59 protein-coding genes, 3 tRNA genes and 1 other annotated feature (2 of these 63 only partly in view) are annotated in these 57,671 nt (G+C 44.4%); of the genes, 40 read left to right on the top strand and 22 right to left on the bottom strand.

Annotated features, from left to right (window positions below; genetic code table 11):
- From HQN88_RS02050 to ileS, 5 genes are all read left to right on the top strand, one after another.
- Positions 1–333: the 3' portion of a cell division protein SepF gene (locus HQN88_RS02050; RefSeq protein WP_056612633.1), read on the top strand. 90 nt of this gene lie to the left of the window's left edge; 333 of the gene's 423 nt are visible here — the last part of the coding sequence; its start codon lies off the left edge, out of view; its stop codon occupies positions 331–333.
- A 40-nt stretch (positions 334–373) separates the two neighbouring features.
- Positions 374–646, top strand: coding sequence for a YggT family protein (locus HQN88_RS02045; protein WP_157256863.1), 273 nt, complete (start codon positions 374–376; stop codon positions 644–646).
- Between the two features lie 2 nt (positions 647–648).
- Complete coding sequence (locus HQN88_RS02040) at positions 649–1,431, top strand: YlmH family RNA-binding protein (protein WP_173108577.1); 783 nt, start codon at positions 649–651, stop codon at positions 1,429–1,431.
- A gap of 151 nt (positions 1,432–1,582) precedes the next feature.
- Complete coding sequence (locus tag HQN88_RS02035) at positions 1,583–2,059, top strand: DivIVA domain-containing protein (protein ID WP_171635339.1); 477 nt, start codon at positions 1,583–1,585, stop codon at positions 2,057–2,059.
- Positions 2,060–2,313: 254 nt separating this feature from the next.
- Positions 2,314–2,561: a binding site (T-box leader), on the top strand.
- A gap of 64 nt (positions 2,562–2,625) precedes the next feature.
- Positions 2,626–5,394: an isoleucine--tRNA ligase gene (gene ileS, locus HQN88_RS02030; RefSeq protein WP_173108576.1), complete on the top strand. Its 2,769-nt coding sequence runs from the start codon at positions 2,626–2,628 to the stop codon at positions 5,392–5,394.
- 71 nt (positions 5,395–5,465) lie between these two features.
- On the opposite strand, the gene HQN88_RS02025 is transcribed toward ileS, so the two are convergent.
- A complete protein-coding gene (locus tag HQN88_RS02025) occupies positions 5,466–6,203 on the bottom strand; it encodes a TraR/DksA C4-type zinc finger protein (RefSeq protein ID WP_173108575.1) in 738 nt (245 codons plus the stop codon).
- 139 nt (positions 6,204–6,342) lie between these two features.
- Here HQN88_RS02025 and lspA point away from each other — a divergent pair, with 139 nt between their 5' ends.
- From lspA to HQN88_RS02010, 3 genes are read left to right on the top strand one after another with little or no spacing between them, the layout of a single operon-like run.
- A complete protein-coding gene (lspA, locus tag HQN88_RS02020; protein WP_173108864.1) occupies positions 6,343–6,861 on the top strand; it encodes a signal peptidase II in 519 nt (172 codons plus the stop codon).
- A complete protein-coding gene (locus tag HQN88_RS02015) occupies positions 6,836–7,786 on the top strand; it encodes an RluA family pseudouridine synthase (protein ID WP_173108574.1) in 951 nt (316 codons plus the stop codon). The genes lspA and HQN88_RS02015 overlap by 26 nt, the downstream gene beginning before the upstream one ends.
- A 34-nt stretch (positions 7,787–7,820) precedes the next feature.
- On the top strand, positions 7,821–8,975 hold the full coding sequence (locus HQN88_RS02010; RefSeq protein ID WP_173108863.1) for an aminotransferase A: 1,155 nt from the start codon (positions 7,821–7,823) through the stop codon (positions 8,973–8,975).
- A gap of 672 nt (positions 8,976–9,647) precedes the next feature.
- On the opposite strand, the gene HQN88_RS02005 is transcribed toward HQN88_RS02010, so the two are convergent.
- The 4 genes from HQN88_RS02005 to HQN88_RS01990 all read right to left on the bottom strand — a co-directional run bounded on the left by HQN88_RS02005 (position 9,648) and on the right by HQN88_RS01990 (position 15,181).
- Positions 9,648–10,769 (bottom strand): N-acetyldiaminopimelate deacetylase, encoded by a 1,122-nt coding sequence (locus HQN88_RS02005; RefSeq protein ID WP_173108573.1) that lies wholly within the window; start codon positions 10,767–10,769, stop codon positions 9,648–9,650.
- Positions 10,770–10,796: 27 nt separating this feature from the next.
- Complete coding sequence (gene dapD / locus HQN88_RS02000) at positions 10,797–11,507, bottom strand: 2,3,4,5-tetrahydropyridine-2,6-dicarboxylate N-acetyltransferase (RefSeq protein ID WP_056612620.1); 711 nt, start codon at positions 11,505–11,507, stop codon at positions 10,797–10,799.
- A 72-nt stretch (positions 11,508–11,579) separates the two neighbouring features.
- Entirely contained in the window at positions 11,580–13,460 is a 1,881-nt protein-coding gene (locus tag HQN88_RS01995; protein ID WP_173108572.1) for an ABC transporter ATP-binding protein, read from the bottom strand.
- Complete coding sequence (locus HQN88_RS01990; protein ID WP_173108571.1) at positions 13,457–15,181, bottom strand: ABC transporter ATP-binding protein; 1,725 nt, start codon at positions 15,179–15,181, stop codon at positions 13,457–13,459. Before HQN88_RS01990 ends, HQN88_RS01995 begins: the two co-directional genes overlap by 4 nt.
- 397 nt (positions 15,182–15,578) lie before the next feature.
- On the opposite strand from HQN88_RS01990, the gene pyrR reads away from it, so the two are divergent.
- From pyrR to pyrE, 7 genes are all read left to right on the top strand, one after another.
- A complete protein-coding gene (gene pyrR / locus HQN88_RS01985; RefSeq protein ID WP_171635353.1) occupies positions 15,579–16,127 on the top strand; it encodes a bifunctional pyr operon transcriptional regulator/uracil phosphoribosyltransferase PyrR in 549 nt (182 codons plus the stop codon).
- Positions 16,124–17,032 carry an aspartate carbamoyltransferase catalytic subunit gene (locus tag HQN88_RS01980; RefSeq protein ID WP_173108570.1) on the top strand — a complete coding sequence of 303 codons (909 nt, stop codon included), beginning with the start codon at positions 16,124–16,126 and terminating at the stop codon, positions 17,030–17,032. Before pyrR ends, HQN88_RS01980 begins: the two co-directional genes overlap by 4 nt.
- A gap of 212 nt (positions 17,033–17,244) precedes the next feature.
- A complete protein-coding gene (locus HQN88_RS01975) occupies positions 17,245–18,528 on the top strand; it encodes a dihydroorotase (RefSeq protein WP_173108569.1) in 1,284 nt (427 codons plus the stop codon).
- Between the two features lie 183 nt (positions 18,529–18,711).
- Positions 18,712–19,884: a glutamine-hydrolyzing carbamoyl-phosphate synthase small subunit gene (gene carA / locus HQN88_RS01970; RefSeq protein WP_173108568.1), complete on the top strand. Its 1,173-nt coding sequence runs from the start codon at positions 18,712–18,714 to the stop codon at positions 19,882–19,884.
- Positions 19,871–23,080 carry a carbamoyl-phosphate synthase large subunit gene (carB, locus tag HQN88_RS01965; RefSeq protein WP_173108567.1) on the top strand — a complete coding sequence of 1,070 codons (3,210 nt, stop codon included), beginning with the start codon at positions 19,871–19,873 and terminating at the stop codon, positions 23,078–23,080. Before carA ends, carB begins: the two co-directional genes overlap by 14 nt.
- 15 nt (positions 23,081–23,095) lie before the next feature.
- Positions 23,096–23,824: an orotidine-5'-phosphate decarboxylase gene (gene pyrF, locus HQN88_RS01960; RefSeq protein ID WP_173108566.1), complete on the top strand. Its 729-nt coding sequence runs from the start codon at positions 23,096–23,098 to the stop codon at positions 23,822–23,824.
- A 36-nt stretch (positions 23,825–23,860) separates the two neighbouring features.
- On the top strand, positions 23,861–24,502 hold the full coding sequence (pyrE, locus tag HQN88_RS01955) for an orotate phosphoribosyltransferase (protein ID WP_173108565.1): 642 nt from the start codon (positions 23,861–23,863) through the stop codon (positions 24,500–24,502).
- A gap of 193 nt (positions 24,503–24,695) precedes the next feature.
- Here pyrE and HQN88_RS01950 read toward each other — a convergent pair whose 3' ends face one another.
- Positions 24,696–25,577 (bottom strand): LysR family transcriptional regulator, encoded by an 882-nt coding sequence (locus HQN88_RS01950; protein WP_173108564.1) that lies wholly within the window; start codon positions 25,575–25,577, stop codon positions 24,696–24,698.
- A gap of 112 nt (positions 25,578–25,689) precedes the next feature.
- Between HQN88_RS01950 and dapA the strand changes: the two genes are divergently transcribed.
- Positions 25,690–26,574: a 4-hydroxy-tetrahydrodipicolinate synthase gene (dapA, locus tag HQN88_RS01945; RefSeq protein WP_337995210.1), complete on the top strand. Its 885-nt coding sequence runs from the start codon at positions 25,690–25,692 to the stop codon at positions 26,572–26,574.
- Between the two features lie 21 nt (positions 26,575–26,595).
- On the top strand, positions 26,596–26,988 hold the full coding sequence (locus HQN88_RS01940) for a RidA family protein (RefSeq protein WP_173108562.1): 393 nt from the start codon (positions 26,596–26,598) through the stop codon (positions 26,986–26,988).
- 419 nt (positions 26,989–27,407) lie between these two features.
- Here HQN88_RS01940 and HQN88_RS01935 read toward each other — a convergent pair whose 3' ends face one another.
- On the bottom strand, positions 27,408–27,911 hold the full coding sequence (locus tag HQN88_RS01935; RefSeq protein ID WP_173108561.1) for a GNAT family N-acetyltransferase: 504 nt from the start codon (positions 27,909–27,911) through the stop codon (positions 27,408–27,410).
- 25 nt (positions 27,912–27,936) lie between these two features.
- Positions 27,937–29,331, bottom strand: a complete 1,395-nt coding sequence (locus tag HQN88_RS01930; RefSeq protein WP_173108560.1) for a dipeptidase — start codon at positions 29,329–29,331, stop codon at positions 27,937–27,939.
- Positions 29,332–29,558: 227 nt separating this feature from the next.
- Here HQN88_RS01930 and HQN88_RS01925 point away from each other — a divergent pair, with 227 nt between their 5' ends.
- From HQN88_RS01925 to HQN88_RS01915, 3 genes are all read left to right on the top strand, one after another.
- Positions 29,559–29,723, top strand: a complete 165-nt coding sequence (locus HQN88_RS01925; protein ID WP_164483565.1) for a hypothetical protein — start codon at positions 29,559–29,561, stop codon at positions 29,721–29,723.
- A gap of 89 nt (positions 29,724–29,812) precedes the next feature.
- Positions 29,813–29,889, top strand: a tRNA-Met gene (locus tag HQN88_RS01920).
- A 10-nt stretch (positions 29,890–29,899) separates the two neighbouring features.
- Positions 29,900–29,973: transfer RNA gene (locus HQN88_RS01915), tRNA-Ile, on the top strand.
- Between the two features lie 140 nt (positions 29,974–30,113).
- Here HQN88_RS01915 and HQN88_RS01910 read toward each other — a convergent pair.
- Positions 30,114–30,695 carry a DUF7010 family protein gene (locus HQN88_RS01910; RefSeq protein ID WP_420794192.1) on the bottom strand — a complete coding sequence of 194 codons (582 nt, stop codon included), beginning with the start codon at positions 30,693–30,695 and terminating at the stop codon, positions 30,114–30,116.
- Positions 30,696–30,874: 179 nt separating this feature from the next.
- Here HQN88_RS01910 and HQN88_RS01905 point away from each other — a divergent pair, with 179 nt between their 5' ends.
- The 7 genes from HQN88_RS01905 (at position 30,875) to HQN88_RS01875 (ending at position 37,073) form a co-directional block, all read left to right on the top strand.
- Complete coding sequence (locus HQN88_RS01905) at positions 30,875–32,125, top strand: hypothetical protein (RefSeq protein ID WP_173108558.1); 1,251 nt, start codon at positions 30,875–30,877, stop codon at positions 32,123–32,125.
- 60 nt (positions 32,126–32,185) lie between these two features.
- Entirely contained in the window at positions 32,186–32,911 is a 726-nt protein-coding gene (locus HQN88_RS01900; RefSeq protein ID WP_173108557.1) for an ABC transporter ATP-binding protein, read from the top strand.
- Positions 32,898–33,650, top strand: a complete 753-nt coding sequence (locus tag HQN88_RS01895; RefSeq protein WP_173108556.1) for an ABC transporter permease — start codon at positions 32,898–32,900, stop codon at positions 33,648–33,650. The genes HQN88_RS01900 and HQN88_RS01895 overlap by 14 nt, the downstream gene beginning before the upstream one ends.
- A gap of 12 nt (positions 33,651–33,662) precedes the next feature.
- Entirely contained in the window at positions 33,663–35,087 is a 1,425-nt protein-coding gene (locus HQN88_RS01890; protein ID WP_173108555.1) for a sensor histidine kinase, read from the top strand.
- 18 nt (positions 35,088–35,105) lie between these two features.
- Positions 35,106–35,801 (top strand): response regulator transcription factor, encoded by a 696-nt coding sequence (locus tag HQN88_RS01885; RefSeq protein WP_173108862.1) that lies wholly within the window; start codon positions 35,106–35,108, stop codon positions 35,799–35,801.
- Between the two features lie 108 nt (positions 35,802–35,909).
- Entirely contained in the window at positions 35,910–36,188 is a 279-nt protein-coding gene (locus tag HQN88_RS01880) for a DUF2277 domain-containing protein (RefSeq protein WP_173108554.1), read from the top strand.
- A gap of 141 nt (positions 36,189–36,329) precedes the next feature.
- A complete protein-coding gene (locus HQN88_RS01875) occupies positions 36,330–37,073 on the top strand; it encodes a DUF1906 domain-containing protein (RefSeq protein ID WP_173108553.1) in 744 nt (247 codons plus the stop codon).
- Between the two features lie 63 nt (positions 37,074–37,136).
- Here the strand turns inward: HQN88_RS01875 and HQN88_RS01870 are convergent, their stop codons facing one another.
- Positions 37,137–38,171, bottom strand: coding sequence for a hypothetical protein (locus HQN88_RS01870; RefSeq protein WP_173108552.1), 1,035 nt, complete (start codon positions 38,169–38,171; stop codon positions 37,137–37,139).
- Positions 38,172–38,447: 276 nt separating this feature from the next.
- Between HQN88_RS01870 and HQN88_RS01865 the strand changes: the two genes are divergently transcribed.
- Together HQN88_RS01865 and HQN88_RS01860 are read left to right on the top strand one after the other, a co-directional pair.
- Positions 38,448–39,278 (top strand): alpha/beta hydrolase family protein, encoded by an 831-nt coding sequence (locus tag HQN88_RS01865; RefSeq protein ID WP_173108551.1) that lies wholly within the window; start codon positions 38,448–38,450, stop codon positions 39,276–39,278.
- Positions 39,279–39,456: 178 nt separating this feature from the next.
- The gene (locus tag HQN88_RS01860; protein WP_173108550.1) at positions 39,457–41,463 is read left to right on the top strand and encodes a methyl-accepting chemotaxis protein; all 2,007 of its coding nucleotides are present in this window, start codon (positions 39,457–39,459) and stop codon (positions 41,461–41,463) included.
- Positions 41,464–41,651: 188 nt separating this feature from the next.
- On the opposite strand, the gene HQN88_RS01855 is transcribed toward HQN88_RS01860, so the two are convergent.
- Positions 41,652–41,984, bottom strand: a complete 333-nt coding sequence (locus HQN88_RS01855; protein WP_173108549.1) for a hypothetical protein — start codon at positions 41,982–41,984, stop codon at positions 41,652–41,654.
- Between the two features lie 225 nt (positions 41,985–42,209).
- Positions 42,210–42,282 (bottom strand) — tRNA-Val (locus tag HQN88_RS01850).
- Between the two features lie 356 nt (positions 42,283–42,638).
- Here HQN88_RS01850 and HQN88_RS01845 point away from each other — a divergent pair.
- On the top strand, positions 42,639–42,833 hold the full coding sequence (locus tag HQN88_RS01845) for a hypothetical protein (RefSeq protein WP_028558119.1): 195 nt from the start codon (positions 42,639–42,641) through the stop codon (positions 42,831–42,833).
- 47 nt (positions 42,834–42,880) lie between these two features.
- On the opposite strand, the gene HQN88_RS01840 is transcribed toward HQN88_RS01845, so the two are convergent.
- From HQN88_RS01840 to HQN88_RS01830, 3 genes are all read right to left on the bottom strand, one after another.
- Positions 42,881–43,171: a hypothetical protein gene (locus HQN88_RS01840; protein ID WP_173108548.1), complete on the bottom strand. Its 291-nt coding sequence runs from the start codon at positions 43,169–43,171 to the stop codon at positions 42,881–42,883.
- A gap of 200 nt (positions 43,172–43,371) precedes the next feature.
- Positions 43,372–43,581, bottom strand: a complete 210-nt coding sequence (locus HQN88_RS01835) for an alpha/beta-type small acid-soluble spore protein (protein ID WP_173108547.1) — start codon at positions 43,579–43,581, stop codon at positions 43,372–43,374.
- A gap of 150 nt (positions 43,582–43,731) precedes the next feature.
- Positions 43,732–43,890, bottom strand: a complete 159-nt coding sequence (locus HQN88_RS01830) for a hypothetical protein (RefSeq protein WP_173108546.1) — start codon at positions 43,888–43,890, stop codon at positions 43,732–43,734.
- A gap of 287 nt (positions 43,891–44,177) precedes the next feature.
- On the opposite strand from HQN88_RS01830, the gene HQN88_RS01825 reads away from it, so the two are divergent.
- From HQN88_RS01825 to HQN88_RS01815, 3 genes are all read left to right on the top strand, one after another.
- On the top strand, positions 44,178–44,504 hold the full coding sequence (locus tag HQN88_RS01825) for a hypothetical protein (protein WP_173108545.1): 327 nt from the start codon (positions 44,178–44,180) through the stop codon (positions 44,502–44,504).
- A gap of 175 nt (positions 44,505–44,679) precedes the next feature.
- Positions 44,680–45,231 carry a superoxide dismutase family protein gene (locus HQN88_RS01820; protein ID WP_173108544.1) on the top strand — a complete coding sequence of 184 codons (552 nt, stop codon included), beginning with the start codon at positions 44,680–44,682 and terminating at the stop codon, positions 45,229–45,231.
- Between the two features lie 22 nt (positions 45,232–45,253).
- Complete coding sequence (locus HQN88_RS01815; RefSeq protein WP_173108543.1) at positions 45,254–45,829, top strand: hypothetical protein; 576 nt, start codon at positions 45,254–45,256, stop codon at positions 45,827–45,829.
- A gap of 84 nt (positions 45,830–45,913) precedes the next feature.
- Here the strand turns inward: HQN88_RS01815 and HQN88_RS01810 are convergent, their stop codons facing one another.
- Entirely contained in the window at positions 45,914–46,339 is a 426-nt protein-coding gene (locus HQN88_RS01810; protein ID WP_173108542.1) for a CBS domain-containing protein, read from the bottom strand.
- 99 nt (positions 46,340–46,438) lie between these two features.
- Here HQN88_RS01810 and HQN88_RS01805 point away from each other — a divergent pair, with 99 nt between their 5' ends.
- Both HQN88_RS01805 and HQN88_RS01800 read left to right on the top strand, forming a co-directional pair.
- Positions 46,439–46,897, top strand: coding sequence for a divergent PAP2 family protein (locus HQN88_RS01805; protein WP_173108541.1), 459 nt, complete (start codon positions 46,439–46,441; stop codon positions 46,895–46,897).
- Positions 46,898–46,976: 79 nt separating this feature from the next.
- Positions 46,977–47,414 (top strand): GNAT family N-acetyltransferase, encoded by a 438-nt coding sequence (locus tag HQN88_RS01800; protein ID WP_173108540.1) that lies wholly within the window; start codon positions 46,977–46,979, stop codon positions 47,412–47,414.
- Here HQN88_RS01800 and HQN88_RS01795 read toward each other — a convergent pair.
- A complete protein-coding gene (locus HQN88_RS01795; protein ID WP_274320179.1) occupies positions 47,411–49,024 on the bottom strand; it encodes an ATP-binding protein in 1,614 nt (537 codons plus the stop codon). The genes HQN88_RS01800 and HQN88_RS01795 overlap by 4 nt on opposite strands.
- A gap of 166 nt (positions 49,025–49,190) precedes the next feature.
- Positions 49,191–49,943 (bottom strand): MBL fold metallo-hydrolase, encoded by a 753-nt coding sequence (locus HQN88_RS01790; protein WP_173108538.1) that lies wholly within the window; start codon positions 49,941–49,943, stop codon positions 49,191–49,193.
- A gap of 126 nt (positions 49,944–50,069) precedes the next feature.
- Between HQN88_RS01790 and HQN88_RS01785 the strand changes: the two genes are divergently transcribed.
- The 3 genes from HQN88_RS01785 (at position 50,070) to HQN88_RS01775 (ending at position 52,075) form a co-directional block, all read left to right on the top strand.
- A complete protein-coding gene (locus tag HQN88_RS01785) occupies positions 50,070–50,972 on the top strand; it encodes an alpha/beta hydrolase (protein WP_173108537.1) in 903 nt (300 codons plus the stop codon).
- Between the two features lie 80 nt (positions 50,973–51,052).
- Positions 51,053–51,670, top strand: coding sequence for a stalk domain-containing protein (locus HQN88_RS01780; RefSeq protein WP_173108536.1), 618 nt, complete (start codon positions 51,053–51,055; stop codon positions 51,668–51,670).
- A gap of 90 nt (positions 51,671–51,760) precedes the next feature.
- Complete coding sequence (locus HQN88_RS01775; RefSeq protein WP_056612546.1) at positions 51,761–52,075, top strand: DUF1292 domain-containing protein; 315 nt, start codon at positions 51,761–51,763, stop codon at positions 52,073–52,075.
- Positions 52,076–52,136: 61 nt separating this feature from the next.
- Here the strand turns inward: HQN88_RS01775 and HQN88_RS01770 are convergent, their stop codons facing one another.
- Positions 52,137–52,556 carry a DUF1885 family protein gene (locus HQN88_RS01770; protein ID WP_056612545.1) on the bottom strand — a complete coding sequence of 140 codons (420 nt, stop codon included), beginning with the start codon at positions 52,554–52,556 and terminating at the stop codon, positions 52,137–52,139.
- Positions 52,557–52,642: 86 nt separating this feature from the next.
- A complete protein-coding gene (locus HQN88_RS01765) occupies positions 52,643–54,112 on the bottom strand; it encodes an aminotransferase class I/II-fold pyridoxal phosphate-dependent enzyme (protein WP_173108535.1) in 1,470 nt (489 codons plus the stop codon).
- A 172-nt stretch (positions 54,113–54,284) separates the two neighbouring features.
- Between HQN88_RS01765 and HQN88_RS01760 the strand changes: the two genes are divergently transcribed.
- Both HQN88_RS01760 and HQN88_RS01755 read left to right on the top strand, forming a co-directional pair.
- The gene (locus HQN88_RS01760) at positions 54,285–55,550 is read left to right on the top strand and encodes an MFS transporter (RefSeq protein ID WP_173108534.1); all 1,266 of its coding nucleotides are present in this window, start codon (positions 54,285–54,287) and stop codon (positions 55,548–55,550) included.
- Positions 55,551–55,583: 33 nt separating this feature from the next.
- Positions 55,584–56,753, top strand: coding sequence for an MFS transporter (locus HQN88_RS01755; protein ID WP_173108533.1), 1,170 nt, complete (start codon positions 55,584–55,586; stop codon positions 56,751–56,753).
- A 73-nt stretch (positions 56,754–56,826) separates the two neighbouring features.
- Here HQN88_RS01755 and HQN88_RS01750 read toward each other — a convergent pair whose 3' ends face one another.
- Together HQN88_RS01750 and HQN88_RS01745 are read right to left on the bottom strand one after the other, a co-directional pair.
- Positions 56,827–57,483: a TetR/AcrR family transcriptional regulator gene (locus tag HQN88_RS01750; RefSeq protein WP_173108532.1), complete on the bottom strand. Its 657-nt coding sequence runs from the start codon at positions 57,481–57,483 to the stop codon at positions 56,827–56,829.
- Positions 57,484–57,520: 37 nt separating this feature from the next.
- Positions 57,521–57,671, bottom strand: partial view of an ABC transporter permease gene (locus tag HQN88_RS01745; protein WP_173108531.1) — the 3' portion only. Its footprint extends 881 nt past the window's final position; 151 of the gene's 1,032 nt are visible here — the last part of the coding sequence; the start codon falls outside the window, past its right edge — the gene reads right to left on this strand; its stop codon occupies positions 57,521–57,523.

Below are 57,671 nucleotides of genomic sequence, written 5' to 3'. Positions count from 1 at the left end.
GAACCTGAAACCAATCCATACGAATTACGTAATAAAAATAAGGCGAATGTCGTCAGTATTCATTCACAGAAGAATTCACGCGTTGTCCTTAGTGAACCCCGTACGTATGAGGAAACACAGGACATCGCAGACCATCTACGTGCTCGTAGAGCGGTTGTCGTTAATTTACAACGAGTTCGCGGCGATCAAGCTATCCGAATCGTAGATTTCTTGAGTGGTACGGTTTACGCATTGAATGGGTCTATCTCTAAGCTTGGACCGAATATTTTTCTCTGTACACCAGACTCAGTAGATATTCATGGTCATATCTCTGAGATGATGGGCGAGGAATAGACGCATATCCCCAAACACATAGACAGAGGTGGGAAACAACGTGGATAACGTTTACTCTTTTTTAAGCGTATTGACAGAAATTTATTATTTCATGATTATTGGTTACTTGATCTTATCTTGGTTTCCAAACGCGCGTGGCAGTTTCGTCGGTGGACTGCTCTCGAAGCTGGTTGAACCGTATCTGGCTCCATTCCGTAAAATCATACCTAGTATCGGTTTCATTGATCTCTCACCAATCGTGGCGTTGATCGCATTGAAATTCGTTGTTATGGGTATCTTTGCTGTACTTGATTTCATCGTGGGGATTTTCTAGTCTTGATGAAAGATATTTATGGGCATTTTCACCAAGACGAGCATCATTTTGTGGATAAAGCCTGGGATTGGGTCGAGCGAGCTGCACAGCAGCATGCCGTGAAGTTAACCGATTTTCTCGATCCCAGACAAGCTTTCATTCTCAATTCGCTCGTCAACCGACACCCGGATGTACATTGCCGATTGGATGGCGGCTATGAAGCAGCTGAGCGTAAGCGTGCTATTATAGCTCCTGACTATCGCAGCTTGGATAGTGAAGACATGGCGATGGCCGTGTTGGCAGTGTCCTCAGGGGATGGCAAATTCCTTACGCTTGAACACGGAGATTACATGGGCGCCATTCTTGGACTCGGCATGAAGCGAGACAAGGTTGGCGATATTCATGTTATAGAGGGTGGCTGCCATTTCTTAGTCACTCAGGATGCAGCTGACTATTTGCATTTGAATTTGTCACAAGTACATAGAGTGCATGTCCAAACGGAATTGCTCCCTTTAGATAAGCTAGAAGTAGCGCAAGTGCAATTGGAGGAGCTTCATCTATCCGTTGCATCTATGCGTATGGACGGAATTGTAAGCGATGTATTCCGGCTTAGCAGAGCCAAAGTATTGATACCAATACAAGCTGGTCGTTGCCGCGTCAACTGGAAGGTGGAAGAAGATCCAAGCAAGCCGCTGAAAGAAGGCGATATGATCTCCTTGCAGGGTTTTGGTAGGTTTAAAGTGCTTGAAGTGGAAGGCGTATCGAAAAAAGGTCGAATTCGTGTGAAGATTGGCAAGTTTGCATGACCGTGGATAATTTATCCACGAACTTTGCAGGAATTGCTAATTTTCTGTCGAACTGAACTGTATAGACATGGGTGTAGGCTAGCTTTCAGACAAGCTCAGCTTATGCTTACGAAGTCAGTTTTGCTGCGCAAAACGCTAAGGAGGGGCACTGATGCCATTAACACCGCTAGATATACATAATAAGGAGTTTTCACGTTCGTTTCGTGGTTATGATGAGGATCAGGTGAATGAATTCCTAGATCAAGTCATCAAGGATTATGAAGCGCTTATTCGTGAGAATAAGGATTTGCAGAATCAATCAATGGCCTTGCAGGAGCGTTTGGATCATTTTACGCATATTGAAGAATCACTGAGCAAAACGATCATCGTGGCACAAGAGGCTGCGGATGAAGTTAGAAGCAATTCGAAGAAAGAAGCTCAGTTAATTCTGAAAGAAGCGGAGAAAAATGCGGATCGGATTATTAACGAATCATTGACGCGTTCACGCAAAGTAGCTCTTGAGATCGAAGAACTCAAGAAACAAGCTTCGATTTATCGTACGCGCTTCCGGACGTTACTTGAAGCGCAGCTTGAATTATTGAACACAGAAGGCTGGCAAAGTATGCAGTTTGAACATAAGGAAGAGTAGGCATGGAGCAGTAGGCAGGTATCATATTGACTATGCTTGCCAGATTGGGTATACTCCTGTTAAAGTGAGAGTTCAAAAAGTCCGGTTTTCAGCACCGAGAAGATTGAAAGAAGCTAGGAAATGAGGAGCGGAGCGTAGTGTAAGCTACGTGAGCACCGGAAGTTCCGGCTGAATTCAATATTCGATGTGGAATATGCTTCATGGACTACTTCGTGATCAAAAATGGACTTTTGAACAACCTCTAAAAGTATCGCAATAAAGCTATGACTGGAACGAGTAGGGCGTTATGAGCAGTGTCAGCGAATTAGGGTTGTGGTGTGAGCCTAATCTCTGCAGCGTACCGAATATCCCCCAGGAGCGTCTCTTGAAATGAGTAGGGAGAAACGGGTCATGCCGTTATACATGATCGAGTGAAGAAGCTCTGTTCAATTCGCCTTTAGGCGTGTGTTCATGATGCTTTTTAACGAGGGTGGTACCGCGAGTTGAGTTTCTCGTCCCTTTTGGGATGAGAGGCTTTTTTTGTTTTTTAGACTAGGATAGATTGAACCAGGAGTGGAGTGGTAAAGATGGATTATGGAAAAACATTAAACCTATTACAAACAGATTTCCCGATGAGAGGTAATTTACCTCAAGCGGAACCGAAGATGCAAGAACATTGGGAAGCCGAAGACATTTATGCTAAAGTGCAAGAAAGTCGTAAGGGCAGAACGAAGTTTATTCTACACGATGGGCCTCCTTATGCGAATGGAGATATTCATATCGGTCACGCACTCAACAAAGTGCTTAAGGATATTATCGTACGTTTCAAAACATTGCAAGGATTCGACGCGCCTTATGTTCCAGGTTGGGATACGCACGGCTTACCGATCGAGCAAGTGATTACGAACAGCGGGAAAGTCGATCGTAAGAAGATGACAGTTCCTGAGTTCCGTGAATATTGCAAAGAATACGCCTTGCAATCTGTTGAGAAGCAGAAGAGTCAATTCCAACGTCTTGGTATACGCGGAGATTGGAAAAATCCGTACATCACGTTGCAACCAGGTTATGAAGCTCAACAAATTCGTGTTTTCGGTACAATGGTACAGAAGGGCTTCGTTTACAAAGGCTTGAAACCTGTTTACTGGTCCCCATCGTCAGAGAGCGCCTTGGCTGAAGCAGAAATCGAGTACAAAGAGAAAACTTCAACATCCATCTACGTGGCGTTCCCAGTAAAGGATGGCAAAGGGAAGTTACCTGAAGATGCAGCCATCGTCATCTGGACAACAACAGCATGGACATTACCTGCGAACTTAGGGATTTCCGTACACCCTGAATTTGAGTACGCAGTTGTTCAAGCGAATGGGAAGAAATATGTGCTGGCACAAGGACTTCTTGCAGCAGCAGCGAAAGAAATTGGCTGGAGCGAATACGAAGTATTATCGACGGTAAAAGGCAGTGAGTTGGAGTTTGTTACGTGCCAACATCCATTTTACGATCGTGAATCCCTTGTTATGGTTGGCGAGCACGTGACGTTAGAAGCGGGTACAGGTTGCGTTCACACAGCTCCAGGTCACGGGGAAGACGACTTTGCAATAGGTCAACGTTATAACATCGGCGTGCTTTGTCCAGTGGACGATCAAGGTCATTTTACAGCTGAAGCACCAGGTTATGAAGGTTTGTTCTATGAAAAAGGCGGCAAGCTGATCATTGAGCAGCTGAAGGAGTCAGGTTTATTGCTAAAAGCTGCTGACATTCAGCATCAATACGCACATGACTGGCGTACGAAGAAACCTGTTATTTATCGTGCAACGGAGCAATGGTTTGCGTCCATCGATAAGTTCAGACAAGAGATGCTGGATGAAATCAAGCAAGTGAAATGGACGCCGGAGTGGGGCGAAGTGCGCCTTCATAACATGATCGCAGATCGTGGAGACTGGTGTATTTCCAGACAGCGGGCATGGGGTGTACCGATTCCTATTTTCTACTGTCGCAGCTGTAATGAGCCCCTTGTTAACGAGCAAACAATTGAACATGTTGCCCAGTTATTCGAGCAAGAAGGTTCTAATGCTTGGTTCATCAAGGATGAGAAGGATTTACTTCCACACGGTACTAGCTGTACGAAATGCGGACATGGTGAATTCCGCAAAGAAACGGACATCATGGACGTTTGGTTCGACTCCGGTTCCAGTCACGTTGCTGTTCTAGAGTCGCGTCCAGAACTTCAGTGGCCTGCTGATCTGTATCTGGAAGGATCCGACCAATATCGCGGTTGGTTCAACTCTTCCTTGATTACTGGTGTGGCAACGAGAGAGAAGTCACCGTATAAAGGCATTTTGAGTCATGGCTTTACACTAGATGGCGAAGGGCGCAAAATGTCCAAATCCATTGGGAACACGATTGATCCGAATGTGGTTTGCGGCAAATTAGGCGCTGATATTCTTCGTCTATGGGTATCCTCCGTGGATTATCAATCCGATCATCGGATTTCGGACAATATTTTGAACCAAACGACGGAAGTTTATCGTAAAATCCGTAACACCATGCGCTTCCTGCTTGGGAATTTGAGTCAGTTTAATCCGGCTACAGATCGTGTTGCCTACGCAAGTTTATCCGAACTTGATCGCTATGCGTTGATTCGTTTGAACCGCATGATCGAGAAAGTTATTAAAGCCTATGAAGCCTACGAATTCCATGTTGTGTATCAAACGATTCACCATTTCTGTGCGGTGGAAATGAGCTCTTTCTATTTGGATATCATCAAGGATCGTCTCTATGCGAATGCGGCTGAGGATCCAGCTCGTAAAGCGTCACAAACTGTGCTATATGCGGCACTAACTGCGATTACGAAATTGATCTCACCAATTCTTCCGCATACAGCAGATGAAGTTTGGAAGTATATTCCAGGTGTTGAACTAAGCTCCGTACAACTTGCTGAATTACCGGAAGTAGAGACGAGTGTATACAATGAAGAATTGGAAAATAAATGGAATTCATTCTTGGAGGTACGTGATGACGTGCTGAAGGCGCTAGAAGAAGCGCGTAAGGAGAAGGTCATTGGTAATTCCTTAGGGGCAGCAGTGAATTTGTATCCGAATGAAGCGATGTTTGCTTTGTTGACACAATTTGAACAATTGGATCAGTTGTTCATCGTATCTGCTGTTAATCTATACCCAGTAGGTACTTCTGTACCTGAAGGTGCACTTCAGTCCAAAGATGTGGCCATTGCAATCGCTGTTGCAGACGGTGAGAAATGTGAACGTTGTTGGATAGTGACACCAGAGGTTGGGCACAGTAAAGAGCATCCAACACTCTGTGTCAGATGTAATGATGTTGTGACTGCTCATTATCACGAGTAGAGGAACCAAACGAGCTTTCGCTATATGCGAAGCTCGTTTGTCCTGTTTTTAATCAGGGTCAAAAATTGAAATTACTCATCGTCTAAATCAGCAGTTCTTTCGGGTTCGAGAAAAGGATCGCCTTCATCACTGTGCATATACTCGTTATAAGCTTTACTTCGTACAATGGTAACATGTTCACCATAGAGATCAGTGGCTACAAAGCTTTCGAATGACTCTACATAGCCTTCCAACTCGTCGGCTTCGATGTACATGTCATTATAGCTTTCCACTTGGTTGCTTTCAGCGAAAGCTGGTGAGTTTGAGGTTCCCCAACTTTCAACGATTTGCCAAGCATCTTCACCATCGAACTCTGTTTCGTTGTCTTTCTCATCAAAGCTCGTACGCCCGAATGGTGGGTAAAGAATCTGCTCTTCAACAGGGCGCCTGAACGATTGGTCTGGATCAGGCACATGTTCTATGCTGTATAAAGTTGTTGGGATGGCTTGTAGGCGTTCATACGGAATAGGTTGATGGCTAAAAATACAAACACCATATTCGCCACTTTCCATACGGGCTAATGCTTCATTGACTTGTTGTAAATGCATCTCTGCGTGTTCATTAAGCGAAATATCTTTCGCTCGTTCAAAAACTTCGGACCCGATATCACCGGGATGATTATCATACATAGAGAGCTCGCCTATGGAATCGGAGAACGAATTTGCGAGTCCAAATTGATCGTTCGAAGCGAAGTGCTTTTCAAGTGCAACCTTTTCCTCCAACAGTTGTACATATAATGATTGTATTTGCTCATCGGTTAAATGGCTCATAGGTCATACAGCTCCCTTCTAACAGCTCATTCATACCGTTTATGATGCCGATAGACCGCTTTTTTTAGTGAGGTAATTCCTTGAAAAATAGGAATGTACAAGCTTTTTACAATGTAGGAGGTAAACTTAGATGAAATATTTGAAATATTACCTGTATGCACTTCTTGCATTCATACTAGATCAAGTTACGAAATGGATCATTGTGAAAAAAGTTCCATTAGGGGAAGAACGCCCTGTTATTGGAGATTTTTTCATGATTACATCCCATCGTAATCGTGGTGCGGCTTTCGGTATTTTACAAGATCAACGTTGGTTTTTCATTGTAGTGACGATTATCGTGCTATGCGGGATTGTTTGGTACATGCAGCGGACGATTCGTGAAGGTAAAGTGTTATTACCGTTCGCCTTGTGTTTACTTTTTGGAGGAGCGTTTGGCAATTTCGTTGACCGCGCACTATTCGCAGAAGTTGTGGATTTCTTCCAGTTTACTTTCGATTTTAACTTTTTCGGCAAAGAAGTCGATTATATTTTCCCGATTTTCAATGTAGCAGATTCTTGCATCGTTGTCGGGGTTATCCTGATCTTTATTGAGTCCATTCTAGCATCACGAAAAGAGAAAAAAGGAGCAACACATGAACACAAACCAGACCTCACTTGAGTCCGTGACGCAAGAGGCAATAGAATGGACAGTGGAAAATCAATTTGAGAGCGAACGGATTGATAAGTTCATTACAGAAGCGTTGGAAGAAGATATTTCTCGCACACTTGTCCAACAATGGGTCAAAGATGGTCACGTTAAGGTGAATGGGAAAGCTGTAAAGCCCAATTATAAATTGTCTTTGCATGATGTTATTGCGTTAGTGATTCCAGAGCCTCAGGGCGTGGAGTTATTGGCTGAAAACATTCCTCTAAACGTTGTTTACGAGGACAGTGATGTGATCGTTATCAACAAACAGCGTGGACTCGTTGTTCATCCTGCGCCGGGCCATTACTCGGGTACGTTAGTAAATGCATTAATGTACCACTGCAAGGACTTATCCGGTATCAATGGTGAACTTCGTCCAGGAATTGTACATCGGATTGATAAGGACACTTCAGGCTTAATTATGTCGGCCAAAAATGATAAGGCTCACGCAAGCCTGGCAGAGCAATTGAAGGCACATACCGTTAATCGCAAATACATCGCCTTGGTACACGGATATATTCAACATGATCAAGGGACGATCGATGCGCCGATTGGACGCGATTCTCATGATCGTAAGATGTACACCGTTACGGAGAAAAACAGCAAAACCGCGGTAACACACTTCGCGGTTATCGAACGATTTGGTGATTTTACTTTGGTCGAGTTAAAGTTGGAAACCGGTCGTACCCACCAAATCCGGGTGCACATGAAGTTCATTGGTCATCCATTAGTTGGAGATCCGATGTATGGCAAGAGCAAAGGCATGTTGATGGATGGGCAGGCCTTGCATGCGGCGATTCTTGGCTTTGAACACCCACGGACTGGGGAATGGATGCAATTTGAAGCCCCGATTCCATCTGATATGGAGAACCTAATATCAACGATACGAACAACATAGTTCTTGTTCAAGGGAGAGAGGAGAGCTACGCATGTTGGAGCATTTGATTAACCCGCAAGTCAAAGATATTCAAATATCAGGTATTCGCAAAATTTCGAATCTAGTCAGTACGATTCCTGGAGCTTTGACCTTAACGATAGGGCAGCCTGATTTCCCTACGCCGCGACATATTATCGAAGCGGGACAAAGGGCTTTGGATCAAAATAAAACGGTCTACACACAAAATCCTGGTTTAATAGAGCTTAGAGAAGCTGTTTCTAACTTTGTGAAGGTCAAGTATGGCCAAGAGTATCGCGCGGCGGATGAGATTATCGTCACAGCAGGTGCGAGTCAAGCGGTTGATATTACGTTGCGTACGATTTTGACGCCTGGTGCTGAAGTTATCATTCCGGCTCCGATTTACCCTGGATATGAGCCATTAATTCACTTAGCAGGTGGAGTTCCTGTTTATGTGGATACCAGAGAGAATGGTTTGAAATTAACAGCTGAGCTACTGGCACCCTACCTGACAGAGAAAACACGTTGTGTCATTCTATGTTATCCGTCAAATCCGACTGGTCAGGTTCTCACGGAGAAAGAAATTGTTGATTTGGCCGAATTATTGGCAGATCGCGAGCTATTTATATTATCCGACGAAATCTATAGCGAGTTAGTGTATGGCGTTCAGCATCGTTCTATTGCGACAGTTGGCAAGTTGCGTGAAAAGACAATCGTCATTAATGGCTTGTCCAAATCTCATGCAATGACAGGCTGGCGTGTAGGTTTTACAATGGCCCCTGCGTACCTTACAGCGCACATGGTGAAGGTTCACCAGTATAACGTGACCTGTGCTAGCTCAGTAAGCCAGTATGCCGCCTTAGAGGCGTTGACGGTAGGGATCGACGATGCACTTCCGATGCGTGAAGCTTATGCAGCCCGTCGGGATTATGTTTACGATCGTTTGATCGCCATGGGGATTGAGCTGGAAAAGCCAGACGGCGCGTTCTACTTGTTCCCGTCTATTGCGAAGTTCGGCTTATCCTCGCAAGAATTTGCGATGAGGCTGCTGCATGAAGAGCATGTTGCTGTCGTGCCGGGAGATGCTTTCACTTCCTATGGGGAAGGCTACATTCGGATTTCATATGCGTATGCACAAGATGTGTTGGAGCAATCGTTGGATCGTCTTCAACGGTTTGTAAATAAGTTGTAGAAAGAGACCATCGCTGGTAGCAGCGGTGGTTTTTTTATTCTGGAATTTGATGGGCCAACAGCTTTTGCCTCTTAAGTGGAAATTGTGTGAACTCGAAGTGCGAACCCCGAACCCCGAACCCCGAACAAAATACAACTACTCTACTTCTGACTAGCAAGATCTCCATCAACTAAATGGAAAATATACAGTTAATTCCCTCGATTTAGACCCGAAGTATCGATTAGATGGAAAACCTGCAGTTAATTTCAAAGGATTTACTAGATTAAAGTAAAATGAGCAAAATTAGCTACATGAAATCCAGTTATTATTAATTTAGAGTGTTTTTTACTGAAAATAGCTACATAAAATCCAGTTAATTAGTTTATTGCGGTTGAAAGTTGGTGTGGTGTGTTAGTTGGAAGAGAGGTGAAGGAAAGTAGCATGCTGAGGTGGTGGGAGAGATAGGAGTAAGTAGGATACTTTTGTAGTAAGAAATAAAGTGAAGGATAGTAGTTAAGTGATGTGGAGGAAAATTGGGATGGTGTGATATAGCTGAGTTAGTTGAATATGGATCTGATAATAGTTGGAGTGAAGAAGTAGAGGGAATGAACTGTATAGCCAATCATCAGACATACAAAAAACCTCCCGATCAACCGCCCATTTTACGGAGGTGATCGAGAGGCCCTATTCTTTTTAGCTAGACTTGTATCTCAGATATGCCGTAATCGTCTCAATAGCAACATCGATGGCGCGCTCATCGGGATCAAGTTTGGCATTATGCAGGCCATGTGGTGTATCGACACCTAACCAGAACATAAAGCCAGGGATTTTCTCCAAGAAGTAACCAAAGTCTTCGCCAGTCATGGCTTCTGTACACTCGAACAACGTAACATTGTCACGTCCACGAAGCCAGTCCATGAATTCAACGGTTAATGCAGGGTCATTGTAGACTTGGCGATAATTCGAGCCCCAGTCGATGGTGACTTGGCATTCGAAAGAAGCTTCAATGCCCGCGGCAACCGCTTCAATGCGCCCTTTGACCTTGTTCATGGAAGCAGCAGATAATGTGCGGATCGTACCCTCTAAGCGAGCCTTCTCCGCGATAATATTCTGCTTCGTTCCAGCTTCCATTTTTCCAATCGTGATCACAGCGGAATCCAACGGATTCACGTTTCGGGATACGATGGTTTGAAGCTGCCCAACCATCTGCGTTGCCGCGATGATCATATCATTCGCTTGATGCGGATAAGCAGCATGGCCGCCTTTTCCAAGCAAATCAATGAACAGTTCTGATGTGTTGGCGAACAAGATTTCAGGTCTGACAGCGATCGTACCAACAGGATACTCCGGGGCAATATGGAGCGCGACCATCTGGTCAGGCATCCAATCTTGCAATTCCTCTGCAGCTAGCATCGGTAACGCACCGCCGGGACCTTCTTCAGCCGGCTGGAACAACACGACAAGATCATCCTTCATAGGATTCTCCGTGAAGTGTGTCACAACGCCCATTCCGATGGACATGTGAAAATCATGCCCGCACGCGTGCATATAGCCTGGGTGCTGAGACGGGAAGGGAAGCGAGGTTTCTTCCGTAATCGGAAGCCCGTCCATATCGGCGCGGTAACCAAAGCGTTTACTCGGGTTTAAACCTTTGATATAGACCAGAATGCCCGTACGCCATGTACGAATCGTTAGACGATCCTGCGGCAGCTTGGCTAATTGTTCTAGAAGAAGCTGTTGCGTTTTGAACTCTTGAAATCCTGGTTCCGGGATTTGATGAAGCTGACGTCGCAGCTCTACAAAAGGGCTAAGCATAACGATTTCCTCCAGATCTAATTCACCTTATAGGGTACGTAGGTCTGCTAGAATTTCGGTTTTGGATTTCGTTTTGTCATCTACTTTCTTGATGACACGTGCAGGTGCGCCTGCCACTACCGTGTACTCTTCAACATCTTGCGTTACGATAGCTCCAGCAGCAACTACGGAACCTTTACCGATGCGCACGCCTTCTAGGATAACCGCGTTAGCGCCAACAAGAACGTCATCTTCGATTACACATGGTTGAGCAGAAGGTGGCTCGATAACGCCAGCAACAACTGCGCCAGCGCCGATGTGACACATTTTACCTACTTGTGCACGTCCGCCAAGAACAGCGTTCATGTCGATCATGGTGCCATCACCAACGGAAGCACCGATGTTGATAAGCGCGCCCATCATAATAATCGCGTTATCGCCGATATGTACTTTATCGCGAATAACTGCGCCTGGCTCGATGCGCGCATTGATATGTTTCAAATCTAGCATAGGAATAGCAGAGTTACGACGATCGTTTTCAACTACGAAATCAACAACTTTATCTTTGTTAGCTTCTAGAATCGGTTGAAGTACGCTCCACTCGCCGAAAACGACACCGCTCCCGCCAGTGATAAAGGATTGGCTGCCTTCGCCGAACTCAAGACCATCAAGGTTTCCTTTTACATATACTTTCACCGGAGTTTTCTTTTTGCTTTCTTTAATAAACTGGATAATTTCTAGGGTATTCATTTCAGACATGGGGACATCTCCTTCAAATTTATGATTGACTCTCCTATATTAGCAGAAAGGAGGCGTTTGAGCCAATCTGTTTCACACAGCTTTTTGTGCAAATTGACTCTGATAGAGTTCAGCATAGAAACCTTGCTGTTCGAGCAACTCGCCATGAGTACCTTGTTCAATGACAGTTCCTTGATTCATCACAAGAATAAGATCAGCTTCTCGGATTGTGGATAACCGGTGAGCAATGACGAAACTAGTGCGATTTGCCATCAAATTGTTCATGGCTCGTTGAATAGAAACTTCCGTCCGTGTATCAACACTGCTCGTCGCTTCATCAAGAATCAATATCGGAGGATCAGCGAGAACCGCACGAGCAATGGTGAGTAATTGCTTTTGACCATGGGATAGATTGGACGCTTCCTCATTCAAAATCGTATCATACCCATCCGGAAGTGTTCGTATGAAATGATCTGCGTAAGCCGCGCGTGCGGCCTCAATGATTTCATCTTCCGTAGCGCCATGACGGCCATAAGCAATGTTGTCGCGAATGGTACCGTTAAAGAGCCAAGTATCCTGCAGTACCATACCGAATAGTCCGCGAAGATGGCTACGTGACATATTTCGAGAGTCGACACCATCGATAGCAATCCGGCCGTTCTGCAATTCATAGAAGCGCATGAGCAGGTTGACTATCGTTGTTTTGCCTGCGCCAGTGGGTCCAACAATAGCTACGGTTTGTCCTGGCTTCACATCGATGTTCATATTGGCGATAAGCGGTGTATCTGTTTTGTAGGCGAAGGAAACATCCACGAACTGGACATGCCCCTTAATGTGGGCGACGGAATCCGTTACTTTGTTCTCCAAAACTTCTTCCGTCTCATCTAATAACTCGAAAATGCGCTCAGCCGCTGCGATCGTAGACTGAATCACATTCGCAATATTTGCTACTTGTGTGATCGGCATGCCAAATTGACCCGAATATTGAATGAAGGCGAGAACGTCGCCAATTTTAATGGCATTATGAGTTACCATGATACCGCCTATGACGCTAACGAGCACGTAACCGATATTCCCGATAAAGGACATCAAAGGAAAGATGAGCCCCGAAATAAATTGTGCTTTCCAGCCAGAGTGATACAGCCGATCATTTATTTCATTGAACTTATCAACCGATTGTTTTTCTCTTCCAAAAGCTTTAACGATGGTATGTCCTGTATACATTTCTTCGACATGTCCATTGAGCTCGCCAAGCGTTCGTTGCTGGCCCTTGAAATATTTTTGAGAGCGGGTAGCAATCATTTTAGTTCCTAGAATGCTCAGAGGCAGGGTAACAATAGTAGCTAAAGTGAGTAGCGGACTTATTGTCAACATCATGATAATGATACCGATTAAAGTAACAACGGATGTAATCAACTGCGTTAAGCTTTGCTGCATCGTGGAACTGATTGTGTCCACATCATTCGTAGCACGGCTCATGGTGTCGCCATGGCTTCTTGCATCAAAGAAGGAGAGAGGAACACGCGTTAGCTTCTCACTGATATCTCGGCGTAAATTGAAGACAATGCGCTGGGTAACTTTTACCATGATTCGTTGTTGTATGTACAATAATATGGAGCTGAAGATATATAGAGCAGCTAGGATAAGTACGATCTGAAGGATCGCATCGAAATCAATTTTGGCACCTGCGATGCCTTTGAGCTTGCCAATAGCGCCTTCCGATAACTTCGTAACGGCATTACCCATGAGTTTCGGACTAATGATACTAAACAATGTGCTTAATATGGCTGCAAGGAGTACAAAGGATATGGATACACGAAAAGGCTGCAAATATGTCATGAGTCTTTTTAGGGTACCTTTAAAATTCTTCGCCTTCTGGACAGGCATCCCCATGCCAGCCATCCCGCCACGGCCAATAAAACCTGGATTCATGCCTGCTGCCGGTCGCGCCGGTTCTTTGGGTTTCTCACTCATGCACTTTCCTCCTCTGATAGCTGAGAAGCAACAATTTCTTGATAAACCTCACATGTTTTCATAAGCTCACTATGCGTACCTATACCTGCGATTCTGCCTTCATCTAAAACGATAATTTGATTCGCATCCATAATGGTGCTTACACGCTGAGCGACAATGATCATCGTTGCACGTGCCGTTTCTGATTTAAGGGCAGCGCGAAGCTTAGCATCGGTTTTGAAATCAAGAGCAGAGAAGCTGTCATCGAAAATATAAATATTCGGTTTACGCGCAAGTGCTCGCCCAATGGCAAGGCGCTGCTTCTGACCACCTGATAGATTAGTACCGCCTTGAGCGAGTGTAGCTTGGAAGTTATCTTTCATGCCGTGGATGAAATCTGCGGCTTGTGCTGTAGAAGCTGCAGCGGCAAGCTCGTCTTCTGTGGCGTGATCATTGCCGAAGCGGAGGTTATCCGCAATTGTACCTGAGAATAGGACTGCTTTCTGAGGCACATAACCGATTTGATTCCGAACACTCTCTAAAGAAAGTGATGGTAGCGGTTGGCCATTCAACGTAATTGTGCCGGACTCCACATCATAGAATCGCAGTAGTAAATTGATGAGCGTCGTTTTGCCGGAACCAGTTCCGCCAATTATTGCTGTAACCTCTCCAGGTTTCGCACGGAAAGAAATATCATGAATTGCGGGCTGCTCGGCACCAGGATAACTGAAAGTCACATGGTTAAATTCAACGACAGTTTGGTCGTCATGGAGAGTTTGCGCATTGTCTTTACTATGTATGTTGGACTGAATGGCAAGAACCTCATTAATACGCACAGCGGATGCCGAAGCTCGTGGAATCATCATGAATATCATGGTCATCATGAACATGCTAAACATAATCTGCATCGCATATTGGATGAAAGCCATCAGATCTCCAATTTGCATTTGATTGTTATCAATTCGAATGCCGCCATACCAAAGGATAACGACGATACCAAGATTAAATACAAGCATCATGATCGGCATCATTGTAGCCATGATCGTATTGACTTTGATAGCAATTTGCGTGAAATCTTGATTCGCTCGTTCGAATTTTGTTTTCTCATGAGGGGAACGGTTAAACGCACGGATGACACGAATACCTGTTAAGTGTTCGCGCAGAACAAGATTAATGCCATCGATTTTTATTTGCAGAGTTTTAAACAGGGGAAGACTTAAACGCATAATAACGGCAATAACAATAACAAGGATAGGAATGACAGCGTATAGTACAATTGCAAGATTCGTATCTTTGTATGAGGCCATTATGACACCACCAACGAGCATAGTGGGTACACCAATGAACATTCGCATCATAACTACTAATTGTTGGACCTGAGCAATATCATTGGTTGTTCTAGTAATCAGTGATGACGTTCCAAGCTTATCGAATTCATGCAAAGAGAAGCTCTCGACATGAGAGAAGAGTGTTCGCCGTAAATCTCTTCCGAAGCCAGTTGCTGTCTTCGCGAGCAAATAACTGGCCACCATGACACAGGCCATGCCCCCCATGGCAACCAGAAGCATATAAGCACCAAATCGAAGAATGTAGCTTACGTCACCTTTCACTACTCCGACATCTACGATGTCTGCAAGTAGTGTTGGTAAGTACAGTTGTGCAAGCGATTGCAGAAGCATTAATGTAATGATTGCAACCACGGAAACCCGGTAAGGCTTCAAATACCTAAACAATTTGAACATAGTTTCCTCCTTCATTTTGTAACCTCATGGAATTGGAATTTACTAGGTGGAAAAGCGAGTTTATATGTAAATTATAACACATGGTCTCGATTTTGCTCAAAAAAAGAAGTTCGAAAAACATTGACTTATCTTGTCGAAAGTGGCATAATTCTTTTAATTACATATGTGCCTTTAAAAACAGTCCAGAGAGGCTGGCAAGGTAAAACGATAAGAAAAGTCGGGTAATACTGAGTCGAGAATTCAGTAAGCTTAAGGATGTGCGCATCCAGCAGCCCCGCTCTATCTCTTTATGCACTCGTAAACTCCTTGCCAAGAATTGGGCAAGGAGTTTTTTGGTTTTACCACCAGAAACGTATGTGAAAGCTGACGAAGATAGTTTTGCCAGGAGGCGAAAACGATGAATGAGACCGCCGAACACACCATTATTGATGAAATGGGAATTCGTAGAGCACTTACGCGGATTGCACACGAGATACTGGAAAAGAATAAAGGTGTAGAGAATTGTACCTTGATTGGTATTCGGACCCGAGGCATTTACTTAGCGAAGCGAGTAGCAGAACGGATTCTAGAAATTGAAGGCGTACCGATTCCAGTGGGCGAGATTGACATCACGTCTTATCGCGATGATCGCGTGAAAGTCAGATCGGTGGAGAACGTGCAAGAAGGCGGCAAAATGCAAATCCAAGATCGCAAAATCATCCTTTTTGATGATGTGCTGTATACCGGCAGAACGGTAAGAGCCGCGATGGATGCGCTAATTGATTTAGGCAGACCGCAAATGATTCAACTGGCTGTACTTGTGGACAGAGGGCATCGAGAGCTTCCGATTCGACCTGATTACGTGGGCAAAAATGTACCAACGTCCAAGAGTGAAAGCATTGAAGTGATGTTAACGGAAATTGATGATAAAGATGAAGTTATTATCCAGAGGGGGAAACAGGAGTGAGTAGCGTGAGCACATATACAACTAGACATTTCTTGGGACTGAAAGGCGTAAGTGCAGAGGAGATCACAAGCATTCTTGATCGTGCAGCCTATTGGGAACAAAGCCCTAACAAAGTAAATAACCAATTCCATGGCAAGTTCGTTTCGAACTTATTTTTTGAAAATAGTACAAGAACTCGTTTCTCCTTCGAACTAGCTCAGAAACGTCTTGGTGCAGATGTACTGAACTTCTCGTCAGCTGAATCCAGTGTGCAAAAAGGTGAGTCCATCTACGATACAGTGCGCACGCTTGAATCCATGGGCATTGATGCTGGTGTAATTCGACTGAAGCCTAATGGTGTGTTGCAAGAGCTGGCTGAGAAAATCAAAATCCCGCTCATCAACGCGGGGGACGGCAACAACGAGCATCCAACGCAAGCGTTGCTTGATTTCTATACAATGCGCAAACAGTTCGGCGCTATCAAAGGTTTGACGGTCTCCATCATCGGAGACATTCTACACAGCCGCGTTGCTCGCTCGAACCTCTGGGGCTTAATCGCCTTGGGTGCGAAAGTTCAGTTCTGTGCCCCAGCAAGTATGCAAGCTCCTGAGCTAGCTGAGTTTGCGCCTTATGTCAGCTTCGAAGAAGCGTTGAAAGCCGACGTCGTTATGATGCTTCGTGTGCAGTTAGAACGTCATGACACTGGGTTGCTGAACTCAGCTGAGGAATATCGCGCACAATATGGCTTAACTGTCGAACGTGCAAGCCGCATGGCTCCTCATGCAATCATCATGCATCCAGCACCCGTGAATCGCAATGTGGAGCTAGATGATGAACTAGTGGAACATGAGAAGTCCAAGATCTTTACACAAATTGCTCACGGTGTGCCGATTCGTATGGCTGTCATCGAACGAGCTTTATCATAAAAAGAGTGACTTTGATCTCCGATCAAAGATCCCTATAAATCCCCACAAAGTGAAGCCAAGCTCTGAAGTTGATTCCGTCCGCATTGAGCTTTAGCTCAATCGGCGTCTAAACTTACCATTCAAAGCGGTCATACTACGTCGAATTGATTCGATAGGAGTTTAGATATTACTTTGCTGGGACCCCAAACGAATACTAGGAGGACAATATCACAATGGGAATTTGGATTCTAAACGGACTTACCGTTGATGCAAATAATGTACAAACGAAGAAACATGTATTAGTCGAAAATGAGAAAATTGCACAGGTCGTTGATGCTTCTACTGGTGAAGTGCCACAAACAGCGGGTCATGAAGTCATTGACGCTGCTGGCAAGCTTGTATCACCAGGATTCATTGATATGCACGTACATTTAAGAGAGCCTGGCTTTGAACATAAAGAGAACATTGCAACTGGAACGCGTTCTGCGGCAAGAGGCGGTTTTACAACGATTGCCTGCATGCCCAATACAAGACCGGTTATTGATACGGTAGATACAGTAAATTACATATTAGATAAAGCTGCAACTGAAGGCGTTGTACGCGTCATTCCTTACGGAACGATCACGAAGAACGAGCTTGGCCGCGAACTGACTGACTTCGCAGCATTGAAAGAAGCAGGCGTCATCGGATACACAGACGATGGAGTAGGCGTTCAAAGCGCGCAAATGATGAAGGATGCCATGGCACTTGCCGCATCACTCGGTATGCCAATCATCGCACACTGCGAAGATGACACATTGGTTGTAGGAGCCCCAGTAAACGAAGGCACTTTCGCGACAAAGCATGGTTTGAAAGGTATCCCGAATGAATCCGAAGCGATTCATGTTGGCCGCGACGTATTGCTAGCGGAAGCAACTGGGGTACACTACCACGTATGTCACGTCAGCACAGAGCAGTCGGTTCGCTTGATCCGTCACGCGAAACAGTTTGGCATCAAGGTTACTGCCGAAGTGTGTCCGCATCATCTTCTTCTGTCCGAAGAAGACATTCCAGGAATGGACGCAAACTGGAAGATGAACCCGCCGCTTCGCACACCTCGTGATGTACAGGCTGTTATCGAAGCGTTGGAAGATGGCACGATCGACATTATCGTCACAGACCATGCGCCGCATACGGAAGAAGAGAAAGCGAAAGGCATGTTGTTAGCACCATTCGGTATCCTTGGTTTTGAAACAGCATTCTCCTTGTTGTATACGAAATTTGTACTTACAGGCAAATGGACACTTGGCTTCCTAGTAGATCGTATGACCAAAAAGCCTGCTGACGTATTCGGTCTTCCATACGGAACTTTAGAAGTAGGCAGCGCGGCAGACATTACAATCGTTGATCTAGATACAACGAAAGCCGTTCTGAAAGAAGAAATCGTATCACGCAGCAAGAACACACCGTTCATCGGTTGGGAGCTGCAAGGTTGGCCGGTTGTCACGATTGCTTCGGGTAAAGTTGTTTACTCCTAAGTTCAAGAAATAGCCTCAATTTTAAAGCCTAAATCACGAGAAGCATCTATACGATGAATGAAAAATCGTGTATATTTATACAGAAAGATTGATTTTTATGCAAGTCCTTGAATCTTTACATGGTAAGCATGACATCTGCGGTTCGTGAGAACCGCCTGACAATAGCGAAGGAGTTGAAAGAACATGCAGGCAAGATTGTTGCTGGAAGACGGCACTCTTTTTACAGGAAAATCGTTCGGTAGTGAAGGTGAATCCGTCGGCGAGGTTGTATTCAATACAGGAATTACAGGTTATCAAGAGGTACTTTCGGATCCTTCATACTGTGGACAAATCGTAACGATGACGTATCCACTACAAGGAAACTACGGTGTGATTCGCGATGACTTCGAGTCCGTGCGTCCATTCATCCATGGTTTCGTTGTGCGTGAGCATGAAGAAATCCCAAGTAACTGGAGAGCTCAGTATACACTTGGCAGCCTGTTGAAAGAATACGGCATCGTTGGGATCAGCGGCATCGACACACGCATGTTGACTCGTAAAATTCGTCACTACGGCGTAATGAAAAGCATCATCACAACGTCCAATAAATCCGTTGAAGAATTGATGGCAACTCTTAAAAACACGCCGCTTATGACGGATCAAGTTTCCCGTGTTTCCACGAAAAGCGTATTCGGTGCTCCTGGACACAAAGAACGCATTGTACTTGTTGACTTCGGTGCAAAAAGCGGTATCATTCGTGACCTTAGCAAACGCGATTGCGACGTTGTGGTTGTTCCACAAAATGCAACTGCTGAACAAATTCGTCGTTTGGCACCAGACGGTGTATTGCTTTCAAACGGCCCTGGGGATCCGAAGGATGTTCCACACGCAGTAGAAATGATTAAAGGTTTGCTCGGCGACATTCCATTATTCGGAATTTGCTTGGGTCACCAATTGTTCGCACTAGCTTGCGGAGCAGATACAGATAAATTGAAATTCGGTCACCGCGGCGGTAACCACCCGGTTAAAGATTTGATCTCCGGACGTTGCTACATTACATCGCAAAACCATGGCTACACGGTTAAGGAAGATTCCATCCAAGGAACGAACCTTGAAGTGACGCACATTAACAATAACGATCGCACGATCGAAGGCTTGCGCCACAAACAATACCCAGCTTTCTCTGTTCAATATCACCCAGAGGCAGCACCTGGACCATTCGACTCCAGCTACCTGTTCGATGATTTCATCTCGCTGATTCGTCAGCACAAACTAGATAACCCACAGCAGCCGCGCCAAGCGCAAATGCTTGCTCAGTGGAATGCTTCCACGGCATCGACATCTGTGAAGGAGGAACTGCAATATGCCAAAAAATAATACACTCAAAAAGATTCTCGTTATCGGTTCTGGACCGATCGTTATTGGTCAAGCGGCGGAGTTCGACTACGCTGGTACGCAAGCTTGCCAAGCATTGAAAGAAGAAGGTATGGAAGTTATCCTGATCAACAGCAACCCAGCTACGATCATGACAGATACGAATATGGCTGACAAAGTATACATCGAGCCCATCACGCTTGAGTTCGTTACGCAAATCATTCGTCAAGAGCGTCCCGATGGTTTGCTTCCAACACTAGGTGGACAAACGGGTCTTAACATGGCTGTTGAACTTGCTCGTGCAGGTGTACTAGAAAGCGAGAACGTTAAGCTTCTCGGAACACAACTTACTGCGATTGAGAAAGCAGAAGATCGTGACCTTTTCAGAGACTTGATGAGAGAACTAGAGCAACCAGTACCAGATAGCGTTATCGTTACAACAGTGGCACAAGCAGTTGATTTTGCAAATGAAATTGGCTTCCCAATCATCATTCGTCCTGCTTACACCCTAGGTGGAACTGGCGGCGGTATCTGTAACACAATGGAAGAATTGACGGAAATCGTTGCTTCCGGAATTCGTTACAGCCCAATCGGTCAGTGTCTCGTAGAGCGCAGTATCGCGGGTATGAAAGAAGTCGAGTACGAAGTTATGCGTGATGCGAACGACAACTGTATCGTAGTGTGTAACATGGAGAACTTTGATCCAGTTGGCGTACATACAGGCGACAGTATCGTAGTAGCACCAAGCCAAACATTGTCGGACCGTGAGTACCAAATGCTGCGTTCTGCTTCCATTAAAATTATTCGTGCCTTACAAATTGAGGGTGGCTGTAACGTACAGTACGCACTAGACCCACATAGCTTCCAATATTATGTGATTGAAGTTAACCCGCGTGTAAGTCGCTCTTCTGCGCTTGCTTCCAAAGCAACGGGCTATCCAATTGCGAAGATGGCAGCGAAAATTGCGATTGGTTACACACTGGATGAACTGGTTAACCCAGTAACAGGTCAAACGTATGCATGCTTCGAGCCAGCACTAGATTACATCGTTTCCAAAATTCCGCGCTGGCCGTTCGATAAATTTACAGCAGCTAACCGTAAACTAGGAACACAAATGAAAGCGACTGGCGAAGTTATGGCGATTGGCCGTACGTTCGAAGAGTCCATCCATAAAGCAATTCGTTCCCTAGAAATCGGTGTTCACCGCTTGTTCTTGAAAGAAACGGATTTACTAGATAAAGAAACATTGGAACTACGTTTGGTAAAACCAGACGACGAGCGTATCTTCTTACTAGCAGAAGCGTTCCGCAGGGGTTATACTGTGGAAACACTGCAAAATTTGACGAAAATTGACTGGTGGTTCCTGAATAAATTAAGCGGACTTATCGCGTATGAAAAGGAAATTGCTGCGAAGGATTTGACAGCTGAGCTTATTTTCGAAATTAAGCGTAAAGGCTTCACAGACCGTGCAGTAGCGGAAATTCGTACATTGGCAGGTTGCTCGACTTTCACGAAAGAAGCGGACGTAAGAACTTTCCGTTTGCAGAACAACATCAAGCCCGTATACAAAATGGTAGATACATGTGCGGCTGAGTTCGAAGCTTCAACGCCATACTACTACTCCACATATGAGCAAGAAGATGAAGTAACCGAAACGACGAAAGAAAAAGTAGTTGTTCTAGGATCGGGTCCAATCCGTATCGGACAAGGGATCGAGTTCGATTACTCCACCGTTCACGCAGTATGGGCGATTCAAGCAGCTGGTTATGAAGCTGTTATCATCAACAACAACCCAGAAACAGTTTCAACAGACTTTAACACTTCAGATCGCTTGTACTTCGAGCCATTATTCTTCGAAGACGTGATGAACGTAATTGAGCGTGAGCAGCCAATTGGCGTTATCGTTCAGTTCGGTGGACAAACGGCTATCAACTTAGCTGCACCTCTACACAAAGCTGGCGTACGTATCCTAGGTTCCGACCTAGAAAGTATCGATACAGCGGAAGATCGCAAGAAATTCGAAGCATTGCTTAGCAAAATTTCAGTAGCTCAACCTCCAGGCGGTACTGTAACATCGGTGGATCAAGCAGTGGGTACAGCAGCGAAGTTCGGATATCCGGTAATCGTTCGTCCTTCCTACGTGCTAGGTGGACGCGCAATGGAAATCGTCTACTCCGATGAAGAATTGCTTAGCTACATGGAATATGCAGTGAAAATCAACCCTGAGCATCCGGTTCTAATCGACCGCTATATGCTTGGTAAAGAGGTAGAGGTTGACGCGATCTGTGATAGAGAAACGGTTCTGATCCCAGGGATTATGGAACACGTGGAACGTGCTGGGGTTCACTCCGGCGACTCGATCGCTGTGTATCCGCCACAATCCATCTCTGAAGAAATCAAACAACAAATTATCGATATCACGACGAAAATTGCCTTAGAGTTGAACGTAATTGGTCTAGTAAACATCCAGTTCGTTATTCATAACGATCAAGTGTATGTGATCGAGGTTAACCCGCGTTCTTCCAGAACAGTGCCTTTCTTAAGCAAAGTGACCAACATCCCAATGGCGAATGTGGCGACACGTGTCATCATGGGTCAAACACTTGCAGATATGGGTTACCAAGGTGGTCTGTGGCCAGAAGATAAATACGTTTCTGTCAAAGTGCCAGTGTTCTCCTTCGCGAAGCTTCGCCGCGTAGATACGACACTCGGACCTGAAATGAAGTCTACTGGTGAGGTTATGGGTCGTGATGTGAATTTTGCAAAAGCCCTGTACAAAGGTCTCATCGGTGCTGGAATGAAGATTCCTGCTGCAGGTTCCGTCGTGGTCACCGTAGCGGATAAAGATAAAGATGAAGCGATTGAAATCTTGAAAGGCTTCTATCGCCTAGGTTACAAAATCATTGCAACAGGTGGAACTGCCGAGGCGATTGCACAAGCAGGTCTTCCAGTTACAACCGTCAACAAGCTTAGTGAAGGTTCACCAAACATTCTTGACCTCATCCGCAGCGGTGATGCTCAGTTCGTCGTGAACACCTTGACTAAGGGCAAAACGCCTGAGCGTGACGGCTTCCGCATTCGTCGTGAAGCAGTAGAGAACGGTGTAGTATGTATGACATCGCTTGATACTGTAAGAGCGCTAGTGAATATGCTTGAAGCTATCAACTTCTCCTCACGTGCAATGCCAATACATGTCTAAAGGATGGTGCCAAACATGAGTACGTTAACTCGAAACGATGTTACCGGACGCATCATGGTCGCCTTGGACTACGCGAATGCGGAAAGTGCTGAAGGGCTGCTTAAGCAGCTCGAAGGCATTCCGTGTTATGTAAAGGTAGGAATGCAGCTGTTTTATGCTGCAGGTCCTACCTTTGTCGCGAGTCTGAAGGATCGCGGCTATAAGGTGTTCCTCGACGTGAAGATGCATGACATTCCGAACACGGTCAAGGGCGGCGCGGAGAGCGTGACGCGCCTTGGGGTTGATGTGTTCAATGTGCATGCAGCCGGAGGCAAGTACATGATGGAAGCCGCCTTGGAGGGTGTCGACAAGGGGCTGGCTGTAGGGGCAGCACGTCCGATCGTGATCGGCGTGACGCAATTGACCAGCACCTCGCAGCAGGTGCTGAATGACGAGATCGGCGTAGCCGGTACTACCGAGCAGGCCGTCATTCGGTATGCCCGCTTGGCGCATGCCGCGGGGCTTAACGGGGTCGTCGCGTCACCGCTTGAGGTGACAGCGATTAAGGCGGCGTGCGGTGACGGCTTCGTCACCGTGACGCCCGGTATCCGCCCGGCGGGGGCCGACATCGGCGACCAGTCGCGCATTATGACGCCGGCTGAGGCGTTCGCTCAGGGGACGGACTACGTCGTGATCGGGCGACCGATCACGGGCGCAGCGGACCCAAGAGCAGCAATTGAAGCGATTATCGATTCAATCGTCTAGGCACTTTATTTTAACCTTGAAAGGAACGGTGAACGTATGAGTAAGCTTGAAACAATCGCACAACATATTGCGGCGTCGTTATTAGATATTGAAGCCGTGGCTCTTCGTCCACAGCAACCTTTTACATGGACATCGGGACTGAAATCTCCAATTTATTGTGATAACCGTTTGACGATGTCACACCCAGCGATCCGTGATGCGATTGCCGATGGCTTCGTTGCTCTGATCAAGGAAAAATTCCCTGAAGCTGAAGTTGTGGCTGGAACAGCAACAGCTGGAATTCCACATGCGGCTTGGGCAGCTCAGAAGCTTGGTCTACCGATGATCTACATTCGCGACAAGGCGAAAGGTCATGGTAAAGAGAACTTGATTGAAGGTTCTGTGAAGCCAGGACAAAAAGTCATCGTCATCGAAGACTTGATTTCCACAGGAGGCAGCTCGCTGAAAGCAGCGGTTGCGGTAAAAGATGCAGGAGCTGAGGCACTTGGCGTTCTTGCGATTTTCTCCTATCAGCTGGACAAAGCGACGGATGCGTTTGCGGCTGCTGAAATGCCACTACACACACTTTCTAACTACTCGACGTTGCTCGAAGTGGCTTTGGAAAAAGGAAAGATCCAGCAAGATGATATGGAGCTCCTACGTTCTTGGAGAGTTAATCCATCCGCTTACGGGGTATAATTGTTGCATCTGTGACGAGATTTGACGAACGGTGTAGGATTCCTCTATACTAAAGTGGTCTTGTAACAAACCACAAGATTTTGCGAATCTGGGCAGGTTACCGTACTATCGGCGCCGCACTGGAGTACAAATCTTAAAATTGGCTTGTAAATTAGAAGAAGCTCTACCTTTTCACAAAGGTGAGCTTCTTTTTTCATTCTACGGATTGTTTAGTCAATAATTGAATGAACGTTTGTAAAGGTTGTGACATCCATTTTTTAGGATGAAGCACGAGCTGTAAGTCCATTGAAAGTTGGCTATGCGTAAAAGGAAGCTGTGTGAGCTTTCCATTGGCCAGCTCATTCGCTACCGTGATCCGTGGTAGCAAGGCGATGCCTAAGCCGCTCATCACACATTGTTTGATGGCTTCAACATTGCCTAGCTCGAAACCGATCTGTAGCGCAACGGCATTGTCTTTAAGTAATCTTTCAAACTTTCCTCGATAGATACATCCTTCTTCAGTGACGATAAATTCCGTATTACCTAGGTCGGCAAGTTGAATTTCGGATTGTTGCGTTAAAGGATGATCTAAGGGGGCAACGAAGACGAGTTGTTCTTCACGGACACTTGTACAAGCGAGAGAAGGATCTGCTGGATATTGATCTAATAGAAGCCCAATATCATAATCTCCTTCTTTGACCTTGGTGAGAATGGAGGCTTCGCTGTCAGGATAGAGTTGAATATTTAACCCAGGATAGAGCTGTTTGAGTTTCTGTAAAAAAGGTGGCAGATAATAGGCTGCTAACGAGTTGATGGTCCCGATGGTCAACGTTCCGCTAACTTGATTGGCTATCATTTCCTTGGATTGATCATAGAGTTCCAACAATTGTTGCGTTATCACAAGCAAGCTTTCTCCGGGTGGCGTTAGGCGTAACTGCCGGCCGTACCGTTCAAATAAAGGGACACCATACTCACGTTCCAACTTTTGAATTTGCATCGTAATGCTTGATTGGGCATAGCCTAGTTCCTCTGCAGCACGGGTGAAACTTTTCCTACGGGCAACCTCCCGAAAGGTGCGGAAATACGTCAGATCCATATATGGCCTCGCTTCATTATCAATATTTTTGATGAGTTCTATCATTTATTATAGCTAACTGTGATGAAGAGTTCCATGCTAAAGTAAATGTACAAACAAATGAGGCAGGGAGATGGTTATTTTGCTAAAAGAACAAGACCTACAGGGGTTATATGTCCCCATCGTCACACCTTTTGATGAAGAGTTTGAAGTGGATGCTGCATCCTTTTATAATCAGGCTTATAATTTGTTTCAAGATGAAATTGATGGATTGGTTGTCAATGGGACAACAGGAGAATCACCAACGATCACGCAAGACGAGTTAGGGGTATTGTTCGCTACGGCACAAGCCGCTCGTGACGCGGCTCACGTTGCTGTACCTTTAATCGTAGGAACAGGAACGAACGATACACGTTCGACCATTCGTAAAACAGCTCAAGCAGGCAAGCTTGGTGCAGAAGCTGCCTTAGTTGTAGTTCCCTATTACAACAGACCGAGTCAGCAGGGGATTATTGAACATTTCCGTCAAGTAGCGGGAGTTGGTGTACCGGTGATCTTGTATGATGTGCCGCATCGCACAGGGGTAACGCTTGAACTGGATACGGTTCGGACCATTTTAGATATCGATGGGGTCATTGGTATGAAGGATAGTACACCGAATATTGCTCTGGTCACGGAATTGACTAGATTAGGCTCTAAACCTGTCCTGTGTGGCGAGGACACTTTGCTGTATGCAGCTCTGCAGTCTGGCGCTAAAGGGGTTATGAGTGCTTCTGCGAATGTGGAGACGGAGAGGTTTGTTTCTTTTATTCGCAGTTTCGTAAACGGGGCACAGGAGGACAGTCGACGAGAGTTCGAGGAGTTGCTTCCGCTTATTCGTCTGCTATTTCAAGAGCCGAATCCCGCTCCGATCAAATGGCTGCTTCACCAACAAGGCGTCATCGGTTCAGGCGCGTTACGATTGCCACTATTGCCGGTCACAGAGGGATTGCAAGCGAGACTAGCAGCTTATCTGTAAAATGTAAGGAGCGATGATGTAATGAATCGAACGAGAGTGTTTACAGGCTCGCCATGGGAGCCCGTGGTCGGCTATTGCAGAGCCATTCGTGTAGGTGATCGAATCGAGGTTGCCGGGACGACAGCGATGAAAGACGGCGAGGTTGTTGGTATAGGTAATGCGTACGAGCAGACCCGGTTCATCCTTCAAACGATTGAGCAGGCGCTCCAAGAGCTCGGCGCACTACTATCTGATGTGGTGCGAACCCGGATGTTCGTGACGGACATTTCGTTATGGGAAGAGTTCGGTAAGGCACATGGGGAGTACTTCCGTGATGTGCAGCCCGTTGCTACGATGGTTGAAGTGAAGGCACTGATTGACCCACGATTATTAATTGAGATAGAGGTAGAAGCGATTGTGTTGCAGGGTGAGTAGATAGTGGCAGTGTGTGATCAACGAATGATGAGTAGAGTGGAGTAGAGTAGTCTGTTGTGTATTGTGAGTTGTATTTGGAGAGTTGTGTATAGCGAATAGCGATTAGATGGATTTTCTCCATCTAATATCGCAGATTACTGCTGTTTTTATAGAAGAGATGGAAAATATGCAGCTAATTCCAGTTGATTTGAATAAAATCCTCTGATTCCTCTGGATTAGCTGTAGAAAATCCATTTATTTCAAATTTGTAGGTAAAAGAGCTCGTTTTACCTGTATTTTTTCCATCTAAATGGAAGAAGAGCCACAATTGGTTCAAGTTTTACCAAATCGATCAAGTAAAAAGCGCCACAACTCTCTAACATCGCGAAGCTGATTTCGCGAGTAGGGAGGAGTAGCGCTTTTAATTTTACCAGTGTCGACTAACCAACACGTTTGCCCAAAATGATCAGATCCCGCTCAACGCCATCTAATTCAGCGACGCCAGGCAAATGCGCCCAATTCGTGAATCCGAATTTGCGGAATAGCTGGAGGCTCGGCTCATTGTGCCCAAATATAAAACCTAACAAAGACTTGATTCCTAGCTTGGGACTAGTTTCAAGGGCTTGTTCCATCAAATATCGACCGATTCCTTGGCCACGATACGTTTCATCTACGTAAATACTCACTTCAGCTGTTGCATTATAGGCGGGTCGTCCGTAGAAGGACTGAAAACTCAGCCAGCCACAAATGCCGTTTTCATTTTCAAGCACCCAAAGTGGGCGGAAGTCGGCAGAGTGTTCGTGAAACCAGCGCTCCCGTGAAGCTGTTGAGACGGGTTCTGTATCGGCAGTAACCATGCGTCCCGCAATCGTGGAGTTATAAATACGTACGATCTCTGCTAAATCTTCTAATTGTGCGTCACGCATATGTAATGAATTCCCCATAGAAGTTACTCCTTTTACCCTAAACTTAATTAGAATCTGCTGTAGTTGCAGGCAATGCAGCTAGCTTCAACCAGTAGCGGCTGATCGTCTCTGTCCCATTGTCCCAATTCATCAAATGGAAATGCTCATTCGGGGCATGGAGATTCTCTCCTGGCAGACCAAAACCCATAAGAACAACAGGTGCATCTAGGACGCGACCTAACACTTCGACAATCGGAATTGAACCCCCGCTACGCGTGTACACTGGCCATTCACTGAAAGTTTCTTCATATGCTTCTGCTGCCGCTACCATAATGGGCTCATCAATCGGTGTAATGAAGGGATTCCCTCGTAATTGGCGATCTAACGTAACAGACACCCCCGGAAGGAACTGTGCATGTATATGTGCTTCAACCAGATCCATAATTTCCTCAGGAACCTGAGCAGCGACGAGGCGACATGCAATTTTGGCAGTAGCTCGATTTGGAATGATGGGTTTAATACCCTCGCCCTGAAAGCCGCCACTAACTGACGTAATTTCAAGCGTAGGACGAGACGTCGTTTGTTCATAAAAGGAGAAACCTTTCTCCCCATAAAGCTCTGTGACGTTCAAATTCGTGCGAACCTTGTTTTCATCAGGCTCCACTTTCTTGAAGGCTTCGCGTTCTTTGTCCGAAAGTTCAATTATTCGGTCATAGAACCCCTGTACAGCTACTCGGCCATTCTCGTCGTGAAAGGAGCTTAACAGCTTAGTCATTGCATGAATCGGGTTCTGTACGGCACCACCGAAAAGACCAGAATGCAGATCACTATTCGCACCATCGATCGTGATTTCGAACCCTGCTAAGCCGCGAAGTCCATACATGAGTGCTGGTTTACCAGGACCGTGCATTTGTGTGTCAGAGAGTACGATGGAATCAGCTTGCAATTTGGCAGCATGTTCTTCAACAAAGGCAGGGAGATTCTTACTAGCAATTTCCTCTTCACCCTCGATGCAGAATTTCACGTTAATGGGAAGTGAACCTTGTGTTTGTAGAAAGGCTTCAACAACCTTCACATAAAGCAACAGTTGGCCTTTGTCATCCGTACTTCCGCGACCAAACAGCTTATTATCACGGATTACGGGTTCAAAAGGAGGCGTTTCCCACAACTCTAATGGCTCAGCAGGTTGCACATCATAATGACCATAAATCAGTACCGTCGGTTTGCCGGGGGCATGTAACCAATCGGCATAAACGACAGGGTGGCCTTTCGTAGGCATGATTTCAATGTTTTCAAGTCCAGCTTTTTGTAAAGATTGTGCCGTCCACTCCGCGCATTTCTGCATATCGGGTTGGTGCTGTGCAACTGCACTTATGCTAGGAATTCGCAAGAATGCCATCAGTTCGTTTATATGTTCATCCCTATGCGTGAGTAGGTAGCTTTTGATTGTTTCGATCATGGGTGTTTTCTCCTTTTTGTATGGCCAAAATAGTCTACATCACTTAACTTCCCCAAAAGCAGGGAAATTCCTGCTAAACCTGTAAACCGTCACATTTTATTTGTCATATGGTCAAATAGATCGGATTTCTTCCTATTTTGAGATCGTCTTTGGACAATAATGCTAATAAGAGATCCTTTATATGGATAAGCTAAATGTAACGATCTGACCACAATGGAGGGATACGCATGAACTGGATATATTGGGCGAAATTATATGATTCGAAGTTCCAAGCAGGTGTTTTAGCGAAACGTATGGAAGAAGATTGGTGGATCTATGGGTATGAGTGCCCGCAGGAAGTTGAGGTTTATAAGTCGAAGAAAGGACGCTTTGGCGTCAGATACAATACATAAACGAATTCATTATGCATAAAATTAACGCTTGACTAAGCCATCTCCGTTGGTGTATATTTATTTTTGTCGCTGTTGAGCGGCATACATGACGCGGGGTGGAGCAGCTCGGTAGCTCGTCGGGCTCATAACCCGAAGGCCGCAGGTTCAAATCCTGCCCCCGCAACCAAATTTCATTAGGGCCTATAGCTCAGTTGGTTAGAGCGGTCGGCTCATAACCGATTGGTCGGGGGTTCGAGTCCCTCTGGGCCCATAGTACGGAAACCCTTTGTTGATAAGGGTTTTTATTTATTTTAGAGACAAAAACCAAGCCTCTCGTTCTCATCAATGCTGATGGAAATGAGAGGCTTGTGTCGTTTATGCACGCTTCTGCGCACAGTGCGTTTATCAGAATTACTTTAGTTTTTTCAGCAGGGTCACCCAGATTCTCAAACCCGTCACCCAGAGCGTCAGAGCAGACCCAAATCCGATAAACGTAGACATCGGAATGAGAGATACCTCACGAATCGTGCCGTTGATAGGCAGAAATAGTGAAATGATGCCTAACATAGTCATGACTATGCCCGTACCATAATAAAATTTTTCTCGAAATAATGTAGCTAAAGGAAAGAAATGAATGCCAACAATCATCGCCATGACAGGGAAAAAGACTTCAAAATGATTGAGTGTATTACAAATGACACTTGCAAGAAAGATCGCAACGCCTTCCAACCCAAAAATCAAACCGAATTTTCGGTTTAATCGTTTCGTATCTTCCTTTTCTTGCGGAGTAACGGATTGATTCATACTGCGAGATGTAACAAAGAGTGAAATAGCTCCGGTCAATAAAATCAATGTTATTAAAGCTGAAAGAGCAAGTGGCCAAGGAGCTCCAAGTCGATGTGAACCTACAATGCCAATGGATGACCAGAGTGCACCGAAGAATGTCATGAACATGACGCCATTGGCAGCTCCTAAGACAGTGGATTTAGACAATTTTACAAATTCGCTTATCCTTCATCATACCTCCTAGCTTTTAAAATTTAGTTTCTACGCAGTTTCGATAAGAGTTAATACTTTGTTAATAATCCATTTAGATGGATTCAATAAGCGTATACTAAAATAACTAGTAAGGAAACGTTTCCCGCAAATTGTTTTAAAAAAGGAGAAGAGAAATGAAACTTAGCAAAAAATCAATTACAGTACTTTCTTTTACGGTTGGAGCCTGTCTGTTTGTATCTACGGCATTCGCTGATGCGCTGCTTGGATCCGGATATGACCGGTTGAAGGATTCAGTGAAAAATACGGCGTCTGTGATGGAAAAGGGTCTTAACAACTATACGGTTGAGACGATGTATACACTGAAAGATAATGATAAAATTTTGATTCAGTCGTCTAATTTCATGAAAATGGATACGGTAAATCAAATGAAAGAGGATAACGAGGTAACGAAAAACACCAAAGGTGAAACGACCTCCAGATATACGTACTCTGACAAAAAGCAAACGATAGACAAAAACGAATTGGATAATACATATTATGTATTTGATCATTCGGGAGAAGTGAACCAAAATCGTAAAGGTCCAGCCGATTTTGATAACCCTTTTAAAGAAAAGGGAGCATCTGAGGTTGAGAAAATCGTTGACGCTGTCGTTGGTTCATTGAAAGATTATGTACAAGTTGAGGAAGGCGCAAATGGAGGTAAAGTGTTCTCGGGCAGTTTATCAGAGGCACAAGTGCCGGCCATCGTGAATGCAGTTTCCTCCTTTGGTATTAAACAAATGCTGGATAGTGAAAGAGATTTACCAGCTATAGAGAGCGATATTTTCGTGAAAAAGGTAGTAGGTACGGCAAATGAAAGTAAAGATGGTTATCTAGAAAATCTGACGGGTGAGATCACGTTGTCAGGAAAAGATAAAAATGGGATTCAGCATGACTTAAACCTTAATGTTATGTTAAAGCTGTCTGAGATTGGCAATACGAAGATTACTGTGCCTGATCTAACTACAGCCAAGGTTGAGAAGGTTAGTCGTTCCGGTGGATTCAGCTCTAAATATGTGGGAACCTATCAAAATGATATTATTTTGGACAAAGACGGTAAGTTCATGAAAATCGGTGAGCGTACTGTTAAAATCACAAGTGTAGATGGCGACAAAGTAACAGGTACGTATTCCGAAACCGTAAATCCTGGATTTGAGAACGAGTATCCAAACAAAGATGTATTTAATTTCGAATACAATCTGTCGACGTCTCCAGCATTTACTTACACGGACTCGAAGGGTGAACAGAAGCAAGGCATGGTTCATCCAAGCATGGCAGGTAAGATTTATTTTGAAATGAATCTAGAGATGGATAAAAATGCTTATAAACAAGGCAATACCATGAAGCCTTTCTATGATGGAGAATTTAGCCGCGTATTTGAATAGAAATGATTCTCAGGAGGCGGCGAATAGCGGCTTCCTGAGATTTTTTAGGGAGATGATGAATTGACAGTCAAGGCGATCGAAATAACGGGCTTAACCAAGTCATTTACGAATGGCCGAGGAATCAGCGATTTGAATTTAGAAGTAGATCAAGGTGATATATTCGGTTTTCTTGGACCTAATGGTGCGGGAAAAACGACAGCTATGAAGATGATTACAGGACTCATGAAGCCAGATCAAGGCGATGTAAAGATTTTCGGAGCGAGTGTGGCAGAAGACTATGTCAACGCAATGAAATATGTTGGCTGTATTATTGAAACAGCGGAATCGTATCCTTATTTGACGGCAAATGAAAACTTGAAATTGTTTGCAAGATTTTATCCTGAGATCGATCAGCGAAGAATTGATGAATGTCTGGAAATCACAGGGATGCTGAAATATAAAAATGAAAAATCACAAAAATTTTCGCTCGGGATGAAACAAAGACTGGGGATCGCGGCGGCAATTCTATCAAAACCGAAACTGTTAATCTTGGACGAGCCGTTAAACGGACTGGATGTGGAAGGAATGTTGGAAATGAGGAAGTTGATCAAACAGCTTTCGCAGGAAGGCACGACTTTCTTCATCTCCAGCCACTTGATTCATGATGTGGAATTAACGTGTTCGAGAATCGGAATTATTTACGGAGGCAAACTGGTTAACGTGGAGTATACCCAAAATATTCTATCTTTTTATTCGTCGCTTGAGAATTATTTTGTTAGTGAGGTGGACAGGAATGGTAGGGTTTAAAGCTGCATTTATAAATGAATCCGTGAAGCTGCTGAAAAAGAAAAAAATAATGGCAGCCGCGATATTATCCATTCTTGCCGTCGTGATCGGTCAAATTGCGGTAACAACGATTAAACATGGCCTTGGACTGAGAGTTGTAGGGAGTATTGAATTTCCTATAGCCGTACTGACGTTTATTGCTTATACCCTATTACCGTTATTTGCCATATTTGTAGCGATTGATATGTTTAATGGTGAATCCTCTTCGAATACGATGAAAATCACTCTTTTAAGACCAGTATCTAGATTCGGCGTGTTTACCGCTAAGGTTTTGAATTTAGCACTATTTATTGCTGGTAATCTTTTGTTTATTATGGTTTTATCGCTGTTAGCTGGGTTTATATTCAATCCTTCTTCCGCCAGTTTCATTGGAATCGTAAAGGTGCTGGTGTCATATGGCTTAACTTTTTTTCCTGTATTTGTGTTTGCGCTTATCGTTGTGCTGTTATCCAATCTTATTCAGGGAGGACTAGCCGTATTTTTCCTGTCCATTCTTGTATTTATTGGATTTAATTTTCTGGGCATTGTATTCTCATCCTATTCCAGTTTTTTTATCACGTCGATGTTTGACTGGTATACCCTTTGGATATCTGAATCCATCAATTTCTTCAAAATAAGCCGCCAGATTCTAATTATGCTCGGTTGTGGTATCATGTTATTTACTACTGGGTATTACTTGTTTGACAGAAAGGATATATAGAAAGGAATCTACATGCACTTAACGAAACGTTTTTTCACGATGAATACGCTGGCTGTGCTGCTTTCCATTGGTTTGACGATCTTGGCTGTCATTATTTTTATTGCTACGTACACGAAAGTTTTGGGCCGCGAAGCCGGTATAGAGCAGTTTCAACGAGCGTTTGAGGTTCGTGCAGCCATCAGTGAGATGAAAAGAGAAGCGCTGATCCTGGGGTTCGAGGGACTTCTGGATACGAAGTATCAACAAGAGCTCACTGATCGCGTGAACGTTTTGAATGCCAGTGCGATCCTTATCGTGGGTAGAGAGGTTAGGTTTGCCACACAACATTTTAATAAGATTGATATCGAGAGGAGCATAATGCTCTCCAGTGACTCTAATCGCAGCGAGATCGAGCTTGATGGCAAAACTTATCTGTTTAATAGAGCTGATTTCAAACTCTCGTCAGGCGATTCGGGTATTCTACTGCTGCTTGCCCCAATCAAGGTTAATACAAAGGTATATTGGATGCTTGGCATCTTTACGATTAGTTTTTTTACGGTTGTTTTTTTACTAATGAATGTGTGGATATCCTATAAGTTCTCACGTAGAATTATCATCCCGATCTCCCGATTAACGGAAGCTGCGATCAAAATTAGGGAAGGTGATCTAAGTAACGAAATTTCAGAAGATGGTGAAGGCGAGATTCGGGAATTGGGGATAACTTTGGAGTTAATGCGGATCAAGTTGAAGGAATCTGTTTATTTACAGCAAAAATATGATGATAATCGGAAGTTTCTTGTTTCAAGTATTTCTCATGATTTAAAGACGCCTGTGACTTCTATTAAAGGTTATATCGAAGGCATTATTGATGGGGTCGCAAAGACGCCTGAGAAGATGGAGGAGTATCTAGAAACGGCCCGATCTAAGGCTATTTTGGTCAATGCAATGATTGATGATTTACTTCTATACTCCAAACTTGATTTGAATCAACTTCCCTACCATTTTGAAAAGAGTGATTTGGCCAGTTATTTCGAGGATTGTGTGGCAGATCATAAATATGAATGTGAAAAGGCGAATGTAGCCGTATCTTTAATAAATGAATTAAAAGAGCCTGTCAAAGTGTTAATTGATGGCGAAAGATTAAAGAGGGTCGTGCAAAATATCATTGATAATGCCATGACGTATGCCGGAAAAGGTAATGGCAAGATCGACATTATACTCAGGGAAACTAGGACATCTGCCATTATTGAAATTAAAGACAATGGAAATGGCATACCCGAGGACAAGCTTCCTTTCATCTTTGAACGATTTTATCAGGTAGATCCCTCAAGAAAGAATGGAAGTGGATTGGGCCTAGCCATTGCTAAGCAAATTATTGAAGGGCATGACGGGAAAATATGGGCTAAAAGCGCTGTAGGTGAGGGAACCGGGATTATGATATCTCTTAAAAAGTTCTAAATAGGCTTGGAGGTTATGATGAAAAGAATTCTGATTGTTGAAGATGACCAGAGCATTGCTAATTTGCAAAGAGATTATCTGGAGTTAAGCGGCTATTCCGTTAAGATCGTAAACTACGGCTCTGATGGTCTGAGAGCGCTCAAGGAGGAAGCGTTTGAGCTTGTTATCTTAGATATCATGCTGCCCGATATAGATGGATTTGAAGTGTTAAGAACCATTCGTGAACATGATGATATTCCTGTCCTCCTGGTATCGGCGAGAGCCGAAGAAATTTATAAAGTCAATGGATTAGGCCTCGGCGCGGACGATTATATAACAAAGCCATTCAGCTCGGGAGAGCTTGTGGCACGGGTAAGTGCTCATCTGAAAAAGTTCGAGCGGATGAAAGAGCGGTTTGGGAAAGGCATGGAAGGAAGCTCGATTCAGATTAGGGGGCTTGAACTTCAGAAAGAAGCCAGACGCGTGTTTGTGAATGGAAATGAAGTTGTTCTGGCTCAAAAGGAATTTGACCTGCTTCTGTTTCTTGTTCAATATCCTAATCGGGTATTCGGCAAGGAAGAGTTATTTGAGCGGATTTGGGGAATGGATGCGATGAGTGACGCCTCAACGGTAACCGTTCATATTGCCAGAATTAGAGAGAAAATAGAGGAAACCCCTTCTAAACCTCAGTACATAGGAACAGTTTGGGGATCTGGATATAGATTTATGGTATAGGCGACCTGCGGAAAAGTGCTTAGATGTACACGTTCTTGAAAAAACAATGGGCATCTATTATATTGAGAACAGAGTATAAATGGGAGACATTGCCCGAAGGAGTACGACATGTGCCGAAATATTAAACCACTGTTCAACTATGAACCGATTGTGACTGAAGATGAAGTTCGGGCGGCGTCCTTGCAATTTGTGCGCAAGATCTCAGGGTTCACAGAGCCTTCAAAAGTGAATGAAGCCGTTTTCCAGCTAGCCGTGCAAGAGGTGGCTTTGGCTGCACAGAAGCTAATGGACTCATTGGTTACGAATGCGGAGCCTCGGAATCGAGAAGTAGAAGCGCAGCGAGCCAAAGAACGAAATGCCATTCGTTTTGGTACGAAGGAAGTTTAAATTGAATGAAAGAACGGGCTTTTCTCCTTGGAGAAGAGCCTTTTTTCATGCCCGAGAACGGGACTTTAGATGCCTGGTGGTGTCGGGTCTCGTTCTTTTGGCATATGCTGTGAATACCAATTGGAAAGTAGGTGATGGCAAGTGGCGAAAGGGTTTGATTGTTCAACACCGCTTACGGCACAAAAAGCGGCTGCTTTCGTCGGACAGGGTTATACATTTGTTGCCAGATATTTGGTGCCAAGTGGTGCAAAGGCTTTAACGAAATCAGAGTCTGACGTCATTAGTGCAGCTGGTTTACAGTTGGTTTCTGTATATGAGACAACGGCGAGTCGTGCTCTTGGCGGTAGAAGTGCTGGTTTGGCGGATGGTGCAACAGCTTTGCAAGTTGCCGCGCAAGTGGGTCAGCCTGAGGGCAGCTGCATCTATTTTGCTGTAGATTTTGATGTGTCTTCCGCCCAAATGCCAACGGTTATCGCATATATCAGAGCGGCAAGTGAAGCTACACCAGCGTACACGACAGGCGTGTATGGTTCATACGCCGTGATGGAGGCTGTATATGCTGCCGGCGCATGCTCCCGGTTCTGGCAAACCTATGCTTGGAGCGGAGGTAAGAAATCAACATTTATTCATATTTATCAATACCTCAACGATGTGATGGCGAATGGTATCGCTGTTGATTATGATGAATCATATGGGAATGAAGGCTGGTGGAATAAACGGATTACACCAGAACCACCTAGCAATCCACTTACAGTGAAGGATGCTAATGCGATTATTCCTTTCCTTTCAGCGGGATACGGAGCAACCTCATCCGTACCTGCACAAAATGAGTTTCATCGACTTGCCAATGAATTACGTAAGGTCTCGGGTCAATCCTTACAATAGAATCGGTGAAACAAATAAGTAAAGCCCGACTGCTTTGGGACTTCCAAAGTGGCCGGGCTTTACTCATTGGATCACCGCGCTGCGTATGTACCACCGATCTTGTACAGTGGTACGTTCAAGATGGAAAAGTACGCGGCGACTCGACACCGCGGAGGCCCTAGCCCCTGTCATGGTTACATCGACAGTTGTATCGAATTGCAGGAGCTGGGATGTATCCTGCTCCTGGAACTTGGACAGGCGGCGCATGCTTCGCACATGCATCGCCTGTTCTTGCCCTGTGGTGACCTGCAGCAGCTGCAGGTCACCTTGGTGTGCGGCGCTGATCCAGACGTCGATCAGCGCCCAGGGCGAGAGCTTCCTGACGTAGTCCAGCAGCAAGCCTGCGGCTCGGTGCACCATGACCTGGTGCGCCGGGTCAACGGAGCGGGAGCCGTGGGTCACGCTCCCGAGGAAGTGAATACAGAAATGACCGTCGAAGTCATTTCCCGGTATACCATCACCGCCATGCGGCATGCCATGCATGGAGGCGGCGAGCGTGCGGCCATTCAGCTTCACTAGGACCGCTCGGCGGTCCCAGCTCCACTTGCCGCCATAAATGCTTTTGAGCGTCGCGGAGTCGGTTTTCGTTAGCGGCTGCACATCCGCATGGTGGGAGCCCGCGCGACGCTGCCCTTCGAAGCTAAGTCCGCTCATCACATCCACGACGGTAAATGAACTGAATTTGGGGAGAACGAGACTTGCTTCTTCCCAAGGCAGCATCTCGCCATAATGCTTGGCACGCAGGGATTGCACTTGTGCTTGCAGCGTTTCCTGAGCAGATTTGGGGAGAGAGATATGTTGCTTCGAAATCCAATCAACGACTTCCCCGCTTGGGGTGACACCAAGAAGAAGTGGTTGCCCTTTTTTGTAATACATGAGCGTGGTGTCAGGTGGGATCGGTTCTAAAGAAGCATCGCCTGTCGTACTCTCTTCCAATGCGCGTTGTAATGGTTTATTAACGAAGGAAAGTTCTGATTGATAAAGAGCTCCTGGTGATGCTTTGACTTGAAGTTGGATGGTTCCCGCTTCGGCGGCCGTCTCTTTGTGTAAAGGTTCCATAGGCTGTGCTTGTGAACGGCTGTTAATTCCTTGACTCAAAAGCTGAGTTAGAAGGAAGGTGAGAAATAGTAGTCGCAGTTTACTGCGTTTTCGGCTTGATAACAGGGAAGCTTCCTCCTTATCGTAGGGCATTTTTGTCAAAGATGCGAGTTGGTTGTTTTACAAGAAATTTACAGGCTCGGTTGGCTAAAGTTGTCTTGTCTGAGTTAGATTGTGATAAAATGACAAAAGTATACGATTGATTATTGATTTGGTAACGAAAGGAAGGAGAAACAGATGGAGGACTATAAAGGAATACCTTTTGAACTACATATGTCAGAGCAGCGTATCGTACGAGGCGATATTTATAAAGCAAAGCAAGAACCGAGTAAGGGCACATTATTACTATTACATGGTTATAAAGGCTTCAAAAATTGGGGAATGTTTCCCCATGTCGCGAGCGAATTGGCAGAAGCTGTAGATGTCGTTGCCCTGAATTTTTCCCACAATGGGGTTGGTGAAGATTTGATGAATTTTACAGAGCTAGAGAAATTCGCAGGTGATACCTATTCTAAAGATCTAGAGGACGTACAAGTTATTATTGCTGATATTCATAAACACGTAGGCACGGATAAGCCAATCCTCTTACTTGGTCATAGCAGAGGAGCGGGTGTGAGCTTGATTTATGCGTTGGATCATCCTGAGGAAATTGCAGGCGTCATCAGCTGGAATGGGATTGCTCATGTCGATTTGCTCACACCTGAGAATAAAGCGGAGATGAGGGCCACTGGCCGCTCCTATACCTTGAATGGACGAACGAAGCAAATGATGCCGCTCGATCTTGAAATCTTAGAAGATATGGAACGCAACGAAGAGAGATTTGATATCGTTGAAAGAATTAATGAAGCTACTTTCCCAATTACACTTGTTCAAGGCACAGAAGATGGGGAACGGTTGCTCAAAGGTTCTGAAAAGCTAGTCGCGAACAACGCAGCGATTCAATGGGTGAAGATTCCAGGGGGCAACCATACCTTTGGAAGTGTACATCCTTATCAAGGTGAGACGCAGCCACTGAGAATGGCGATTGAGGAGACAAGAAGTGCAATACGTAGCATGCTGAGTATTTAAAAGTGTTAGAGGGCTTTCTGGGCGTAGATTATTCTACTTCCGGAGAGCTTTTTTTAGTTCTATCAACCTACAAATTCATTACCTCCCGTCGAATAATAGGTCTTTTTGCAGGAATATGTTGGTAAATGGCGAAATGGATTATTTAGAATTATTGAAACTACATAAAAGGGAGAACAAGATGGCTATCAAATCAATCAAGTACAAAATCATTTGGCCTTTAATGGTCGTATTGTTTGCTGTGTCCGTAGGAACAGCGACACTTACGTATCAGCAGACTGCTGAAAGTCTTCATGAAAAAGGCTTTACAACGTTAGAAACAGCTAGAATTGGAATTGAAAACGCTATAATTGCGAGAAAGACAACAGAAAGTGTGATGGAGAAGGAGATGATCGGACAAGCAGCCCTTCTATCCTATATGTATGATAAAATTCCGATGACCTATAAACAAGCAGTAGAAATAGCTGAGCGCTCCGGAATAGATGAGTTTTGGATCACCAATGCACAGGGGCAGTTAGTACTGACGAATGCGGGCGAAAAGATTGATTTCAATTTCGGTGCTGATCCTAAGAATCAAGCCTATGAGTTTATGGATCTCATTTCCGGTAAGCAAAAAGTTGTCACACAACCGGCGCAACAGCGAAGTGTCGATCCTAAAGTGTATAAATACGTTGGAGTGTCTGGTTGGACATCGCCACGCATTGTACAAACAGGAAGAGATGGAGCTACATTAACTGAACTCGATAGTAAAATAGGAGCAAAGCCAGTACTTACGCAATTAAAGTCGGAGCTTGGCGGAGATGTACTATTTGCAGGCGTCGTTGATGCCACGGGCAAACTCGTCGCCTCATCCGATGAGGCTGTTACGCAGTTAGACGCGAAGCTGCTAGATTCCCTTAGCGTAAGCCTATCTGGGGAACATAAAGCGTTCGAGACGATGTCGTACAATGGAACCAAAGCCAAGTATTACTTTAGATCGTTGTCAACGGGTCAAGTGCTTGTATTGACGTTGTCTGAGCAGGTCTTGACAAACTTCTTCTACACAACCTGTATAGCCACACTGGCAGGCTTGCTGATTGCAGGGGCAATCTTATTCTACATTGTTAGTCGCCAGTTCAAACGATTGGAGAACCTGCAATCAGCTATGGTTGCGATCGCTCAGGGGGATGGAGATTTGACGAGAAGGCTTCCCGATACCTCGATGGACGAAATCGGCAAACTGTCGACGGCGACAAATCAATTTATTGAGAAAATTCATGTGATCGTCAAAGATGTTAAACAATCTGCACATTTGAGTAAAGGCAATGCCGATCATATTCAAGATTCGATGAAGCAAACCAATACAATTTCCTATGAAATTAATACGACCATTCATGAATTGGCAACGGCTGCTGGAACGCAAGCAGAGGTAGTAGAGGATGGCTTGAAGGGCGTTCACGAATTGGCGGAATTGATTGACGACACCAAGGGACATGTTCAACTTCTACAGAATAATAGTACAATTATTCGCGAGAAGGAAGAACGTGGCGCCGAAGCGATGCGAGCGATGATCGAGTTGATCCGCAATAACGTTACCGTGACCAAAGAAGTAGCATCCAGCGTAAGCAATCTTATGATGGATATTGATGCCATTAAAGAGATGGTCACCACGATTCATGCCATCTCAAGACAAACGAACTTACTAGCGCTCAACGCTTCAATTGAGGCAGCACGAGCAGGCGAAAACGGCCGCGGATTCGCCGTAGTTGCTGCTGAGGTGAGAACACTTTCCGTTCAAGCAGGCGAGGCATCTGAGCATATTCAGACGTTGATTGAGAATGTTATGCATTCTGCGCAGCTAACATCCGCAGCGATGGAGCAGTCGCTTCACATCGTGGGCTCACAAGAAGAGAATGCAGGGCAGACATCGGATACATTTGATTTTATTCATTCCTCTTTGAAGCAAATCCATGAATCGATTGAAAGTATCTCGGCAGATATGGAGCATGTCGATAACCGTAAAAACATCATCGTTGGCTTTATTGAGCTTTCCTCAGCGAGTTCCGAGGAAACGGCAGCAAGTTCCGAGGAAGTATTGGCCAATGTGGAGACATTGGGTCAGATGTTCGAGCGTGTACATAAAGAGTCGATCGAACTTCATGATCAGATGACAGGTTTGCAAGTCGTGGTTGATAGATTTAAGGTGTAAGGATATTTGTATAAGAACCCCTGAGTGGGGTTCTTTTTGCGTGTGGGGGAGTGGGCAAGGGAGGAGAAGCAATAGAGCAAAGTTAGTTATTGTGATATGGCCCGATGATCTGGTCTGCATTGAGGAAAGCTGTTTTGCTAACCAGGTTGTTTTCTTGCTCGGAGGTAGCCGAATGAATATGCCTACTATTATTTGGCAAAGCTTTCTAGGATGAATAGTGTCACGAAACCAAAAATTAAGGTTAATAGACCAGCTGATAAAGCATATAAAAAAAAGCTGAACAATCTTCTTGGGATATATGGATGATTATAGTTATTAAATTCTATTAAAGAACTTTTAACGGCTAAATATATGATGGAAGCTACTGTGCAGATGATTCCAAGCGCAGTAATAGCAAAGCCCAAGATACCATATCCTAGATTGTCGAATCCTTCCCCGGATTTGTGAATTGCAAAATTCCATAAAAACAATCCAAATACAAATAACAATAAACTAAGTGATATATTTTTTTTATGACTCAAACTAGCACCATCCTTTCTGCCAAATCATAACATCGATATTAAGTGTAAATAAGTACTAATTATTTGTAGTACTTAAAGGATTTCAAGCACCAGAAGGCGCTCACTTTCTTTGCAAAGTTCGGTATCCAATATCTCAAAATAGTCTAATGAGAAATACACGTTTTAGAGGTGTACTAATGCAGAAAACCCGTGAAGCACTAGGCTTCACGGGTTTTCTGTTATGTATGACCTGTAGTGGGCTCGAACCACTGACCCCTACCCTGTCAAGATAGTGCTCTCCCAGCTGAGCTAACAGATCGTTTTAGATATAGTCAGTAATATACCAAAATAACGAGAGATTGTCAATTGTTGGGCTGTTACTTCTTCCAAAAAAAGATCAGCTTATGCAGGATGGAATAAGGCTTTCGCTTCTTTTTGGACCGCGGTAAAAAAGAGATTGGCTCCGTTGGTTCAAGAGGAGAATCTGTTTCTTTAGCGAGTAGAAGGGATAGCTCATCCGGTGTAATTCCTCGAGATGTCATTGCAAGATGTCAGCCTCTCTGGTTATGTAAGTGAAATTAATGTACCATAATTCAGCGATGTTTCCTAGTATAGCTTTCATCTTGCGTGAATTTATGGTAACTTGAGAACATTAGAGTTTTGGGAGGATTAGCTATGACGAAACAACAACATCGTTGGAATTTAAGATTGAAGAGTAGTAATGTGTATTTAGGCACGGTATACCTAGGCGATCCGCTTCCTGAAGTGGAAGATGTGATCATGATCGGTGAGAAAAAATATACGATTCTTGAACTCGGCAGCACACGTGATGCAAGTGACGTTTTTGTAGAAGAAGTTAAGAAGAAGTAATGAAATAGGAGAAGGAGCGGATCCAGGTGATCTGCTCCTTCTTTTTCTTATGCTAGGTGGTATAAGGACGCCAGGCAATCAACGAACATTTTATTATATTCTTCTCGTGAAAGGTCTTTACTGCTTGCGATATCTCTTCCCAAAAATTGAAACCAAGTGATTTCTGTGAAATTTTTCTTATAAACAAACTTGTCATGCTGAATAAGGAAGGTATCATTTTCGAAATAAGGTACTTTGTCAAATTGCAAGGCGGGTTCGTTTTGCTTTTCACTCACTAACGTGGCCAACAGAATTAACATGCGGAAAGGATCGCGGAAAATTTCGTATTGCGTGGTCATGGTTTCAACACTCCTTATTCGGGTATCCGAGCAAGGTAATCATACTAAAGCTAGAGGATTAATTATAGGTGTTCGTGGAAACTGGTGAGGAAATTCAAGGGAAATCGGAGGAATTTGAAGGAAATAGAAAAAAGACTGAAGTCACTCTAAGGAGGATCGAGTGATTCAGTCTTTTTTGAGCTTGCTCCTACATCAAAGGATTAGCGTTTGTAGCCGCCTAAAGATTGTTCAGCCATTTGCACTAATCTTTTTGTGATGGTGCCACCGATTGAGCCAGCATCACGTGTTGACAAATTACCGTTGTAACCATTGGAGAGAGGGACACCAATTTCCTGAGCGACTTCATACTTCATTTGATCAAGTGCTGCCTTTGCTTCTTGTACGACTAAAGTGTTTGATCTGTTAGCCATTCAAAATCATCTCCTTTTTATTGGTACACCAGTATTATTTGAATGTTCAGAATATTTATGCGTTGAAATCAAAAAAAATATATGTGAAATCAATAAACCCCCAACTGTGAAGTTGAGGGGGATATTTGATCATGTATGATAACGGTTACATTATTCTTCGGATTGTTCTGCTTCTTCCTCTGCAGCAGCTGCTTCTTCAATCGCTTCAGCGATTACTTCTTCAGCCTCTTGACTCACCACTTCTTCAGTGGATTCAGCAGAGATTTCTTCTTGCTCATTTGGTTGTACTACTTCTTCTTCTTGGCTCATGTTTGTCACCTCCTCTGATACGTATAGTAACATTGTAGCACTTCTAATAGGTTATACAAGTAGGTTGCGAGCGAATCTATCAGATTTAATGCAGACTTAATAGTTTTGTCATTCCATAGCGGAATTGTCTTGCGAAATAAGTCGGATGAGAGGAGAAAACCCGCTATTTTAGCGGGTTTCAGCTTGTGTGCATGTTTTGTTTTACTAGGAATATATATGAGGCTAAGCAATAATATTTGATGGTTTACTATGCTGAGTTTCTATGAAAACTCATAGGAGGAATCCGAATGAATCGGTCGGATGTTATTTTAGAGCTACAACTTGTACCGGAATTGTTGAAACAAGCGGAAGCCATTTATGTCGATGCTGTATCTGAATTGAATTGGGCAAAGCATATGCTTCTTACGAAGGAGTATGAAGTGATTGGCGAAGGGCTCGTAACAGGGAAGAATGAGCTTCAGCGGCAGGCGGAATTATGGCCACACACGAAAGAGTTGCAAAAACAAGTTCTACAGATGGAAGACGCGGTTGAGCATACGAAGGTGGAATTTCACTTTTACAAACGGAAATTGGAGAACCTTCAAATCATCGCTAAGCTCATGACTATTTTATAATCATATTAAAAGGAACATGGATGAAGATGCCTGTAATCGAAAGATTGCAGGTTTTTTGCTTTTTCAAAGGATGATTTAGAAAAATTGTTAGGTATTATGTGGTTATCGTGAAGGGCAGTTGTGCATCCTAAGGGTAGAATATACCAATGTGTGGTTTTACAGGAGGATTGTACAAATGAAAATAGTTCAAATTATGATGACGGCCAGCGCGGGTCTCATGATGTTGACAGGTTGCCAAACAGTTAGAAGTACCACAGTAACAGAGGCCACCACATCGCCGGAAACGATTCGTGTAGCGCTTATAGGGTCAAACAACCAATCAGTAGGTTCTGCACAACTAACCGCTGTTAGAGACGGTGTACAGATGGATGTAGAGGTAAGCGGACTTACTCCTGGTGTTCATGGTCTGCACATCCACGAAAAGGCGATATGCGAAGCACCAACGTTTGATACGGCAGGAGGGCATTTCAATCCACATATGAAGGAGCATGGTTTCCTTAATCCGAAGGGTGCACATGCCGGAGATCTGCCAAATCTTATTGTAGATGCACAAGGTAATGGACGATTTAGCAGCGTTACGAAAGCGGTCGTCTTAGAAAAGGATAAGCCTAACTCGCTGTTTAAACCGGGCGGCTCTAGTGTAGTTATCCACGAGAAAGCAGATGATTTGAAAACAGATCCATCTGGCAATTCAGGTAAACGGATTGCTTGCGGTGCTGTGAAATAAGGAAAGGAAGGGTTTCAACAACATGATCAAAACACAGGATCTCAAGCTGCAAATGGATGAATTAACCAAGCAAAACGATATGGTGCTCATTGAGTTAGAGCAGGTCAAAAAAATGTTGATCTCAAGTGCGCAAGGCTCACAAGACAGCCAAGGACAGCAGCAGGCTTCTTCTAGTAATGGATCTGCCGCGTCAAATGACTCGGCAAATGATACGTCCCAAAGTCAAGGCCAAGATCAGGATCAAGGCCAATCACAGGGTCAGTCTCAAGGTCAATCATCACAGGGCCAATCACAAGGTCAGAATCAGAACCAAAATCAAGGTCAAAATCAAAATCAAGGTCAAAATCAAGGTCAAAATATGAACCAAGGAAACGCGAACAATCAGCAAGTAACTGATTTGGCGAATGAACTTTTAAAAATTAAAGATTTGGTAGTGAAATTGGAACAAAAAACGTCGCAATACGTCAGCAGTCAGTCGAATGGCTCTCTTACGGAAAAGGATGCGGTTAATCTCATTTTGACATTAATGAATGGGATGGTTGATTGGGCAAGCGAATTTGTCTCATCTAAGGCTTCATCCAATGGTCAAGTACAATAACAGGTTCGGATATGAAAAAGCAAAAAAAGGCTGAGATCATCTCTCAGCCTTTTTACTATGCCAATATGGTAATTATTAAAATAATTAGGACTGTACAGCTTTGGCTTGTAAATTCATTTGTTTGGCGCAATACTCAATAATTTCGCTACGTCTGACAATCCCAATGAATTTGTCGGAATCGTCGACGACAGGTACGAAGTTTTGTGCTTTGGCCAAATCAATTAAGTCGACCATGTCAGCATGAATGTGAACGGGTTTATTTTTAACACGTAGAGGAACTTCTTCAAGTACATGGCGATGTGCGTTTTCAAAGCCGATATGAGATGAATTTTTGAGAAACCAAAGTAAATCTCCCTCCGTAACAGTTCCTACATAATGACCATCATCGGAAAGGATTGGAACAGCGGTATATCGGTGGTACTCCATGCGCTCCAACGTTTGACGAAGGGTTGCTTGCGGAGTCGCGGTAATGACTTCGGATTTTGGTAACAGGAAAAAAGCGATATTCATCAGTTACACTCCTTACAAAAGAATCAATGTGTCTAGTATAGCAAACTTTGCGCATAGAATCTAAACCTGTGATGGATGCTAGTAGTGAGGTGAATAGAAATGAATCGAGCATTGACTACAGCTGTGATCGGTATTGGTGCCGCTCAAGCCATCAAATTACCTTTAACGTATATGTTCAGTAAAAAATGGGATTGGTCACAATTGGTCCAAACAGGTGGTATGCCGAGTTCGCATTCTTCAGGAGTTACGGCACTTGCTACCTACATTGGGCTGAAAAGAGGTTTCTCAGCTATTGATTTCGCGGTGAGTTCCGTATTCGGCGCTGTCGTCATGTATGATGCGATGGGCATTCGTAGATCCGCTGGTGAGATCGCGGTAGAAGTGAATGATTTAGACGAACAGGTGGAGCGGATTGCTCAGCAACACCCCGGAATTTATCACGCCCGAAGACGGAAAGCTCTAAGGGAGCGCTTAGGTCATTTACCACGGGAAGTTGCAGTTGGTGCGCTATTAGGGTTTGCGATTGGTGCTAGCAGCTACTTATTAGAAAGAAAGTAAGATGTGAATACGTACGTGTGGACAACATTTCTCGAATGGGATAAGATCAAGAAACGATCTTAGAGAGGAAGATGCCCACATGGAAACGATTCGTGTTACAACAATGGATGAACTGAAAGCTTGTTTTGCTGTGCGGTTTAACGTATTTGTTGATGAACAGCAAGTACCCGCACATCTTGAGATGGATGAAAAGGATGAGTCCCCTGAAGCTTGCCATCATTTACTCATTAGGGATGGCGAAGTTCCGATTGCGACTTCCAGATGGTATGAATACCAAGAAGCAACAGCCAAACTACAACGTGTAGCTGTCTTGAAAGATTATAGAGGAAGATCGCTTGGGAAACAACTCATACATGCGATGGAACAACAAGCGCTCGAGCTTGGTTGCAAATACGCGATTCTAGATGCGCAATGTCAAGCGGAAGGTTTCTACAGTCAGTTAGGCTACACAGTAATCTCAGATGAGCCTTTCTATGATGCCGGAATCTTGCATGTCAGAATGAAAAAATCTCTTTAACTTACAGCTGAATTGTCATTCCCGGAAGCCATGTTCACGGCAAGTGGGAACGTAAGAATAAATCGTGTCCCTATACCGAGCTCGCTTTCAACTTCTAATGTACCATGATGATCCTGAACGATTTTATAACAAATCGATAATCCTAAACCTGTACCTGTTTCTTTGGTCGTGAAGAAGGGATGGAAAATCTTCTCAAGTTGATCACTCGGTATACCGGGACCATTATCCGCAATGACTAAAGTCGCGTTCTTCTGATCGCGGCTTAATTTCATATGGATGGAACCGTTTGCTTCCATGGCTTCGCAAGCATTCTTCATCATGTTTAACAAGAGTTGTATCATTTTATCTTGATCCATAAGCATATGAACGGCATAGGTTGACTCATGAAAATGTATCTCATGCCCGGAGCTGGTCGCTTCCGATTCAATGAGCGAAATAACTTTGAGTACGCATTCATTTAATGAATGGGTTTGAAAGACAGTTTGATGCGGCTTGGAGAACTGAAGAAACTCACCAGTCAAATCACTCATCCGATCAATCTCGTCTATGATGAGTCCATACCAATTTTCAATATTGTAATCGCTTGCTTTTGATAATTGCAAAAAACCTTTGACCGTTGTTAAAGGATTTCGAATCTCATGAGCCATACCAGAAGCTAGTTCACCTACGACACGCAGTTTCTCGGAGCGCTGCATTTGTTCTTCGCGTTTTAACCAAGATTCGCGTTTCTTCATAAATAGATTATGCTCTGCGTGCAAAATAAGATCATCTTTCGTCAGCGCATCTTGAGGAAATATAGCAATACCATATGTATTTTGAATCCCAGTTAGCTTAGGGAGTTCAGAATCAAGCTTCTGCTGATAGGAAGCTGTTGTCAGGAAATCCTTGTTAAGCGGCATGACAACAGCGAATTCATCGCCGCCATATCGTGAAATAAAGAGTGCTTCTTTGAATAAGATTTGAAGGAGATCAGCCATTTGCTTTAGCACGAAATTACCTGCTTGAAAGCCGCCGGAGGTATTCATTGCTTTTAAATCCGTACAGTCGATAAGAAACAGCACAAGGGGCTGATGAAGTTTGATTTGTTGTTCGAGTCTTCGATGACATTCTTCATAATTGTAGAGACCAGTAAGGGAATCTTTTTGCGTTAATAAATGGCGCTCATTGCGGATTCGTTCCAATTTGCCACTGCGGAGGTGGATGGTTCGTGTTAGCCAAGTGACGGCAGCAAAGTCGAGGATACTCATGAATCCAAACATGGATTCTTTAGAAGCAGAATGCGTTATGAAATTAACCGTAGATAAATTAATGATCATGGCGCTTATGGATAAGACCCATGCTTTCCATTTGTTCTCTTCCTTATAGGAATAGTGTGACAACGTTAATAGGTATAGAGGGTAGCATAAGGAAGATTGTCCAAGTACGTGAAGAGAACCGATGAGGAGTATTTGAAGCCAAGGCATAGCGGGATGTGAAGAGTGGAATCGAACGGATAAGACAAATAGACAAAGGGCTAGAAGAAACAAAGGGATATTCAAGACCGAGTGCAGATAAATCGTATATAGGCCATACAAGAACACATAGACATAATAAACCCCATTGATAATCACCGTATCAGCTCCCGATTGGAAATTTCCGCCGTTCACATACTCTTGTGACATGTTCTAGGTTTGTCATAAAATCCCTGCTGATCTCGAAAAAAAAATGAAAAAGAAGGGAGAATTTATCGAAAGAAGCCCTGAGAATTAAATTCTCAGGGCTTCGGCTAGAACGATATCAATCGGTGATTTCGATGACTTCATGTTTGTGGATAAAGGTCATGTGACCTGTAAGGCCAATGAATTCTGGCATGTGGTCGTCATAATGCATCAGATACGTGCGTTTCTGAACTTCCGCTGGGAGGGTAAGCAGTTCAGCTAAGGTTGTGTGAACATAGCCCGGTCCGATTAATTGACAATCGTGAAAAATGGTGTGACAATTTCGAGTATGAACAACTTCGTTGATGAGAAAGTCATTATTAAATTGCAAATCAGCACTATAGAATGTCCGGTGATTAATGAAGATCGAATAGTTAAGCTTCTGAGCAATGTGCAGAGTAGGGACAATTTCAATTGTTAGCTCTGGTGAGATCTGATAAGGTACTCTTTCCTGTAGGTAAACAAGTTCGAAATAGTCCTGAAGCTGATGGAAGCCATCCTCCGGATTATAGAGTCCGCCTTTTAGACTATTCTCCCAAAGTACTTCAGCTAATGCCTCTGTAACATAAAGCTGCACACGTTTACGGTTATATTGATAGAATAAACGAAAAGCTACTTCTTCAAGGCCGCCTATGTGGTCAGCATGAATATGTGAAATGAGAATACCATTAATCTGATCGAGCTCTAAGTCAATCTCGCTAAGTGATTTAGGTACTGTAGGTCCACAATCAATAAGAAGAGTGGCATCGGTAGATCGAATTAAAGCACTTGTATTGTAATACAATTTGGAAAAGGCACTGCCGGTTCCCAACATTTGAATTTGCAAACTCATTCAGTGTCCTCCAATTTTCGACAAAATCCATCTTTTTCTAATGTAACATGGGAGGTTGCCGACTTTCAACCACTATATATAGAATTTAAAGAAACTGTAAAACAAATAGAAGGTGTTGATTTGATAATGAGTGGGTTAGTTGTCAGTATTATTCTTTTACTGATTATTCTGCTTGGAGTAGTTGGAATTTCAACCTATGTGGGGTGGCAGTTAACGCATCCGAAACGGAAAATCGTGGATGATACCCCTGAGAATTATAACTTGCACCGAAAGGATGTCACATTCCCAAGCCGAACAGATGGGGTACTGTTAGACGGCTGGTACTTGGAGTCGCCTCATGCGTCTTCCTTACCCAAAACTACGACAGTCATTATGTCACACGGCTATGCGGGCACACGACTTGAAAAAGGTCTCCCAGCCTTGTCATTAGCCCAAGCACTTGTGAATGCAGGCTATCATGTACTGATGTTTGATTTTCGGAATTCAGGACGATCGGGAGGGAACACAACGACAATTGGCTTCCTGGAGAAGGAAGACATCCTAGGTGCTATTGATTGGGTACAGACCTCTACAAGCCATCCAACGGAAATTATTTTACTTGGATTCTCGATGGGAGGCACGTCGTCCATCTTAGCTGCTGCGGAGGCGAAAGCTGTAGCAGGTGTCATTACCGACAGCGCTTTTAGCCAATTAATTCCCTATCTCAAGGAAAATTTGCCGGTGTGGTCTAAGCTTCCGCGCTACCCGTTTACTCCGCTTATTTTATTCATTTTGCCTAAATTGATTGGTTTGAATCCGCATGCCGTGGATGCATTAGCTGCTGTTGACCGAATTGTCCCGAGGCCGATTCTGTTCATTCATAGTAAAGATGATCAAGCAATTCCTTATACCAATAGTGCCCAGATGTACAAGCGTCACCCAGCGGCTTTTGAGCTATGGATTACCGAAAAAGCAGGGCATGTCGGCTCTTTTCAGCTTGAATCAGAAGCCTATATTAAGCGCGTACTGAATTTTATAGCAAAATGTTAAATTCATCGCAACTCTTCCTAATCATCGGCGTATAAAGATGCAGACATATAGATGACTAACGAGGTTGGAGGTTAAAAGTGATGAAAGTTCAGCGCATTTTTACGTTGATGGTAGTGTTCTTTGTTTTAAGTACGGCTGCGGTGGTAGCCTCATCGATATGGGGGGATTATAAAGGGTATAGTATTGCTAGATTAGTCGTAAATAATCAAACGAAAGAATTCGCGGATTCCGATGTTCCACCGCTTATTGTGGATGGCAAGACGGTGCTTCCCTTGCGTGCAATGAGCGATGCTTTGCAGTCCTTGCTCAGATGGGATGATGCGAGTAAAACAGCTTATTTGTTCAAGCCAAATGTACATATGTTCTTTACAACAGAAGTTCGGAAAGATTCGGCAATCGTTCCGTTCGGAGTTGTTGAACGCGGCAAACAAGCGGACTTTATCGTGTTCGCACAAGTAGACAACTTGAAAACGGGCATTAACTCCGTTCGTGTTTCCATTGTTTCTCCAAGTGGAAAAAGTGTGATTACACCTGTCGAGAAATCAATCTCCGATTCCAAAGAATCATTCTGGTTGAAGGTTCCCGTATATGGCGTATCATTCGATGAAGCGGGTACGTATGTGGTTAAGTTTGCTATGCAGCAAAGTGGAAGCAGCGAGTATTCTGTCGTTTCGGAAAAGCAAATTCAATCGGAGTAACGCAAGCAGGGATTATCTGGTTTGACCTCTTAATATGAAAATGTTAGGATATTTAAGTAACTTATTACTTAATGAAATGAGGTTCTGCCTGTGAGCGATGAGAAGCATGATCATGTGCACGGCCCGGACTGTGACCACGATCACGACGAGCAAGGGGAAGACGTTTTTATCGTTACGGACGAGAACGGTGTAGAACATGAAATGGTCATGGTATATACCTTCCAATCTCAGGAGCAAGCGTATGCTGTTTTACTCGATCGTAATGATCCTGAAGCAGATGGCGTGATTTTCCGTGTTGAAGAAGAGGACGAAGATGCATTCCTCGTTAACATTGAAGATGAAGAAGAGTGGGAACGTGTAGTAACGATTTACAATGAAATCGTGGCTCAAGAAGGCGAAGAATAAGAGCTATACATAAGAACCCCCTAGCAGAGTGATCTGTTAGGGGGTTTCTGTTTGTGCTCATTCATTTTCTAGGATTGAAATACATGATTCTACCGTTAAATAGATGAAGTTCAGCTTTCAGAAGTTTGCCCAAATATTTGCAGAATTCATTGCCTTTGCTCTTGTCACCATGTGTGGCATTGTCAGGTAATACGAATTGCACGAACTGGCGCTCTTGCTCTTGATTCTGTTCAGAACCGACCCCAACCACGATCGTATGATATAAAGCGTTGGTGCCTTTCAAATAAAACCATTTGCCTTCGCCTTCCGGCTTCGTCTCGATCGTATAAGGGAATCCAGCTTCGTCATACTCCCAACCAAGTTGTTTGGCTGTTAGGCTAAGTTGATCGCGATAATGCAGTAGCTTGTCCTTGATTTCATCCAAGGTAAGTGCAGTGACAGCGGATCCTGTTACGAATTTAATATAAGCGCTTTGAGCCATTCCCTTGATCACCTCATTCGCAAAACATCACCCATATCATAGCATCATGTAAACGGTTTTACAATATATCCCTTAGGGTAGCGAGCTTAGAAAATGGCTTGTGTTTCAACAATCACTTTCACCTGTTGGACACTACGATCTTCAGGCCCTTTAACAGGCAATCCAACTTCTACATGTTCAACAATATAGTCAATCAGCTCTTGGGTAATAACTTCACCAGGAAGTAGAATTGGAATGCCTGGCGGATAGACATAGATGAATTCTGCAATGATTCGGTCGGCAGAGTCTTTAAAAGGCAGAATTTCTGTTTCTCCGTAGAATGCATCACGTGGTGTCAAAGTCAGCTGAGGGATCGCAGGGACCTTGATAACAACTTCTTTGACTTCTGCCACATCATCATTGATGTGAGACAACTCACGCAAAGCTGTTAAGAGAATTTCTACATTCTCTGGTGTATCTCCTGGTGTGAAGAGACAGAGGATGTTGTACATATCACTCATCTCGACTTCGATATTGTAGTGATCGCGCAGCCAGTTCTCTACTTCAAAGCCCGTGACACCTAACTTACGGACGTGCACGCAGATTTTGGTAGGATCATAGGCGTAAGTGGCTTCATCTCCAAGAATTTCTTCCCCGAAGCAATAGAGGTTCGGAATCTCGTTGATTTGCTTACGGGCATAGTGAGCAAGCTGAATGGTGCGTTCGGCCATTTCACGTCCGTTCAGTGCTAGGTGACGTCGAGAGGTATCTAACGAACCTAGTAGAATATACGAAGTCGACGTCGTAGTCAGCATCGAAATGATCGTCTGAATACGTTTCGGATTCACACGATTTCCTTTGACATTGAGGACGGAGCTTTGCGTCATGGAACCACCAAGCTTATGTACGCTTGTAGCCGCCATATCAGCACCAGCATCCATAGCGGACATCGGTAGTTTCTCGTGGAAATGAATAAGCACACCATGCGCTTCATCTACAAGTACGGGCATATTATAGCTGTGTACGAGATCTACGATTTCCTTAAGGTTCGTACATACACCATAATAGGTAGGATTAATGACTAGCACGGCTTTCGCATCCGGATGCTTCTCAAGCGCACGGCGAACAGAACGAGTCGGAATACCGTGGTCAATTCCCAGATTTTTATCGCGAGCAGGTTGAATGAATACCGGCTTAGCTCCAACGAAAATAATCGCGGCTAGTACGGATTTATGGACATTCCGCGGTACGATAATTTTATCGCCTTCGGAACAAACGGTCATAATCATTGTCATAATCGCTCCGCTCGTACCTTGCACAGAGAAGAACGTGTGATCCGCGCCAAACGCATGCGCAGCCAGCTTCTGAGCTTCTTCAATAACGCCCATCGGCTGATGAAGATCATCTAGCGGTGCTATATTGATGAGATCGATGGAAAGGGCATTATCGCCTATGAAAGCGCGAAACTCCGGGTCCATGCCGACTCCTTTTTTATGGCCAGGAATGTGAAACTGAATTGGATTTCTTTCCGCATGCGCAAGCAATGCAGAGAACAGGGGTGTACGGGTATGATCCACCTGATTATCGCTTCCCTTCTATCGTGGATTGCTTGTCCAAAAGTTGCAACAAACAAAATGAGTATATCAAACTAGAGATATGATGCAAGTTAATTTTTTCAAAATAGTTTGCACAAAATGGGGTCAAACTAACACGAAGATGTATAAATAGGCAAATAAAAGGAGAAATCGGATGATTTGGATGCGAAAATGGCGGGATAATCGGATTTTCTCACCATTTGTGATGGAATTGTTAATTATTATGTTTGTCGTAGAATTTGTAAAGGGAGCCTTGCTTTTAACCGTTTTGCCGGTCTATATGACAACATCGCTCGGCGCATCTGCATTTGTTATCGGATGGACGTTGGCCGCGCAATATATTGGCGATAATGTATTACGTACACCTGTGGGTTGGATTATTGATCGGCTTGGCTATCGTGTAACCATGTTAACAGGTGTGTTGCTGACTTTCCTTTCCGTTATCATCATGGCCATCTCAACCGAATACGTGTGGATGATTGTTGGTTGTGCACTGCTCGGATTTGGGACAGCCCCATTATGGCCATGTGTTATTACGGGAACGACTGAAGTAGCAGGAGATGAAGGCAAAGCGACGATCATGAGCGTCGTATATATGGCGTGGCTGTCTGGAGTAGGACTTGGGCCCGTGGTAATAAACTTTTTCGTCGGTGAAAATAACTATGCCTTTGCATTCAAGCTGCTTATCGGCTGTATGACGGTAGTCGTGCTAGTCGCGCTCATGCTTCCACGCAAACAGAATGTGAATATGACTAGTGGTGATTTAGAAGAACAACAGGTTGTCATTAACTCGCAGCAAATACAAAAACCATCTTGGTTACATCGTGTATCTACCTATTTAAGCGAGGTTCGGAAATCGATGTCGATCAGTCCATTGATGTTTCCGGCCATGTTTGCTCAGACATTTGCTCTAGGGATATTAACGCCGATTCTAACGCTCTATGCCAAAGAAGTATTGAGGCTATCCTCCTTTCAATACAGCCTATTTCTAGTCGCTGGAGGAGCGGTTACGGTTATTTTTCTAGTTCCAATGGGCAAAATGGTAGACCGCTTAGGGATTCGCCCGTTTTTACTTATCGGGTTTACACTCAGTGCAGCAGCCTTACTGCTGTTCACTTACGTGAAAGCAATGAGCATGCTGTACATCTTAGTAGCGCTGCTCGGTGTAGGATATGCGTTCATTATTCCGTCATGGAATGCACTGATTGCCTCGGCCATTCCTCCTGAGAAGAGGGGGGCGGTCTGGGGGTTTTTCCTCACCATTGAAGGATTGGGAATGATTGTAGGCCCTATTGTGTCAGGAAAACTTTGGGACGTGTATGGGTACCATGCGCCATTCTTAACGAGTGGGTTTGTACTTATCTTGTTACTTGTTCTTCAAATGTTCATTTCCATCCCCAAAAAAGGTATGGTACGATAAGGAAAAAGAATTGGTTTGGAGGCTTAATGCATCATGAATAAACAGATTGGAATCATCATGTTGTTGCTGATGACGATCTTTATTGGATTCGGAATTATTATTCCAGTGCTGCCAGAAGTCGTGACTGGTGCGGGAGCGAAGTTTCATAACGCCGTACTCTTGTCTGTGTACTCAGCAGCTTCCTTCTTGATGTCTCCCATCTGGGGAGGCTTATCAGATCGTATTGGTCGTAGACCGATTATTCTAATCGGACTGCTAGGCTTTAGTGTGAGCTTCTTGATTTTCGGCTTTGCCAATGATCAGCTATGGATCATGTATGTATCGCGTATTCTAGGCGGTTTGTTCTCAGGTGCAGCTACGGCATGTGCGGTAGCTTATGTTGCAGATATTACAACGGCAGAGAATCGAACGAAAGGCATGGGCATGGTTGGGATGTCGATTGGACTAGGCTTTATCTTCGGACCAGCACTAGGCGGGATTGTTAGCAAATGGGGAACATATACGCCATTCTTCGTTGCTGCTGCACTTTCATTCGCTTCGTTCCTTTTCGCGGCTGCGATTCTTAAAGAGTCCCTAACATCGGACAAGCGTAGATCTGCGAAGGAAAAAGCGCCTTCACGCTGGACTGCTTTCGATGGGGCTTCTAAGTATTTGTACGTACTGTCTTTCTTCGTGTCGTTCACGTTGGCAGGACTTGAAGCAACGCTTCAGTATTATCAAATGGACAAAATCGGTGCCACGCCGTTTGACATCGGCATGATGTTCCTCGCGAGCGGCATCGTCGGTGCCTTGATCCAGGGCGGCGTCGTACGCCGCCTAGTGAAGCAAGGTGCCGAACAGTTCGTTATCGGCATCGGGTTATTGCTCTCAGCAGCTGGCTTCTTCCTGCTGCTGTACTCTAGCAGCGTAGTCACCGCTGCGATTTACTTATCGGTCTTCGGTGCAGGAAACGCGCTGATCAGACCGTGTGTGACGTCGCTCATTACGCAGCGTACGAAGGTTGGACAAGGCGTCGCGACAGGCCTCAGCTCCTCCATGGACAGCCTGGGCCGCATTGCCGGCCCGCTCCTTGGCGGAGCGGTGTTCGCGATCGCACACTCGCTGCCGTTCATCATCGGCGGCGTGCTGTGCCTGGCTGCGATCTTGCTGCTGCAGCGCTTCATTATGGTTGATCGCCAAACTAGCGCGCAACGAGCGGCTTAGTCTAAAGTAGAAAAGCTGCACATCCACTTCTCCGAAAGGAGAGGGATGTGCAGCTTTTTGTTTATTTCCCATTTTATCGGGGTGATAGACCGTACAAAATGAACTTAATCGTATAGTCGATTTCTTTCTCTTCATCCCAGGTAGAATCGGGAACTAGAAGGAATCGTGTGATGAGAAACCCCATTATCGTGGAAACGATCAGCCGCATCGCAGTGGGTTCAGGGAGTTCAATGAGCTGACCCTGCTTCTGGAAATGCCGAATCGCTTTATAAGCTTTCTCCAGCACCAGAACGGCCACAGTTTCTTTAAATTGTTCGCGAAGCTCATTATGGAAGGGGATTTCATGCATGAAAATTTTGATAATAGGAAAGTGCTTGCGAGCAAACTCTAAGCGATTCATGGTAATCGCACGTAGGAATTGTTCGACATCCGGATAATCAGCTTCCAAAACCTTTGTAAAATCCTTAACCGCAAATGGCGCGATGAGTTTGGACATCATCGGTGCTACGATCGAGAGAAGCAGCTCTTTTTTTGTTTTGTAATGGCGAAAAATCGTACCTTCGGCGACGCCAGCTTTCTGGGCAATCTCGCTTGTCGAGGAGCCTGCAAAACCTTTCTCAGAGAAAATCTCCACAGCCGCTTGAACAATCTTAATCTGTTTATCGGTCATTTTCTCTTCTTCGTCGTTCAGACGCAGCAGTTCAGTTAACCATGGCTCGATCTCGGACATTGCATTCACCTCTTTCTCCGTTCTAGACATCCATCCATTATATCTTACGATGCTTCTTTAATGCCACTATATTCAAGATCATAAAGACGAGAGTAAAGGAGGCAAGCACTAGCACATCAAGCCAGATACGATCCCAGCCTGCGCCGCGAATCATAATATTCCGCAGAGCGTCCGCGCCATAGTATAGC

The organism is Paenibacillus qinlingensis (genome assembly GCF_013204845.1).
Lineage (GTDB): Bacteria > Bacillota > Bacilli > Paenibacillales > NBRC-103111 > Paenibacillus_E > Paenibacillus_E qinlingensis.
Note: the sequence above shows the minus strand (reverse complement) of the source record. Positions and strands in the feature narration are given on the sequence as shown.

What these genes read in the sequence shown, in the direction of transcription:
- HQN88_RS02035 (WP_171635339.1), top strand. Translation starts at nt 1,583, where the DNA reads ATGCCATTAACACCGCTAGATATACATAATAAGGAGTTTTCACGTTCG.
- ileS (WP_173108576.1), top strand. Translation starts at nt 2,626, where the DNA reads ATGGATTATGGAAAAACATTAAACCTATTACAAACAGATTTCCCGATG.
- HQN88_RS02025 (WP_173108575.1), bottom strand. Translation starts at nt 6,203, where the DNA reads ATGAGCCATTTAACCGATGAGCAAATACAATCATTATATGTACAACTG.
- HQN88_RS02015 (WP_173108574.1), top strand. Translation starts at nt 6,836, where the DNA reads ATGAACACAAACCAGACCTCACTTGAGTCCGTGACGCAAGAGGCAATA.
- HQN88_RS02005 (WP_173108573.1), bottom strand. Translation starts at nt 10,769, where the DNA reads ATGCTTAGCCCTTTTGTAGAGCTGCGACGTCAGCTTCATCAAATCCCG.
- dapD (WP_056612620.1), bottom strand. Translation starts at nt 11,507, where the DNA reads ATGTCTGAAATGAATACCCTAGAAATTATCCAGTTTATTAAAGAAAGC.
- HQN88_RS01995 (WP_173108572.1), bottom strand. Translation starts at nt 13,460, where the DNA reads ATGAGTGAGAAACCCAAAGAACCGGCGCGACCGGCAGCAGGCATGAAT.
- HQN88_RS01990 (WP_173108571.1), bottom strand. Translation starts at nt 15,181, where the DNA reads ATGTTCAAATTGTTTAGGTATTTGAAGCCTTACCGGGTTTCCGTGGTT.
- pyrR (WP_171635353.1), top strand. Translation starts at nt 15,579, where the DNA reads ATGAATGAGACCGCCGAACACACCATTATTGATGAAATGGGAATTCGT.
- HQN88_RS01975 (WP_173108569.1), top strand. Translation starts at nt 17,245, where the DNA reads ATGGGAATTTGGATTCTAAACGGACTTACCGTTGATGCAAATAATGTA.
- carA (WP_173108568.1), top strand. Translation starts at nt 18,712, where the DNA reads ATGCAGGCAAGATTGTTGCTGGAAGACGGCACTCTTTTTACAGGAAAA.
- carB (WP_173108567.1), top strand. Translation starts at nt 19,871, where the DNA reads ATGCCAAAAAATAATACACTCAAAAAGATTCTCGTTATCGGTTCTGGA.
- pyrF (WP_173108566.1), top strand. Translation starts at nt 23,096, where the DNA reads ATGAGTACGTTAACTCGAAACGATGTTACCGGACGCATCATGGTCGCC.
- pyrE (WP_173108565.1), top strand. Translation starts at nt 23,861, where the DNA reads ATGAGTAAGCTTGAAACAATCGCACAACATATTGCGGCGTCGTTATTA.
- HQN88_RS01950 (WP_173108564.1), bottom strand. Translation starts at nt 25,577, where the DNA reads ATGGATCTGACGTATTTCCGCACCTTTCGGGAGGTTGCCCGTAGGAAA.
- dapA (WP_337995210.1), top strand. Translation starts at nt 25,690, where the DNA reads ATGGTTATTTTGCTAAAAGAACAAGACCTACAGGGGTTATATGTCCCC.
- HQN88_RS01940 (WP_173108562.1), top strand. Translation starts at nt 26,596, where the DNA reads ATGAATCGAACGAGAGTGTTTACAGGCTCGCCATGGGAGCCCGTGGTC.
- HQN88_RS01935 (WP_173108561.1), bottom strand. Translation starts at nt 27,911, where the DNA reads ATGGGGAATTCATTACATATGCGTGACGCACAATTAGAAGATTTAGCA.
- HQN88_RS01930 (WP_173108560.1), bottom strand. Translation starts at nt 29,331, where the DNA reads ATGATCGAAACAATCAAAAGCTACCTACTCACGCATAGGGATGAACAT.
- HQN88_RS01925 (WP_164483565.1), top strand. Translation starts at nt 29,559, where the DNA reads ATGAACTGGATATATTGGGCGAAATTATATGATTCGAAGTTCCAAGCA.
- HQN88_RS01905 (WP_173108558.1), top strand. Translation starts at nt 30,875, where the DNA reads ATGAAACTTAGCAAAAAATCAATTACAGTACTTTCTTTTACGGTTGGA.
- HQN88_RS01895 (WP_173108556.1), top strand. Translation starts at nt 32,898, where the DNA reads ATGGTAGGGTTTAAAGCTGCATTTATAAATGAATCCGTGAAGCTGCTG.
- HQN88_RS01890 (WP_173108555.1), top strand. Translation starts at nt 33,663, where the DNA reads ATGCACTTAACGAAACGTTTTTTCACGATGAATACGCTGGCTGTGCTG.
- HQN88_RS01885 (WP_173108862.1), top strand. Translation starts at nt 35,106, where the DNA reads ATGAAAAGAATTCTGATTGTTGAAGATGACCAGAGCATTGCTAATTTG.
- HQN88_RS01880 (WP_173108554.1), top strand. Translation starts at nt 35,910, where the DNA reads ATGTGCCGAAATATTAAACCACTGTTCAACTATGAACCGATTGTGACT.
- HQN88_RS01870 (WP_173108552.1), bottom strand. Translation starts at nt 38,171, where the DNA reads ATGGAACCTTTACACAAAGAGACGGCCGCCGAAGCGGGAACCATCCAA.
- HQN88_RS01865 (WP_173108551.1), top strand. Translation starts at nt 38,448, where the DNA reads ATGGAGGACTATAAAGGAATACCTTTTGAACTACATATGTCAGAGCAG.
- HQN88_RS01860 (WP_173108550.1), top strand. Translation starts at nt 39,457, where the DNA reads ATGGCTATCAAATCAATCAAGTACAAAATCATTTGGCCTTTAATGGTC.
- HQN88_RS01845 (WP_028558119.1), top strand. Translation starts at nt 42,639, where the DNA reads ATGACGAAACAACAACATCGTTGGAATTTAAGATTGAAGAGTAGTAAT.
- HQN88_RS01840 (WP_173108548.1), bottom strand. Translation starts at nt 43,171, where the DNA reads ATGACCACGCAATACGAAATTTTCCGCGATCCTTTCCGCATGTTAATT.
- HQN88_RS01835 (WP_173108547.1), bottom strand. Translation starts at nt 43,581, where the DNA reads ATGGCTAACAGATCAAACACTTTAGTCGTACAAGAAGCAAAGGCAGCA.
- HQN88_RS01830 (WP_173108546.1), bottom strand. Translation starts at nt 43,890, where the DNA reads ATGAGCCAAGAAGAAGAAGTAGTACAACCAAATGAGCAAGAAGAAATC.
- HQN88_RS01825 (WP_173108545.1), top strand. Translation starts at nt 44,178, where the DNA reads ATGAATCGGTCGGATGTTATTTTAGAGCTACAACTTGTACCGGAATTG.
- HQN88_RS01820 (WP_173108544.1), top strand. Translation starts at nt 44,680, where the DNA reads ATGAAAATAGTTCAAATTATGATGACGGCCAGCGCGGGTCTCATGATG.
- HQN88_RS01815 (WP_173108543.1), top strand. Translation starts at nt 45,254, where the DNA reads ATGATCAAAACACAGGATCTCAAGCTGCAAATGGATGAATTAACCAAG.
- HQN88_RS01810 (WP_173108542.1), bottom strand. Translation starts at nt 46,339, where the DNA reads ATGAATATCGCTTTTTTCCTGTTACCAAAATCCGAAGTCATTACCGCG.
- HQN88_RS01805 (WP_173108541.1), top strand. Translation starts at nt 46,439, where the DNA reads ATGAATCGAGCATTGACTACAGCTGTGATCGGTATTGGTGCCGCTCAA.
- HQN88_RS01800 (WP_173108540.1), top strand. Translation starts at nt 46,977, where the DNA reads ATGGAAACGATTCGTGTTACAACAATGGATGAACTGAAAGCTTGTTTT.
- HQN88_RS01790 (WP_173108538.1), bottom strand. Translation starts at nt 49,943, where the DNA reads ATGAGTTTGCAAATTCAAATGTTGGGAACCGGCAGTGCCTTTTCCAAA.
- HQN88_RS01785 (WP_173108537.1), top strand. Translation starts at nt 50,070, where the DNA reads ATGAGTGGGTTAGTTGTCAGTATTATTCTTTTACTGATTATTCTGCTT.
- HQN88_RS01780 (WP_173108536.1), top strand. Translation starts at nt 51,053, where the DNA reads ATGAAAGTTCAGCGCATTTTTACGTTGATGGTAGTGTTCTTTGTTTTA.
- HQN88_RS01770 (WP_056612545.1), bottom strand. Translation starts at nt 52,556, where the DNA reads ATGGCTCAAAGCGCTTATATTAAATTCGTAACAGGATCCGCTGTCACT.
- HQN88_RS01760 (WP_173108534.1), top strand. Translation starts at nt 54,285, where the DNA reads ATGATTTGGATGCGAAAATGGCGGGATAATCGGATTTTCTCACCATTT.
- HQN88_RS01755 (WP_173108533.1), top strand. Translation starts at nt 55,584, where the DNA reads ATGAATAAACAGATTGGAATCATCATGTTGTTGCTGATGACGATCTTT.
- HQN88_RS01750 (WP_173108532.1), bottom strand. Translation starts at nt 57,483, where the DNA reads ATGTCCGAGATCGAGCCATGGTTAACTGAACTGCTGCGTCTGAACGAC.